Annotated in this window: 58 protein-coding genes (2 of these 58 cut by a window edge); 28 read left to right on the top strand and 30 right to left on the bottom strand. The window is 45.0% G+C overall.

Going from position 1 to position 57671, the window contains the following annotated elements:
- The 3 genes from KIV41_RS09695 to KIV41_RS09685 all read right to left on the bottom strand — a co-directional run.
- Positions 1-214 carry the 5' portion of a hypothetical protein gene (locus KIV41_RS09695; protein ID WP_010453008.1) on the bottom strand. 53 nt of this gene lie to the left of the window's left edge, so only the first 214 of its 267 coding nucleotides appear in the window; it begins with the start codon at positions 212-214; the stop codon falls past the left edge of the window.
- Positions 215-495: 281 nt separating this feature from the next.
- Positions 496-3654, bottom strand: coding sequence for an efflux RND transporter permease subunit (locus tag KIV41_RS09690; protein WP_285336187.1), 3159 nt, complete (start codon positions 3652-3654; stop codon positions 496-498).
- Between the two features lie 13 nt (positions 3655-3667).
- A complete protein-coding gene (locus tag KIV41_RS09685) occupies positions 3668-4825 on the bottom strand; it encodes an efflux RND transporter periplasmic adaptor subunit (protein ID WP_285336186.1) in 1158 nt (385 codons plus the stop codon).
- A gap of 584 nt (positions 4826-5409) precedes the next feature.
- On the opposite strand from KIV41_RS09685, the gene KIV41_RS09680 reads away from it, so the two are divergent.
- The 3 genes from KIV41_RS09680 (at position 5410) to KIV41_RS09670 (ending at position 8217) form a co-directional block, all read left to right on the top strand.
- Positions 5410-6927, top strand: a complete 1518-nt coding sequence (locus KIV41_RS09680) for a phospholipase D family protein (protein WP_010453013.1) — start codon at positions 5410-5412, stop codon at positions 6925-6927.
- 117 nt (positions 6928-7044) lie between these two features.
- A complete protein-coding gene (locus tag KIV41_RS09675) occupies positions 7045-7632 on the top strand; it encodes a class I SAM-dependent methyltransferase (RefSeq protein WP_285336185.1) in 588 nt (195 codons plus the stop codon).
- Between the two features lie 21 nt (positions 7633-7653).
- Positions 7654-8217, top strand: a complete 564-nt coding sequence (locus KIV41_RS09670) for a GNAT family N-acetyltransferase (protein WP_285336184.1) — start codon at positions 7654-7656, stop codon at positions 8215-8217.
- 182 nt (positions 8218-8399) lie between these two features.
- Here KIV41_RS09670 and KIV41_RS09665 read toward each other — a convergent pair whose 3' ends face one another.
- The 5 genes from KIV41_RS09665 to KIV41_RS09645 form a co-directional block, all read right to left on the bottom strand.
- Positions 8400-9074 (bottom strand): hypothetical protein, encoded by a 675-nt coding sequence (locus KIV41_RS09665; protein WP_071235158.1) that lies wholly within the window; start codon positions 9072-9074, stop codon positions 8400-8402.
- A 10-nt stretch (positions 9075-9084) separates the two neighbouring features.
- The gene (locus KIV41_RS09660) at positions 9085-10311 is read right to left on the bottom strand and encodes an MFS transporter (RefSeq protein ID WP_182026707.1); all 1227 of its coding nucleotides are present in this window, start codon (positions 10309-10311) and stop codon (positions 9085-9087) included.
- Positions 10312-10351: 40 nt separating this feature from the next.
- Positions 10352-12097, bottom strand: a complete 1746-nt coding sequence (locus KIV41_RS09655; RefSeq protein ID WP_182026706.1) for an amidohydrolase — start codon at positions 12095-12097, stop codon at positions 10352-10354.
- A gap of 98 nt (positions 12098-12195) precedes the next feature.
- The gene (locus tag KIV41_RS09650; RefSeq protein ID WP_182026705.1) at positions 12196-13806 is read right to left on the bottom strand and encodes an MFS transporter; all 1611 of its coding nucleotides are present in this window, start codon (positions 13804-13806) and stop codon (positions 12196-12198) included.
- Between the two features lie 20 nt (positions 13807-13826).
- Entirely contained in the window at positions 13827-14891 is a 1065-nt protein-coding gene (locus KIV41_RS09645; protein ID WP_285336183.1) for a porin, read from the bottom strand.
- A 305-nt stretch (positions 14892-15196) separates the two neighbouring features.
- Here KIV41_RS09645 and KIV41_RS09640 point away from each other — a divergent pair, with 305 nt between their 5' ends.
- Genes KIV41_RS09640 through KIV41_RS09630 form a run of 3 tightly spaced genes read left to right on the top strand, consistent with a single transcriptional unit; the run spans position 15197 to position 17715 of the window.
- Positions 15197-15826: a winged helix-turn-helix domain-containing protein gene (locus tag KIV41_RS09640; protein ID WP_285336182.1), complete on the top strand. Its 630-nt coding sequence runs from the start codon at positions 15197-15199 to the stop codon at positions 15824-15826.
- On the top strand, positions 15808-16287 hold the full coding sequence (locus KIV41_RS09635; RefSeq protein ID WP_042604670.1) for a hypothetical protein: 480 nt from the start codon (positions 15808-15810) through the stop codon (positions 16285-16287). The genes KIV41_RS09640 and KIV41_RS09635 overlap by 19 nt, the downstream gene beginning before the upstream one ends.
- 60 nt (positions 16288-16347) lie before the next feature.
- The gene (locus KIV41_RS09630) at positions 16348-17715 is read left to right on the top strand and encodes a winged helix-turn-helix domain-containing protein (protein WP_285336181.1); all 1368 of its coding nucleotides are present in this window, start codon (positions 16348-16350) and stop codon (positions 17713-17715) included.
- Between the two features lie 12 nt (positions 17716-17727).
- Here KIV41_RS09630 and KIV41_RS09625 read toward each other — a convergent pair whose 3' ends face one another.
- A complete protein-coding gene (locus KIV41_RS09625; protein ID WP_285336180.1) occupies positions 17728-18213 on the bottom strand; it encodes an ASCH domain-containing protein in 486 nt (161 codons plus the stop codon).
- Positions 18214-18392: 179 nt separating this feature from the next.
- On the opposite strand from KIV41_RS09625, the gene KIV41_RS09620 reads away from it, so the two are divergent.
- Positions 18393-19241 carry a lipopolysaccharide assembly protein LapB gene (locus KIV41_RS09620; RefSeq protein WP_088879842.1) on the top strand — a complete coding sequence of 283 codons (849 nt, stop codon included), beginning with the start codon at positions 18393-18395 and terminating at the stop codon, positions 19239-19241.
- A gap of 31 nt (positions 19242-19272) precedes the next feature.
- Here KIV41_RS09620 and soxR read toward each other — a convergent pair whose 3' ends face one another.
- Positions 19273-19710 (bottom strand): redox-sensitive transcriptional activator SoxR, encoded by a 438-nt coding sequence (gene soxR, locus KIV41_RS09615; protein ID WP_171305484.1) that lies wholly within the window; start codon positions 19708-19710, stop codon positions 19273-19275.
- A 93-nt stretch (positions 19711-19803) separates the two neighbouring features.
- On the opposite strand from soxR, the gene KIV41_RS09610 reads away from it, so the two are divergent.
- The 5 genes from KIV41_RS09610 (at position 19804) to fusA (ending at position 26406) form a co-directional block, all read left to right on the top strand.
- Positions 19804-21027: an MFS transporter gene (locus KIV41_RS09610; RefSeq protein WP_285336179.1), complete on the top strand. Its 1224-nt coding sequence runs from the start codon at positions 19804-19806 to the stop codon at positions 21025-21027.
- A gap of 37 nt (positions 21028-21064) precedes the next feature.
- Positions 21065-21949, top strand: a complete 885-nt coding sequence (locus KIV41_RS09605; RefSeq protein ID WP_285336178.1) for a LysR family transcriptional regulator — start codon at positions 21065-21067, stop codon at positions 21947-21949.
- Between the two features lie 120 nt (positions 21950-22069).
- Positions 22070-23074, top strand: a complete 1005-nt coding sequence (gene dgcN / locus KIV41_RS09600) for an N-acetyltransferase DgcN (RefSeq protein WP_285336177.1) — start codon at positions 22070-22072, stop codon at positions 23072-23074.
- 14 nt (positions 23075-23088) lie between these two features.
- On the top strand, positions 23089-24075 hold the full coding sequence (dgcA, locus tag KIV41_RS09595) for an N-acetyl-D-Glu racemase DgcA (RefSeq protein ID WP_285336176.1): 987 nt from the start codon (positions 23089-23091) through the stop codon (positions 24073-24075).
- Positions 24076-24381: 306 nt separating this feature from the next.
- A complete protein-coding gene (gene fusA / locus KIV41_RS09590; RefSeq protein WP_010453053.1) occupies positions 24382-26406 on the top strand; it encodes an elongation factor G in 2025 nt (674 codons plus the stop codon).
- A 71-nt stretch (positions 26407-26477) separates the two neighbouring features.
- On the opposite strand, the gene KIV41_RS09585 is transcribed toward fusA, so the two are convergent.
- Both KIV41_RS09585 and KIV41_RS09580 read right to left on the bottom strand, forming a co-directional pair.
- Positions 26478-26672: a hypothetical protein gene (locus KIV41_RS09585; protein WP_005429524.1), complete on the bottom strand. Its 195-nt coding sequence runs from the start codon at positions 26670-26672 to the stop codon at positions 26478-26480.
- A 94-nt stretch (positions 26673-26766) separates the two neighbouring features.
- On the bottom strand, positions 26767-27381 hold the full coding sequence (locus tag KIV41_RS09580; protein ID WP_010453057.1) for a sugar O-acetyltransferase: 615 nt from the start codon (positions 27379-27381) through the stop codon (positions 26767-26769).
- 175 nt (positions 27382-27556) lie between these two features.
- On the opposite strand from KIV41_RS09580, the gene KIV41_RS09575 reads away from it, so the two are divergent.
- On the top strand, positions 27557-28357 hold the full coding sequence (locus tag KIV41_RS09575) for a phosphotransferase (protein ID WP_285336254.1): 801 nt from the start codon (positions 27557-27559) through the stop codon (positions 28355-28357).
- 3 nt (positions 28358-28360) lie between these two features.
- Here KIV41_RS09575 and nqrM read toward each other — a convergent pair whose 3' ends face one another.
- The 3 genes from nqrM to KIV41_RS09560 are packed head-to-tail and all read right to left on the bottom strand — an operon-like array spanning position 28361 to position 29348.
- Positions 28361-28564 carry a (Na+)-NQR maturation NqrM gene (gene nqrM / locus KIV41_RS09570; protein ID WP_285336175.1) on the bottom strand — a complete coding sequence of 68 codons (204 nt, stop codon included), beginning with the start codon at positions 28562-28564 and terminating at the stop codon, positions 28361-28363.
- On the bottom strand, positions 28564-29061 hold the full coding sequence (locus tag KIV41_RS09565; RefSeq protein WP_010453064.1) for a NifB/NifX family molybdenum-iron cluster-binding protein: 498 nt from the start codon (positions 29059-29061) through the stop codon (positions 28564-28566). The genes nqrM and KIV41_RS09565 overlap by 1 nt, the downstream gene beginning before the upstream one ends.
- Positions 29058-29348, bottom strand: a complete 291-nt coding sequence (locus tag KIV41_RS09560; RefSeq protein WP_285336174.1) for a DUF134 domain-containing protein — start codon at positions 29346-29348, stop codon at positions 29058-29060. The genes KIV41_RS09565 and KIV41_RS09560 overlap by 4 nt, the downstream gene beginning before the upstream one ends.
- A gap of 341 nt (positions 29349-29689) precedes the next feature.
- On the opposite strand from KIV41_RS09560, the gene KIV41_RS09555 reads away from it, so the two are divergent.
- From KIV41_RS09555 to KIV41_RS09545, 3 genes are all read left to right on the top strand, one after another.
- Positions 29690-30682 (top strand): ABC transporter substrate-binding protein, encoded by a 993-nt coding sequence (locus tag KIV41_RS09555; protein WP_045385513.1) that lies wholly within the window; start codon positions 29690-29692, stop codon positions 30680-30682.
- A gap of 87 nt (positions 30683-30769) precedes the next feature.
- A complete protein-coding gene (locus KIV41_RS09550; protein WP_285336173.1) occupies positions 30770-31669 on the top strand; it encodes a proline/glycine betaine ABC transporter permease in 900 nt (299 codons plus the stop codon).
- Positions 31662-32903, top strand: coding sequence for a glycine betaine/L-proline ABC transporter ATP-binding protein (locus tag KIV41_RS09545; protein WP_285336172.1), 1242 nt, complete (start codon positions 31662-31664; stop codon positions 32901-32903). The genes KIV41_RS09550 and KIV41_RS09545 overlap by 8 nt, the downstream gene beginning before the upstream one ends.
- 57 nt (positions 32904-32960) lie before the next feature.
- On the opposite strand, the gene KIV41_RS09540 is transcribed toward KIV41_RS09545, so the two are convergent.
- Positions 32961-33194 carry a hypothetical protein gene (locus KIV41_RS09540; protein ID WP_285336171.1) on the bottom strand — a complete coding sequence of 78 codons (234 nt, stop codon included), beginning with the start codon at positions 33192-33194 and terminating at the stop codon, positions 32961-32963.
- A gap of 199 nt (positions 33195-33393) precedes the next feature.
- Between KIV41_RS09540 and KIV41_RS09535 the strand changes: the two genes are divergently transcribed.
- Together KIV41_RS09535 and KIV41_RS09530 are read left to right on the top strand one after the other, a co-directional pair.
- On the top strand, positions 33394-33906 hold the full coding sequence (locus KIV41_RS09535; RefSeq protein WP_010453076.1) for a copper resistance protein NlpE: 513 nt from the start codon (positions 33394-33396) through the stop codon (positions 33904-33906).
- A gap of 192 nt (positions 33907-34098) precedes the next feature.
- Positions 34099-34911: a 5'-methylthioadenosine/S-adenosylhomocysteine nucleosidase gene (locus KIV41_RS09530; protein ID WP_285336170.1), complete on the top strand. Its 813-nt coding sequence runs from the start codon at positions 34099-34101 to the stop codon at positions 34909-34911.
- Between the two features lie 68 nt (positions 34912-34979).
- On the opposite strand, the gene KIV41_RS09525 is transcribed toward KIV41_RS09530, so the two are convergent.
- Together KIV41_RS09525 and KIV41_RS09520 are read right to left on the bottom strand one after the other, a co-directional pair.
- Positions 34980-35366, bottom strand: coding sequence for a universal stress protein (locus KIV41_RS09525; protein WP_010453080.1), 387 nt, complete (start codon positions 35364-35366; stop codon positions 34980-34982).
- Positions 35367-35442: 76 nt separating this feature from the next.
- Positions 35443-36327 carry a LysR substrate-binding domain-containing protein gene (locus tag KIV41_RS09520; RefSeq protein WP_038885575.1) on the bottom strand — a complete coding sequence of 295 codons (885 nt, stop codon included), beginning with the start codon at positions 36325-36327 and terminating at the stop codon, positions 35443-35445.
- A gap of 94 nt (positions 36328-36421) precedes the next feature.
- On the opposite strand from KIV41_RS09520, the gene KIV41_RS09515 reads away from it, so the two are divergent.
- Positions 36422-37330 carry a DMT family transporter gene (locus KIV41_RS09515; protein WP_038885574.1) on the top strand — a complete coding sequence of 303 codons (909 nt, stop codon included), beginning with the start codon at positions 36422-36424 and terminating at the stop codon, positions 37328-37330.
- A 64-nt stretch (positions 37331-37394) separates the two neighbouring features.
- Here the strand turns inward: KIV41_RS09515 and KIV41_RS09510 are convergent, their stop codons facing one another.
- On the bottom strand, positions 37395-38174 hold the full coding sequence (locus KIV41_RS09510; RefSeq protein WP_285336169.1) for an SAM-dependent methyltransferase: 780 nt from the start codon (positions 38172-38174) through the stop codon (positions 37395-37397).
- Positions 38175-38304: 130 nt separating this feature from the next.
- Positions 38305-39990, bottom strand: a complete 1686-nt coding sequence (locus tag KIV41_RS09505) for a hypothetical protein (protein WP_285336168.1) — start codon at positions 39988-39990, stop codon at positions 38305-38307.
- 328 nt (positions 39991-40318) lie between these two features.
- Between KIV41_RS09505 and KIV41_RS09500 the strand changes: the two genes are divergently transcribed.
- Positions 40319-41410 (top strand): transporter substrate-binding domain-containing protein, encoded by a 1092-nt coding sequence (locus KIV41_RS09500; RefSeq protein ID WP_282065560.1) that lies wholly within the window; start codon positions 40319-40321, stop codon positions 41408-41410.
- An 85-nt stretch (positions 41411-41495) separates the two neighbouring features.
- Here KIV41_RS09500 and KIV41_RS09495 read toward each other — a convergent pair whose 3' ends face one another.
- From KIV41_RS09495 to pncB, 4 genes are all read right to left on the bottom strand, one after another.
- On the bottom strand, positions 41496-42014 hold the full coding sequence (locus tag KIV41_RS09495; RefSeq protein ID WP_285336167.1) for a glycine zipper 2TM domain-containing protein: 519 nt from the start codon (positions 42012-42014) through the stop codon (positions 41496-41498).
- A gap of 220 nt (positions 42015-42234) precedes the next feature.
- Positions 42235-42582 carry a GlpM family protein gene (locus KIV41_RS09490; RefSeq protein WP_005436374.1) on the bottom strand — a complete coding sequence of 116 codons (348 nt, stop codon included), beginning with the start codon at positions 42580-42582 and terminating at the stop codon, positions 42235-42237.
- Positions 42583-42600: 18 nt separating this feature from the next.
- Positions 42601-42960: a hypothetical protein gene (locus KIV41_RS09485; protein WP_010453094.1), complete on the bottom strand. Its 360-nt coding sequence runs from the start codon at positions 42958-42960 to the stop codon at positions 42601-42603.
- A 125-nt stretch (positions 42961-43085) separates the two neighbouring features.
- Positions 43086-44396, bottom strand: coding sequence for a nicotinate phosphoribosyltransferase (gene pncB, locus KIV41_RS09480; protein WP_285336166.1), 1311 nt, complete (start codon positions 44394-44396; stop codon positions 43086-43088).
- 390 nt (positions 44397-44786) lie between these two features.
- Here pncB and KIV41_RS09475 point away from each other — a divergent pair, with 390 nt between their 5' ends.
- From KIV41_RS09475 to KIV41_RS09455, 5 genes are all read left to right on the top strand, one after another.
- Positions 44787-45512, top strand: coding sequence for an NUDIX domain-containing protein (locus tag KIV41_RS09475; RefSeq protein ID WP_088879818.1), 726 nt, complete (start codon positions 44787-44789; stop codon positions 45510-45512).
- Positions 45513-45544: 32 nt separating this feature from the next.
- A complete protein-coding gene (locus KIV41_RS09470) occupies positions 45545-46198 on the top strand; it encodes an isochorismatase family protein (protein ID WP_285336165.1) in 654 nt (217 codons plus the stop codon).
- 212 nt (positions 46199-46410) lie between these two features.
- Entirely contained in the window at positions 46411-46767 is a 357-nt protein-coding gene (locus KIV41_RS09465; protein ID WP_285336252.1) for a VOC family protein, read from the top strand.
- A gap of 165 nt (positions 46768-46932) precedes the next feature.
- Positions 46933-47742 (top strand): alpha/beta hydrolase, encoded by an 810-nt coding sequence (locus KIV41_RS09460; RefSeq protein WP_010453104.1) that lies wholly within the window; start codon positions 46933-46935, stop codon positions 47740-47742.
- A 134-nt stretch (positions 47743-47876) separates the two neighbouring features.
- Positions 47877-48770 carry a DMT family transporter gene (locus KIV41_RS09455; RefSeq protein WP_285336164.1) on the top strand — a complete coding sequence of 298 codons (894 nt, stop codon included), beginning with the start codon at positions 47877-47879 and terminating at the stop codon, positions 48768-48770.
- Here the strand turns inward: KIV41_RS09455 and KIV41_RS09450 are convergent, their stop codons facing one another.
- Both KIV41_RS09450 and KIV41_RS09445 read right to left on the bottom strand, forming a co-directional pair.
- The gene (locus tag KIV41_RS09450; protein ID WP_005436345.1) at positions 48771-49511 is read right to left on the bottom strand and encodes a DNA-binding transcriptional regulator YciT; all 741 of its coding nucleotides are present in this window, start codon (positions 49509-49511) and stop codon (positions 48771-48773) included.
- Between the two features lie 91 nt (positions 49512-49602).
- Positions 49603-49992: a VOC family protein gene (locus KIV41_RS09445; protein ID WP_285336163.1), complete on the bottom strand. Its 390-nt coding sequence runs from the start codon at positions 49990-49992 to the stop codon at positions 49603-49605.
- 158 nt (positions 49993-50150) lie between these two features.
- On the opposite strand from KIV41_RS09445, the gene KIV41_RS09440 reads away from it, so the two are divergent.
- The 3 genes from KIV41_RS09440 (at position 50151) to KIV41_RS09430 (ending at position 52836) form a co-directional block, all read left to right on the top strand.
- Complete coding sequence (locus KIV41_RS09440) at positions 50151-50630, top strand: peptide-methionine (S)-S-oxide reductase (RefSeq protein WP_285336250.1); 480 nt, start codon at positions 50151-50153, stop codon at positions 50628-50630.
- A gap of 353 nt (positions 50631-50983) precedes the next feature.
- On the top strand, positions 50984-51424 hold the full coding sequence (locus KIV41_RS09435; RefSeq protein ID WP_285336162.1) for a PTS sugar transporter subunit IIA: 441 nt from the start codon (positions 50984-50986) through the stop codon (positions 51422-51424).
- A gap of 11 nt (positions 51425-51435) precedes the next feature.
- A complete protein-coding gene (locus KIV41_RS09430; protein WP_063345614.1) occupies positions 51436-52836 on the top strand; it encodes a fructose-specific PTS transporter subunit EIIC in 1401 nt (466 codons plus the stop codon).
- Between the two features lie 33 nt (positions 52837-52869).
- Here the strand turns inward: KIV41_RS09430 and KIV41_RS09425 are convergent, their stop codons facing one another.
- From KIV41_RS09425 to KIV41_RS09410, 4 genes are all read right to left on the bottom strand, one after another.
- A complete protein-coding gene (locus KIV41_RS09425; protein WP_285336161.1) occupies positions 52870-53931 on the bottom strand; it encodes a nitronate monooxygenase family protein in 1062 nt (353 codons plus the stop codon).
- 178 nt (positions 53932-54109) lie between these two features.
- Positions 54110-55513, bottom strand: coding sequence for an ethanolamine permease (gene eat, locus KIV41_RS09420; protein WP_285336160.1), 1404 nt, complete (start codon positions 55511-55513; stop codon positions 54110-54112).
- Between the two features lie 11 nt (positions 55514-55524).
- Positions 55525-56403: an ethanolamine ammonia-lyase subunit EutC gene (gene eutC, locus KIV41_RS09415; protein ID WP_285336159.1), complete on the bottom strand. Its 879-nt coding sequence runs from the start codon at positions 56401-56403 to the stop codon at positions 55525-55527.
- Between the two features lie 4 nt (positions 56404-56407).
- Positions 56408-57671 carry the 3' portion of an ethanolamine ammonia-lyase subunit EutB gene (locus KIV41_RS09410; protein ID WP_285336158.1) on the bottom strand. The gene runs 137 nt beyond the window's last position, so 1264 of the gene's 1401 nt are visible here — the last part of the coding sequence; its start codon lies off the right edge, out of view; the stop codon is at positions 56408-56410.

Raw genomic sequence — 57671 nt, 5'->3', positions numbered from 1 at the left:
GTTGTTCTTTGATGTGTTTAACAATACGGTCATCGCGTTCATCAATTGCGTCCATGTTCATTTGTTCGATGTCCGCTACTGCCTCATGCTTCATTGTTGTAAATTCTTGACGTAGATCCGCACTCCACTCTTCTTTGTCTAGAGTGTTAGCAGCAGCGATTGGTGATGACATTACAGCAATAAGACCTAGAGTAGATAGAAATACGCTTTGCATAATAAGCTCCTTAAGGATTAGCAGTTCATTGGGTTGCACTTTATACATTGCACATAGGATGCCAACTTTTTAAACCTTAAATATCAACAACTTACATTTTAGTTAATTTTCCTACCATCTGCTGAATGGTGAATTTCACACACACAGTGTTAAATTAACCAAGTAAATTTATGAATATTTAATCATCCACTCAGCTTATAGTATAGAGAGTCTATTCCAGTTCGCTTAAGGCATAAAAAAAGCAGCCCGAAGGCTGCTTTAGATTTTCGTTTTAGGTGAAACTAGCTTTGCGTACTTTCGTTACCGACAGTATTTGATGACCGTGATTTGAACTTACCTATCAAACGACCAAAGAATCGTTTAACAATGCGGAAGATGTTTTTAATGTCCTCTAGCATCAGGTACAAACAAGGTACAAGAATCAAGGTAAGGACAGTTGCAAACAGAACGGCAAAACCAAGTGCGACCGCCATCGGGATAACAAAACGAGCCTGCAAACTGGTTTCAAACATGATAGGTAGAACACCTGCGAAGGTGGTAATCGACGTCAACGTTATCGCTCGAAAACGTGCGCAACCAGCTTCAACGACCGCCTGCTTAATACTCATGCCTTTTTCTCGCACTTGGTTAACGTAATCCGTCATCACCAAGGAATCGTTGATAACCACCCCCGCTGCCGCAATTAAACCAAATGTCGACATCATGCTGATGTCCATATCCAGCCAGAAGTGTCCCCAAATCGCCCCCGTTAAGCTAAATGGAATCACCGACATGACGATAAGCGGTTGGGTGTAACTCTTAAGTGGCACAGCTAGCAAGATGTATACGATGATCATGCCTGCAATGAAGAACATGATTTGCTCGTTACGCTGCGCAGCTTGCTCTTCGATGTCACCACCCAATTCCGTTTTCACACTTGGGAAGGCTTGCTTCATGTCCGGTAAGATGTTGTCGTCGATAACTTTCACGACTTCTTGAGGTTCAACCAACTCTTCATCTATAGAGCCATAGACATAAACGGTTTGATAACCGCCTTCACGTCGAATGGTACTCACGCCCGGTTGCTCGTTGATTTTCACCACATCACCAAGCATGACCTTTTTGCCTGCTGGTGTGGTAATCACAGCGTAACGCAGTGATGAGAAGGCTTCACGCGTCAGTTGCGGGTAACGCACCATAACCTTAATTTCTTCGCCATCACGAATAATGCGCTGCGCTTCACCACCGTAGAAACTGCCACCTACTTGCTCTGCGATCATGGTGAGATCCAAGCCCAAATCATAAGCAACAGGAGCTAGTGATAGCAGTACCTCTTTACTACCAGAATCGATAGAGGAAGAGATATCGTACAGGCCTTCCTCTTGCTGGAGGCGGCCAATCAGGTAGCGACCTGCTTCGTTTAGCTCGTTAATGTCCGAACCAAACAGCAAGTAACCAAATTCATCACGGTCACCGCCACCTGCACTTTGTTCACGGATCTTAAAGCTCTTCATGCCCGGAATAACTGGCATTGCCTCACGCCAGCGACGTGCAAGTTCAAAGGTATTGAATGGGCGCAGTTCTTCATCCACAAGCGGTACAAGAATACGACCTTCAGTACGGCTGCGGTTGTAAGAAAGCACATCACGAATCATCCCCTGACCATGCTCATCAATGATCTGGTTTTCGATTTTCTGCATCACGCCTTCAATGGTTTTTAACGCATTGATGGTTTGCTCGCTCGATACAGTGTCATTCATCTCAATCGTAATCGCCGGATAATCCGTTGGAACTTTCGGGTTTGGAATCACACGCACGTAGTTCGAGCTAACTAAAGCAGCACTAATCAGTAACAGACCACAGAAGAAGGCAAAAACGGTCCAACGCCAATGGGTACAAGCCTTAACGAAGCTGCGGTAAGGACCATTAACAAAGCCGAAGAAACGCTTGTTGAAATTATCACGCCAACCGCCTGCTTTGATTGATGTAAAGTTGGTGTGTGCTAAGTGAGCTGGAAGGATCAGCTTAGATTCTATCAAGCTAAAGATAAGGCACAGGATCACGACACCCGCAATGCCGTAGAAGAAGGCACTATCGATCCCACTTGAGAGTAGAAATGGGGCAAACACCGCTATCGTAGTTAATACACCAAAGGTCGCCGGAGTCGCGACACGCTTAACACCCGTCACAACGTTCTCAACACCACCACCCTTCTCTTCGATCTCACTGTAGGCACTTTCCCCGGTTACGATGGCGTCATCCACCACGATACCGAGCACCATGATAAAGGCGAACAAAGACACAATATTCACGGTGATACCCAGCATTGGCATCATCATCACTGCGCCTAAGAAACACACTGGTAGCCCCAACATTACCCACATTGCTAAGCGGAAACGAAGGAATACCGAGAGCATGATAGCAACCAATGCGGCACCTTGAAGAAGGTTCTTCAGCATCATGTCGAGACGACCATTTAGGTAGTAAGTCATATCGACGAGAACTTTCAGTTGAATGTCATCAGGTAAGGTTTTGTTCTTTGCTTCGATGTAGTTACGAACGGATTCAGCCACCGGGATGATGTTTTGATCACGCGTGGCTTGAACCGCCATGTAGATCGCGTTTTGACCCGAGTATTCGAAGTAACGATCTTCTTCGGTGAAGCCGTCTTTAATCGTTGCGATGTCTTGTAGCAGAACTTTTGCCCCATTCGCTCCCAGCTTAACTGGAATATTGCGAAACTCATCACCGCGGTAGTATTGGTTTTCAATACGAACTGCGATCATGCCTGCGTTGGTTTTTACTTCACCAGCAGAAAAGTTCGCTGAGTAACGACGAATCGCGTTGCTCACATCACTTAGCGTTAAGTCATATTTACGAAGAATCAGCGGATCGACTTCTATAGCAATCTCTTCTTCTGGTGCATTGAGATCCACCAGCATGACATTTTTCAGTTGGAGTAATTCGTCTTCGACTTGTTTAGCGATAGGTTTGAGTTCTTCCAGTGGTCTATCGCCCACCAAGCCCATTTCTATCACCTCTTGTCGCCATTCCACCTGATAAACGTTGATGGGTTCCATGCCTGCCGGCAAATTGGATAAGGTGTCTACCCGTTGCTTTACATCGTCCAATACGCGTTTGATGTCGGCATTCACATCCACTTCTATCGATACATAAGCGCTGCCTCGAGAAGCTCGTGCCACGGTCTTTTTGATGCCAGTAACGTCTTTGATAGATTCTTCGACTTTAACCAAGATGCTCTCTTCAATCTCTTGAGGAGACGCGCCTGGGTAAGCTGCTCGAATATTGATGTAGTTGACTTCAACGTTTGGAAACATCTGGCGTTGAATGAACATGAAGCTCACGATACCCATCACAATGATGAACACCATCATTAGGTTTGCGGCAACAGAGTTATTCGCAAAATAGGCTATGATGCCTTTTTGTTGATTATCTTCCATGTTTGACTCCTAACTACTGTACGACGGTTTCGGAGTCGTCATTCTTTTTTGCGACTTGAACTGCCATGCCCTGTTGTGGGTACTCAGGCAAAGTCAGAACCAGCTTGTCCGATTGCTCTAAGCCCTCACCGACGAGGAGAAACTCACCTTCTGCACGAAGCACATTAACGGTTCTTGGTTGCAGTTCATTTTCACCGTTCACAACCCAAACTGTGCGATTTTTCACCAACTCTTGAGGAAGGCGGTAAATGTGTTTGAGCTCTTTACCAGTAAAGCTCACTTCAACATACGAACCAAACTTAATTGGTGGCTGATTGTTGTCTAGGCCATATGGGTCTCTAACTTGGATCACCATGTTAATCATGCGCGTCGCACTATCGATCATGCCGAGATCGCGAACGACTTTACCTTCACGAGTGGTAGAGAGAATCCCTTGTTGGGTCACCGTAGCATGTAGCTCTTTCAATGATTCAGGTAAGAACGCACTGTCAAAGCCTGCGATAGGCACGTGAATCTCTGCCACTTCGATATTGTTCAACATTGCAACGCGAGAACCTGAAGAGACAAACTGCCCTACCCCAATTTCACGCTCAACCACTAGCGCATCATAAGGCGCCACTACCTTGCAGTTTTCTAGATCGCGTTTCGCTCGTTTCAACGCAGCTTGAGCAGACTTAACTTGCGCTTGCGCACTAAGTACTTGCGGCTTACGTAGGTAAAGATCGGTCACTTGCTTGTCGCTTAGTTTCTTCGCCTGACGCTTCGCCACTTCCGCTTTTGCCTGCTCTTCAATCAGCGAAGCACGCGCACTCGCTAGTCCCGCTTCAGCTTGTAGAACAGCCGCCTCATAGTTATCACTCTCTATCGTGAAAAGAACCTCACCACGCTTAACAATACCACCCGTTACGAAGTTTGGATGCCAACTCACCACCTCACCGCTAACTTGAGCAGCTAGGTGTGTCTTTTCAAACGGAACCATTTCGCCATGGCTAGTAATAACAACTTTATGATCGGTAGGAAAGAGTGAAGATATTTGTACTGTCGGTTCACTGATGGTGTCTTTGATTGACTCTTTTTCCGGCGCCGTTGCAGCGATTGCGGCATAACCCGCATAAGAGCCACCAATGACAGCGAAAGGTAAAAGCCAACGTAATACTGGTTTTGCTAACATCGAAAATCCTTTTTATTTTTGTATTCTTCCATTTGTCCCCATTAGGCCTTGCCTTAAAGCCGAGTTAAAAAGCCAATTGCTCAATAACCTTGCTACCTACTCCCCGTGGACAAACAGTGAGGTTTTGCATCTGAAATAGACAACTTTATAAGAGAGCCGTGCTTGCGTGTTTTTGCAAATATCCATCACAAGTAAACTATCCATGGCAAGTTAATAAAATTAACAAAAAGTTAACCATCTTCGCAAGTTACAGCCTCTCTCGCTCACTCTTTATACGCAATGAGCATGCCAAAGCATTAACCATTAAATATCAACAACTTAATTTGAAAGTGTTATTTTTCACAGTTCAGTGTTGGCAATAACCACCAGATATTAGTGATATTGACCAATTACACCGAAAACATCACCCAAAAACATGATATTGTCCGCCCGAATAATATCGCTTCCCAAATGGCTATCATCCAAACCGGACTCCGTGGTCTATTGAAAAATCTGCGACTTTGCGACAAGCATGCACGTTACCAGTCTTCGAAGCTTGATATATAATCAAAGGGTTGCGTCGTGTATTAACAAGGAAGTGTGTATTGCTACGTTATCTCTCTAAAGCCTTACTTGTCTCTATGCTTGTCCTGATCTCAGCATGTTCGTCGATCCAGCCAAGAGATCCCAGCGAGAAGTCCACCAGCTTTCAGTTTGGCTACCAAGCAGACTCCGCACTGGCTGAATTTTTTGAAAGCTACGATAAAGCTCCTGATTCAGACACTGCTTTCTATCCTCTCAATCAAGGAAATGATGCGCTTTTGGCTCGAATCGCACTGATTGAATCTGCAGAGAAAAGCATAGATCTGCAGTACTATATTTATCGCAGTGACGAAACTAGCCAACTTATCACTTGGCGTTTATATGAAGCCGCTCAGCGTGGTGTCCGAGTTCGTTTATTATTAGATGACATGCAAAAACGTAATGATGCAGGTATGGCGGAGCTGAACGCTCATCCAAACATAGAGATTCGTCTATTCAATCCCCATCATTATCGCGATGCCCGGGTCTTTGCCTTTGCAAGCGATTTCGGTCGATTAAATCGACGCATGCATAACAAATCTCTAATTTCAGATAGCGTCTCTGCCATAGTGGGCGGCAGAAACATTGGTAATGAGTACTTCTCTTTTGAATCCAATGTAGAGTTTGGGGATTTTGATGTGATGCTATTTGGTGAAGTAGTCACACAAACAGCAGACCAATTTGATCTTTACTGGAATAGCCTTTACGCCGTTCCGATGGAATGGATTGTCCCAAACTCCAACAAAGTTGATGATGACGAAATTCAAGACCAAGTTAAAAAGTTGGGGTTAGAAGCGAAGTTCTCAACCGGTCGGTATAACTTCAAAAAGTTGGATCTGTACGAAAAACTACAACAGGGTCAACTGAAATTGTATTGGGGTCAAGGTGATGTTTGGTTTGACTTACCCGATAAAATCGAAACTCAAGACAGCCAACTTGTTGCCAATTTAGGTGAGCTATTAGAAAGCGTTGAAGATTCGTTCGTGCTGATTTCCCCTTACTTTGTACCAACAGAATCGGGAACCAAAGCACTTGTCAAAGCGGCGAAGCGCGGCATTGATATCACTATTGTGACAAACAGCTTAGCATCTAACGATGTCTTCGCCGTTCATGGTTGGTATGCAAAATATCGTGAAGATCTCGTCAAAGCAGGCATTAAACTGTGGGAGGTCAAAGCAAGTGCGAACATCAAAAGTAAGTGGAGCTTAACGGGTAGCAGCCGAGCAAGTCTGCACGCCAAAGCCATGATGATCGATGGTAAAACCTTATTTGTCGGTTCGATGAACTGGGATCCTCGCTCTGCAGAGCTCAACACCGAAATGGCAGTGGTTATAGAGCAACCAGAGTACGTACAGAAATCTCTAGCACTATTGCCTGAGCAACTCAAAGAAAGTGCTTATCAAATAGCCATTAAAGATGGTGATATCGCATGGCTAGATAAAGAGACTGGCGAAGAATTCAATTCAGAGCCAGAAGCGAGTGTGTGGCGAAAAATGGGCGCTTGGTTTTCGGGAATTCTTCCAATCGAAGACCAACTTTAAGTCACTCACACTATGGTAAATTAAAAGTTCTTTACTCGAAGAAATTGGTTAACCTTTGAAAAATCAAAGCGCTATTCATGGTTGAGTAGCGTTTTTTATAACTAGAAAGGAATCGCGATGTCAGTAACATGGAACGAATACTATCAGAAGGTTGCGAGCCAACCTCACCGACCAAACGTAGAACGAGCCGCCAATCTGCTTCCACTCAACAACAAAATCGCCATTGATGCAGGATGCGGTATCGGTCGAGATTCCAACTATCTTCTCAAACAAGGCTTTACCGTTTACGCGTTTGACACTCATCAAGATGCGGTGGAAACTTGCTTGACGCGTTTCGAAGGCAATCCTAACTTTTCCATATCGCAGTCTTGCTTTAGTGACTTTCATTACCCGCAATGCAGCTTGTTCATTGCCAGTGCCAGCTTGTTCTTTTGCCCTAGCGAACGATTCGAAAGCGTGTGGCAGAGAATCAACGAAGCATTACAGCCGGGTGGTGTATTTTGCGGGGATTTACTGGGGATTCACGATTCTTGGGTTGACGCAAACACACATCCAAATATCAGTGCGTTTACTAAGGAAGAAGTGGAAACATTATTTGAGGATTACGAGATCGTCCACTTTTATGAGAGGGATGAAGATGGCAGCACAGCCGTTGGTAGTACAAAGCATTGGCATATGTTCAGCATCACTGCAATTAAACGTTAGTGCATTATAACAAGGAGTGTTATGTACCATTTTCAAGGTGTCGCATTAAGAAAAGCGATTCCGGAAGAAGCGAAGGCACTTTATCAATTGATCACTGAAGATGAACGATGGGCTGAGTTCAATGGCCCTTACTTTCCATATCAGACACCAACACTAGAGGGCTTTCGCAACAACACCTTACAACGACTAATGAAAGGCGAAGACATGTTGTTGATTGAGTTCGAGGGCAAACCCGTCGGCTCTGTCAGTTGGTATTGGGAATGTGAGAGCACACGTTGGTTAGAAGCAGGCATCGTCATCTACGATTCCAACTACTGGAACAAAGGTCTGGGATTTTGCGCGCTAGTGCCTTGGATAAGCTACATCTTTGATACTCAAGAAATCGAACGAGTCGGGTTAACAACCTGGTCGGGTAATCCAAGAATGATGCGCTGTGCTGAAAAGCTTGGCATGCAACAAGAAGCTCGCATTCGTAAGGTACGCTATTACCAAGGCGAGTACTACGACTCGATAAAATACGGTGTATTAAGAGAAGAGTGGCAAGCGCTGATCCAGCAACTGTATAGTCAAGAACAGTTAGCTTAAGTCATTGTGCATAAAAGAAAAGGCTTAGTATTTAACCAAGCCTTATTTGTTTGTATTAATTCGATGCTAGGTGAATCACATCAAAGCGTTCTCAATGCCCCGCGCGTATGGATTTAACAGCGGTTTGTAACCTCTAGATTGCGTGTAAGGATATTAAAAGCCCGTTGCTTTGAACGCTCATATCAAACCGTTAATGCTTCAGTCTTGGGTCTCCCACCGGCCAGCGCCAGAATAACGCCAAGAGCGACGCCTAAACTTGCCGCAAACACCACTTGGAACGCAGGAGGTAGTAAAAACGTAATCGTGTGAGCCGGAATCCAAAACAACGGAATGGTTTTTTTAAATACGAAACCATACTGAGTATTCCAATCTATTTGACTAAATTTCTGAGCCATATTGATTGGTTTAATTAACGCAACCATCGAACCATGATGATCGGCAATGTGTAAATCAGTGATTTTGTGTAACGTCATAAATATTGGTGCAAATATTAAGTTGAGCCCCAAGCTAATTGAGAAAGCAGTTAACAAAGGTCCCGCTTCAGGCAAGAACTTGTTCAATACCACCGGGTCTCCCACCGCAAATACAACAAATGCCGCTTTAATCAGCACCCCAAGTACATACCACACAATCATTTTTGGGATAACACCAAAACCTTTAATAGACCATGATCCTGTTCGAATTCGCTGTCCCAACACTTCACCAAATGTGGCCAATATTGCGAATTTAACCCCAGACATAGCAAAGCCATGTTGGTCGGTAATGGTAATAAACGCTTGATAAACTGAATCAAACACAAAAAAAGGGCTAAGGAAAGCCAGCACTCCTATAAGGACTGCTTTATCCGTATTGTTCATAATATTTCCTTTAAGGGTAATGTTTAGGTTGATCTATGTGTTGGTCATGCCTTAGCTCGCGGTACTTGTTGCCAAACAGTAAAACAACACCTACCGAAGCCGTTATAGCTGCGACAAGAGGGATATAACTCATACCTAGCGACGCCGTTACCATGGAGTTAATTACGCCAGAGAGAAAGTTGCCGATACCAGCGATCGCCATGAAAATGGTTAACGCCATAGATTTTGAGCACTCACCGGAAAGTTGTGCTGCTTGAATTTGAGAACTGGCCATCATAAAAGGCCACGTACAGCGATTAACGAAAACCATACACAGCACAATCAACATCAGTTCTGGCTGGTAGTAAAAAGCACAGTATGCCAACACAACAAATACCATTGCTTTTACTGCGCTGGAGGTGATAAGCACGTTATCAGCCCCGAAACGTTCCGTTAACTTACCTACAATCGGGTAGAAACTGAGCGCAATAATTCCACTGATACTGACCACTGAGCTCGAATGTTCTGGCATTATTTGGAAGACTTCTCGCATCAATACAGGAAAAGGTAAAAACAGAATCTGTGCGGCAAAGCAAAGCAGCCCCCACCCTAAGGCCATAATTCCAAAAGGAGAATGTAGAAGCTTTTTCACTTGTTGGGATCGTTGCTCCGGACTACGGGTACGAATAAAAGATTTGTTGAAATCAGGAACCAGAACTAGCGCTAGTAAACTGCTCAGCACCATGACAATGCTAGCACCGACAAATCCAGCTGCGGGCATTTCAATTCGCCCTGCAACTCCAAAGCCTATCACCTCCCCTATGATAAATGCAGCGATCAACATGCCTGTTCTTCCGTGCCACTCTTTTTCTTCATAGCGACGAACTATGAGTAAATTGAGAATGGAGTAGCCTATCGCATAGATAAGTCCCTGAATAAACATGTTGAAGAACAAACTCAATACGCTTTGTGAGTACTGAACCGCAAACGCCAAACATGCATTGACGAGAAATAAGCCAGAAAGCCAAACTTTTGGTGTCCCCCACTTATCAATGTATTTTGAAAACCACGGCCCCACAAGCGGCCCTGCGGTCCAAGCCGCCATGATCAAACCTATCTTGGCTAAACCTGAGTCGAATGAGAGTACGACAAACTGTGGGACCAACATAATGCAGAACCCGACGTTAAACGCGCCAAGTATCACCATAAAAAGATACCAAGGTTCTATCTGTCGCCACGATGCTCGTAATGTATCCATAACGTAAAACGGGAAGGCATTTCACCTTCCCGCCCCCACATTAGTTCAAGAAAATGTCATCACCACCAATAACGGTTCCGACAATACGAATATCTTTAAGTGTCTCACGTTTCTCTTCCGTCGCTTCTTCGGCCAAGACAGTAAAATCAGCCCATTTACCCACTTCAATTGACCCGCGAACATCTTCTTGATGCGCAAGCCATGCATGGTTGTAAGTGATAACTCGCATAGCTTCCGCAACGGTTAAACATTGGTCTTCTCCATAAACAACACCACTCAGAGAACGACGGTTTACGGCACACCAAGCAGAGAACAATGGACTCACTTCCGTCACCATGTCATCAGAGTGGACACCATGCATGAGTCCGTGGTTTGTTGCTGAGCGACACGCATCCATTCGTCTTACGCCATGTTCACCCACTGTGTACTTCGCGTGCACATCTCCCCAGTAGTACAAGTGGTTCGTGAACAAGTTAGGCGTAATACCTACTTGTTTCATTCGGTAGAACTGGTTCTCAGTCGCCAATTGACAGTGTTCCAGTGAGTGGCGGAAACCAAGATTTGGATTAGTTTTACGAATTTCTTCAATTGCTTGAATTGCGACCTCGGTTGCGCCATTACCATTAGTATGAATTGAGCAAGACATACCATGAGCTTCACCAATAGAGATTTGTTCCATCAATTTCTCTTTGGACATCAACAGATGACCATTTGGTTTGCCCTCAGTTACATAGTTTTGATCCGGAAGTAAGTGTGCAGTGAAGCCTTGGATTGAACCATCCGTAAGCATCTTAAAGTTACCAACAGAGAGGTATGGGTTCTTCTCATCACGAATCGCATGGACCGCATCCCAACCATGCTTATCACCGTATACCCAACGATCAATTGAACTAAACCAAGGTTCCATATTGACTCGCGTATGTAAACGACCTTGCGCTTGCGCTTTCAACCACCCCTCGGCTGCGACATTGCCAGGAGTCAATGGAAAGTTTGTTCCTTTGTCAGTCACACTGGTACAGCCATTGATACGAGCAACTTTTGTCGCCAGTTCACCAGCTTCAATAATGCCCTCTTCTGAAAAGTCCATTCTTGCGGCACCTTTGGAGAAGGCAAACTGCATTAATTCAGGCTCTGCCACCGTGCCATTCACTTGACCACTTTCGTAACGGAACAAGTTTGGGTCTTCTTCCATGCTCTCGTAGCCACATAACTCGATTGCTACCGAGTTAATATTGATAACGTGACCAGAGGCGTGCCCCAAACAGATAGGGAACTCTTTACTCACTTCATCAAGTACATTTCGTGTGACATCTGCACCCGCCAATAGCAGCGGATCAAACCCCCAACAATTTAGCCACTGCTCAGAGTCTGACTCCAAACGCACACGGTCTTTTTCAATTAGTACTTTTAGGTGTTCTGTAAGTTGTTCAACCGATTGAATCCCTTTCATTACAGAACCATCGGCCGCTTTGCGGTCAACATAACCGACATAATGAGAATCTTTAAGGTATGCCCCTAAAATATGTGGATGCATGTGATGTTCTGCGAAGCCGGCATAGATGTAGCTTTCTTCAAATGTATTGTTGAACTGAGCTTCAATTCGGTGAACGTTCAGCAAGGAGCGAATAGTCTCTGTCTCACCAACTCCGACAATTACGCCATTTTGGACCGCAACCGATTCTGCTTCTGGTTGCTCTGGATTCATCGTAATCACTTTTTGAGCTGTAAATACTGTCACAGGTTTCTTAACATCTATTAGACGCATGCATAGAGCTTGATAGTTCATAAAATAGTCTCTTCTTATTAATTTGTAGGGTTTGCCTTGTTCTTCTTGTTGACGGTGAAATACTTGGAAAAACAAGGCAGTAGCTTTAATTCAAATAATTACTGTTTTTGAGTCCAACCTTGCGTTGGAATGCCCATGAAGCCTGGTAGGTGAAGCAGTACAAACAATGTCAGAGCCCAAAATGAATATTGTGCTGACTCGATACGAACATCTTTGTAGATAGTCAATGCGGCTTCCGCTTGAGGCATGTCAGCGCCTGCTTGGGTGAGTTTTTCTAGCAAAACTTGGTTCGACATAAAGCCATGAACTGGTGTTTCTGCTACGTAAGTTTTAACTATCGGTGCTACGTCACTTTGAGCAATTTCTGATTTATATATTGCGGTCGAACTGAACAGCAAAACTGCACCAATGATTGCAACGCCTGCAGCCTGCCACACGTTGCGAGTGGAGCACTGAATACCACCGGATTGTGCCGCGTCTCGAGGGTTTAGTGCAGAAGCTACAATCATTGCCGATTGAGATGCGTAACCACCTTGACCACAGCCTAGAAGTAGCAAGCCCGTATACATAAACACTGGGTTAAAGCCGTCAGCCTGTAGAGAATAAGCCATTGAAATCGCGCCCAGACAGACTGCTGCAGATGACGCTAACACCACCATTCGAGGTGACCAATGACTGTATTTTTTAGGAATACCCAGAGAGAAGATAATCATCGGAGCAGCCATAGTAGCCATCGCAACTCCTGTTGCTGCCCCGCCAAGCCCTGCAACGACCATGATCCATGAAAGGGTTACAAAGAATGCCGCACCAAACACCGCAAAGATTAGGCCAGTAACATAAAGACCATTACGCACTTGTCGCGTTTTAATAAATGACTGGGGAATAAGTGCCGCACCATGCTTCTGCTCGATCTGCTTTTCTACCATCATGGTCACGACCATGATTGCAATACCAAGAATCGCTAGAGGTAAAGCTGGGGACATCCCCATAACAGTAAAAGGTGCAGACATTGGCTCAATTAACCCCCACTCCGAGACTTTCGAGCAACCAATGATGAAGGCTAGCAGACCAAGTGACGCCATCACCGTACCCACATAGTCAACACGCATTTGAGCAGGTTTAATATTTGGAATGAGTTTCCAAGCCGCTAGAAATACCAACACAAACCAACCAGACATTGTAGAGAAAGCAGCTTGATAACCTGATGCATCCATAATGACACCCGCACCAATTGGCATCACTACCGCAGCGACACCTGTGGCGGCGCCGACACCGCCGAATGCTACGGCGCGTTCTTTGCCCTCATAGAGAGAAACGATGATCCCTAATACCGATGGAATCATCAGCGCAGCACCGAATCCTGTTAAGGAGCGAGCCCCCCAAATTAGTACTTCCATGTTCGGTGCGATCACAGCAAGCGCTTCACCAGCAGCACACAATGCAGCACCCGCCATAAATACTTGTTTAAAGCCTTTTGCGATACCTAACATGCCGCCAAACACCATCAGAGCACCGGCCAATAAGCTGTATACGATATTGGCCAGCTGGACTTGGTTCATAGTCGCATTCAATTGTGAGATGAACTCATTGGTTGACATCGATAAAACAGAGTTGTCACCGGAGGTTCCGACTTGAGCGAAACAAACAACAAGTAAAGGGAACCACATGGCCATCCCAGATTTGTTTTGGTTTTTAATTGCTACATCCATAGTTTTTTCCTTCTAGCAATCTAGAAATATTGAGGGTATTCAGAGAAGAAATAGATAATGCCAATCGACCAAGCATCACCGTGAAATAGGCTGTTTTTGGTTGAATCATGGTCAATACGATATTCAGAGTAGAGAGCGAGCTTCTGATCAAAGTTCTTTACTACACCAATGTTAGAAAATTCTGTTGTGTAGGTGTCCGTTTCTGTGGTCAAACGGTTGTAGCCAACAAATACTTTCCAGCTATCGGAAAAACGGTAGTGGCCAAAAAACTCGATACCGTCAGAGTCAACAAGGTTTGAGGCTACTGGAGCAGCACCAAATTCTTTTTGGTTGTTTTTGCCAAATGTATAGTTTCCACCAAGCATCCATTTTTCGCTGTTATAAAACGCTCCGACAATCGTTGCACTGATAGAATCATCACCATTTGTTAGTCCGTCTGTATTTGCTACTTGATGGGCAACTCCAAACTGAAAACCGCCCTGCGCGTAACGAAGCGAACCTCCATAGGTGGTGTTAACCGTTACAGTATCTGTAATGGATTGGTCACTTTGGTCTCCAACTATTAAGCCAACCAAAATCTTTCCATCCCCAAAGCCAAACTTGTTGTGGTACTTAACGGAATTATCCGCACGCCCAAAGCCGCCTACCTCAGACGCTGGGGCAAAAAAAGCCCCTGTCGCTGTGTCCTTGTTACTGAAAACGGTGTCTGAATACATTGCGATATCATAAAAAGGTGACCAGACCTTACCCGCTTCAATAGAGCCATATTGGGTGCGCATCCCGATGTAACCCAAACGGGTATTGAACTCGGTATCGTTCATGTCACTAAAGGCAACGGCATACTCCAACTTGCCAAATGCAGTAATGTCATCATTAATTTGATTCTCTCCTGCAAAGAACAAACGAGATGCGTTGGAGTTGAAGCCCAAATCATAGGGACTGTCATCAAAGTTGTGGCTGTACTCAGCTGCAATCCAGCCGCCAAACTCCAACGTCGCAGAGTCATGTTTAGCAATCTCAATAGCCATACAGGGCGAAGCAAGTAAGAAAGCGCCTGCAGTAATTAAGTAGTGATTCGTTTTCATTCTCTATCTCCGAAAACAGCAATTGCGTTGAGCAAATACACCAGCTCAACAATGTAGTTGGCATCAAGCCGATGGAGATAGAATGCGGGCTTTGCAGATCATAGACCTCAAGAAAACCTCAATTTGATATTTTTATTCTTTCAAATGAAGTCAAACTGGTGAATATATCTAGGTGAGGCAGGTACAAATCCTTATTTTTATCAAAAAAACCTCAAGACAAAGGTTATTGTGAAGCTTAGCAATATCACTAAATCAGTTAGATCTTAAAATGACTTGATAGGTAAGATAGATAGGTTGGGCAACAGATGAACTCAGCTCTACACAGTGACCATTATCAGTTTGATGAGTTTCGCTATTCACCCACTGAAGGGGTACTCATCACTAAAGATCGACGAGTTGTATTGAAAGCACGTGAAAACGAACTTCTGCACATTTTGGTAAAACAGCACCCTTTACCCGCAACTAGAGATGCCATTCAACATGCATTATGGAGTAACTCCTATGCTACGGACTCTACTATCAACCAAGCAGTAAGAACCTTGAGAGATGACTTAGTCGATACTGACCGAACTTTGGTCCGCACCATACCGAAAACAGGCTATATATTGGGGGCAAGCCCTAAGTTCGTTCGCTATCAAATTGAGGTCAGTCAGAAAAATAGTTCCTCCCGCTTACAATATCTGCCTTACTTTGTTTTTTGGTTAATATTCAGCTTATTTTTTCTCGTTGTTGGCTATCAATTTGGCTCTCCGTCGGTGGCAGGAATTACCTTATCCAATGGAGACACTCATTATCTTTTTGAGCCAGATAATATAGAGCAAGCGCGCTTCGCCTCCACGCGCCCAAACCAAGAAACATTTCTTAAGAGAACAGAGCGTGGGTACCGAATTTGTGTATTAAATGATGGAGTTATGTTATGCAAAAACGTTATGTAATCACTAGCATCACATTATTTGTCTCCGCATGTCTTTTTTTCTGGGCTGGATATGAGCTGCATAATAAACTGAATTCACCACTGCGAAGTATCGCGGGCGTTTGGACAGGGCATTCTAAGCTGGAAACGAATACTGGCCCTATCAATTATGACGTTAATGCGCTCATTCAAAATGAGTCAATGACACTATCACTAGTTGCACAAGCGCAAGATAACGCCAAGTTCGCGTTTAGACTCGACCTAAAATACGAAGAGCACACCGGAAGTGAGTACCTATTTACGGTCCGAGACAGAACCACGACTTGGTTGGAGCAAATTCGCTCACAAGAAAAATTAGACATTCCAGTTATCGGTCACTTTCTCGCTGCGACGCTAGTGAAAAAAAATGATAACCAGTTTTTCTTCGCATTTGATCTGGGAACAGAGTACGTATTTGGCACATTGTTTGAGAAAGGGATTTAGTTCACTCACGAAACAGGAGTAACGTTCAGGCAATACGCGATTGGTAGTAAGGAACAGCGCGTGTACATTATAAATGGCATCCATTTCAACAGTATCGAACAAACGATTTGCCATGAGGAGAAAAGTATTCTGCTCACGCCTAAAGCAAATCAGTTGTTGCTGTTCATGGTTCAACATCCAAATCAAACTCTTTCTCGAGAAGAGATCCTAACCTCTGTTTGGAGTCGCGATTTTGTCAGTGATCACTCACTAACACAAGCAGTGAGTGACTTAAGAAAAGCGTTATCAGAACTGGGCACTGAATACAAAAAGCTCATAGTAACAAGACCCAAAGCGGGGTATGTATTGGAGGCTGATGTCAGTCGAGTTGAAGGCACAACTCCACATTCCGGACAGCCTTCGTCTAACGCGATTAGCAACTCTACAACCTTTAAGTGGGCATTCGTTTCTTTTGTCACACTCTTGCTATTTGCTGTGCTAATGGCATTTAATTGGTTCCCTGAGAAAACAAACAACAAGGCAACTATTAACCCATATAATGTCGCTTTTGTTACCTTTTCATCTCCAGACAAATACCAACATCTTGCCTTTGGCTTAAGCGACTTAATCAACTACCGCGTCAATCAACAAGGAAGATACCGCTCCTCTTTGCTCTATGAGCAAGATAATGACCTTTCTGAAAGAGCGGCTCTTGTTATGTCCGGCAGCATTACAGAAGAAAATCATAGCCCTATCTTAGAATTTTATATATACGACAACATCTCGGACAAAAAATTATTTTCTCGTGAATACTCTCTCGATGACAGCGTCATAGTCCTCGTGGCTCAAAACATATTGACGGACCTTGAAGCCGTGATGGAAACGTCTTTCGATCACGCCATCATAGACAAGCTAGATCGCCAGTACCCACGAGACTCAAAAACGTTCAATTTAATGCATCAAGCCCATTATGCATCGAGCATAATAACGACGCGCTCACTATATTCCGCGATAAAATTATACGATGAAGTTCTAAAGCAGGACCCGAACTTAGAGATTGCTGCAGCTGAAAGACTGATTTCCGCTAAAATTCTGAACTCAATTCAGCCGTTCGCAGTTCCAGATAACGAGCTAAAGGAGATGTATGATAGTTTGTTGAGTATAAGAGATGAACTCCATGCTCCTATATATTACGAAGCTCTTGCGGTCTGCTCCTTCGATAGAGATGACTTGAGCAACACTAAAACTTTGTTAGCAAAAGCTGTCAATATACGAGAGTCTTGGTTCAGTAACATCATTGCTGGCAAAATCGCTGAAGTTGAGGGCAAAACCTATTTAGCAGCAACATCATACAAACGCGCTTACGCGATGAAACCAGACGAGTCAACATTACGAGTAATCAACACCCTGCTGTTTATATCTGACCTTAAACAGCTAGGACTACCTTAACATTTCTTGGCACTATCGCGAGGTTTCTCCAAGACGAGGATAAACCACTTCAAACCGCTCTAGCAGCAATAATCGCTGCTCGTGCCACTCAATGCCTAACTCATCACACTCGGCTTTGAAAAACCGAGTGTGTGCGTCTCGCCACCAAGCCATGGTGCGGTCACCTTCCCCTTCTGCGTGAGCAAAGTCCTCACTCACGTCTGCATATCGACAAGTACTAACATCCGTGATTCGAATGATGCACACAGGCTCTCCATCCCAGTTTGTCACAACTTGTAAGTGACCTACTTGCGGCGTTACTTCTCCTTGTTGGCTATACCAAAGTTCCATGCTGTAAGATGCGGTTTTCTGACCAATTCTTACCAACTCAGCACAATTGTTGGCGTTGTACTCATCTGCACAGTAGTAATCCGCACTCACTGACGGGATTGCGTCTTTTTCTTGCTGAGACAGTAATTGAAGGTATTGTTCGAGGTAGGCTTGTGATTTTGCGTCCATATTGCTTGCCATTGGTTTCCAGTGGAGAAAAGAGTATCTATTCACCACAAAAAGAGCAACGCAAAAGCACATCAGAACACTTTATAAAACAATCATTTTTCATGAGTTTTTTGCTAAACCTTACCTCTATTTGCTATGGTTTCAGAGATTCATCCATTCTCGACGCAAAAGGACGTTTTATGCGCTTAATCATCGGCATCTTCTTCGCTGCTCTGCTCTCTTTTCCAACCTTAGCATCAGAAGAAACGTACTCAGAGTCCGACCTTTTAGACCGACCTCTGATGGAGCGTTATATCCTCGATGAGCTGAAGTCACTGCGTCAGGAACAACAAGATCTAGAACGACGTATGATTGTCGAGATCACTGATCGTGAGTTAACAGTGGCCGACAAATCATTAAACTACGCGAATGTCACCGTCACGTACTTCTTCTACATCATTGCTGGTGTTGCCTCGCTCATCGCTTTTGTAGGTTGGCAATCACTACGAGAATTTAAACACAACACCAAAGAGATGGCAGACAAGCGATTAGAAAAAATAGCCCAAGAGTACGAGAAGAAGTTTTTAGCATTAGAACGCGACTTAAAGCGTAAGACTCGCATCATCAGCGAAAACAATAAAGAAATTGAAAAGATCAACGAAATCCACAACTTATGGTTGCGTGCACAGAGCTCACAAACACCTGAGCAGCGTATCGATATTTACGATGAAATTTTGCTCGTTCGTCCAGGTGATTTGGAAGCGCTAACTTACAAAGCGGATGCAGCCATGGAGATCAAAGAGTATCACTGGGCATTGAGTCTCTGTAACCGCGTACTTGAAGTGGATGACACCAACGGTCCAGCCTTGTATCAACGAGCTTGTGCATACTCTCGTTTAGGGATTGAAGAACAAGCAATTGAGGACTTGGAACGTGCGATTGATACCAGCCCTTCAATCCGTGACTTGTTGGCTGAAGAACAAGATCTCGAGCTGCTTCACGGTCATGAACGATTTGAACGCTTGTTGTATTCTGCCGCAGAGCAATAGTCTCCCTTCAAATAATTCGATGAAGGGGGGCTCAACCTTCTTCATCTAACGTTAAGTTCGACCCAGCATGATCTTTACCAAGAACGTCTTCTGGGTTTCTTAACGCGCAGGTCTCTAGTGATAAACAGCCACAACCGATACAACCACCCAAATCGTTTTGTAGCGCTTTAAGCTTTTGAATCTTTTGTTCTAACTGTTTATGCCAATGACTGGCCATGGTTTCCCACTGCTGCTTATTTGGTGCTTGGTGCTTAGGCAACTCTTCTAGTGCCAATTTGATCTCTTCTAATGATAAACCGACTTGCTGCGCAGCTTTGATCACCGCAACACGGCGAAGCACACTGCGATGATAACGACGTTGATTACCTTGATTCCGCCAACTTGAAATCAGTCCCTTCTGTTCATAAAAGTGCAATGCCGATACCTTCACTCCAGAACGCTTTGCTACCTCACCTACGCTGATTTCCATTTCTAGCCTCTTTTATCCAATAAAGTGCTTTACCTCAAGTTCACTTGAGGTTTTAAAGTTACACCACGTTAACAAATTAAGCAGATAAAAACGATGACAAATAAAACAATTCCCTACTTGGCTGGACGCTTCTTTGATGGCATTTCTTCCGGATTATTTATGATGGCGCTGCCATGGGTTATGCTGGCTGAACCAGACATGGGGACCTTCGTCGCATTGGTCGCTCTCTCTTGTACCGCTATTTCCTTCTTGGCGACCCCTTTCTTTTCCACTTTTATCGACCGCCATTCAAGAAAGCAGCTCCTGGTACTCAATCAATGGCTACAAGCGGGCATGGCATTTATCATTTTTATCGCTTACTGGCTTGAACTTGGCTCACATTGGCTTTTAGCTTTTGCGCAAATGGTTTATTGGGTATCCAGTAATTTCGCATGGACAACCAACAACGCATTCACCCAAGAAAACTACCAACCTCATGAATACGCTAAGATTTCAGGTCAGCAAGAAATCATCATGCAATCAACCACTTTAGGCGCTGGGGCGTTGGGTATCATATTGCTAGAGGTGTGGGGAATGTTGGAGTTCGCCTTATTTGCTGCCTCAGCCTCTTCCATCGCAGCACTTTTCTACATGGTAACGCCTTACGTACAGCAAATCAGAGAATCCCACTCAATTGCATTCATGACTCAATTGAAAGAGAGCAAACAGATCTTTGCAAGAGAACCGACGTTTTACGCCTTTATTCTGCTATCTTGCTTGTCGTATCCGATCTTAACTTATCTTGGAAAACTGGTGCCGATTTGGTTCTCACAACAAGGTATCTCCGGCGATTGGTACGCAGGGTTTAACATCAGCTTTGGATTAGGCTCCCTACTTACTGGGCTTGTTGTCACCAAGATACTGCGTCAGTTTTCTCATACCAACATCATTGTCGTATCGATGAGTGTTTTAGCATTTGCCCTGATTGGTATGAGCTTATCCGCAAGTCCAGTCACCATCCTGATGTTTACGGCACTATTTGGCACCTTTAATGCGCTCAATCGAATAGCAAGAATCAATTGGATGCACCATTCCGTATCTGTACACCAAAGAGGACGAGTGGATGGTGGCATCAGTATGTTTGCAACGACAGTACAGTCTCTTAGCTATGTCCTCATTGCAATGCTAAGTCACTATGGCTTAACCCAGTACGGTTTCACGCTCGCGGCTGCCACCGTATTGTTAGCAGTCTTCTTTATGTGGCATTTGCAAGGAAAACTAAACCAACAAGACAACATATATGGGTATAGAGTTAGAGACTGCAATGAAGTAAATTAGGAGCTCTCCTCAATCTCAAACAGCGAAGGAAACCGCAGTGAATTTAAGGCAGTTGGAAGTCTTTTACGCAATCATGCAAACCGGAACTGTTTCTGGTGCCGCACGTCTACTGCATGTCTCGCAACCCAATGTCACTCGGGTACTTGCTCATACGGAACAGCAACTGAGCTTCGCCCTATTTGAGCGCATCAAAGGCCGCTTAGTACCGACCCAAGAAGCCAAAGCCCTGCTTCCAGAAGCAGAGAAAGTCTATCAACAGCTTGGGCAATTTCGCTCTCTCACCAATAAGGTGAAACAAGGCACTCAGCACTTGAGAGTCGGAGCTCCACCAGTATTGGCTTCCCAGTTGCTTGTTCCGACGGTTGCAAAACTGTCTAAGCAGCAAGGCATCTCATTTGAACTGTTAACTGCAAACCGCGATGAGCTGTGTTCAGGCTTACTTAAGCACGAATTAGATGTGGCGATTGCTTTTGGTGAAGAAGCCCCACCCGCGATTTTGAGTGAAGTTTTACTCAAGCAGCAACTTGTCCTGATTGCGCCAAAAGAGGCGCTCAACTCGAATGACGACACGATTTCGTTTGATGATTTGATTCAGCACGAATTGCCGATCATCGGCTTGGACAGTCGTGACCCGCTTGGTTTATTGCTTCATCAAACACTCTCTGCACGTAATGAACATTATCACCATGAGATCACAGTACGCAGTTACGCCGCTGCCGCTGAACTCGTCAAGCACCACTCCGGCTTTGCGATTGTCGATCCATGGACAGCAAAACAATATCAAAATGATACATCGGTAAGCGTGCGCTCACTTTCTCCAGCGCTGTCATTTTCTATCTCTATTTTGTTTGCGGAGCACACACCGCAATCCATTTCTACCAAGCTTTTTATAGCGTCGCTAAAGCAGCATGTGAATCAGTAAGTTAGCACTCATGCTCACCTATAACTTCAAGTTATAGGCGTACAACAAATAGGCATTCGGCTTCCCTCTTCAAACTGACTACATTGTCTGAAAACGTAATGAATGAAAAAGGGAACCATCATGCAAATTGCTCAACCTTACTTACTTTTTCTTGGCGACGTCACCGATCCATTAGCCGCAAAAACTGCGCGCGGAATCCATCAATGGCGCCCAGAGATTTGTTTAGGGCAGCTTCGCCTCACGTCAGAAACCGTTTCATTGGGTTTAACTGACATGACGCTGCAACAGGCTCAGCAGCTAGGCGCGAAAACGCTCATCATCGGTACCGCAAACCCAGGTGGTGTTATTCCTGAATCATGGCTGGCGACGTTACTGGAAGCGGCGGAAATGGGGTTTGAAATTGCCTCGGGTATGCACCAACGTCTTTCGGAACTTGCATCTTTGAATGACTTGCAGCAACGTGGCTTAACCAAGTTACACGATGTACGCCATTACGATGCCTCGCTCAAAGTGGGTAATGGTAAAGCGCGCTCGGGGAAACGCTTACTAACGGTTGGCACCGACTGCTCGGTTGGCAAGATGTTCTCTGCCCTCGCGATTGAGAAAGCTTTACAGCAATCTGGTTGTAACGCTGAGTTCAAAGCCACAGGTCAAACTGGCATCTTAGTCGCTGGCGGCGGTATTTCCATTGATGCGGTCGTCGCGGACTTTATCTCTGGCGCGGTTGAAACTATCAGCCCTGAGTTTACTAACCACGAATGGGACATCATTGAAGGACAAGGTTCGCTGTTTAACCCCTCTTTTGCGGGCGTGAGTTTAGGTTTGCTTCACGGTGCACAAGCTGACGCTTTGGTATTGTGTCACGAGATCGGGCGCCCGCACATTCGCAACCTTCCTCATGCTAAATTGCCAACGATTGAGCAAACCATCGAGGCAAATTTGCAAGCAGCACGTTTAACAAACCCTAACGCACAACTTGTTGGGATCTGCTTGAATACCTCGGCAATCGATGAAGATGGTGCCACACAGCTTTGCCGCGACTGGGCTGAGAAATACCAAGTGCCAGTGACCGATCCTGTCCGTTTTGGCGTCGAGCAAATTGCTCAACAGATTATTGCGATTTAAGGGTTGTAGACGCAATGAAAATTCATGTAGAGCCCGTTTCCATTACGATGGCGACACCTTTCCGTATCTCCCGTGGCAGTCGAACCGAATGTCACGTGGTGAGAGTAACCATGGAGCAGAACGGCATCAGTGCCCAAGGTGAATGTACGCCTTATCCTCGTTACGGCGAGTCGGTGGAGTCGGTGATCAAAGCCACTTCTCAAGCCGCTCATGAACTGCAAGGTTTGTTTGCCAAAGGCGATGCGAACATAGTCTCTCTCAGAGAAAAGCTGCAAACCCTTCTCCCTGGCGGCGCGGCACGTAATGCACTCGACTGCGCGATGTGGAACTTACAGGCCAAGCTAGCTGGCAAACAACATGCTCAAGAATTGTTTGAGTTACCGACGTCGATTGTCACGGCGATGACCGTATCGATTAACACTCCAAAAGCAATGGCAAGCCAAACCTGCAGTTACATCGAACAGGGCGCTGAATTGCTTAAAGTAAAGCTTGATGGCGAACAAGTGATTGAGCGTGTGCGAGCTGTTCGCGAAGCAGCTGGCGAGGCGATGATAGTGCTGGATGCAAACGAAGCGTGGCAAGATCTTGACTTAGACGCCACTTTTGCTGCGCTAGCGCCACTGAATATTGCAATGATTGAGCAACCTTTGCCCTCGAGTGACGATGATAAGCTGAAAGACATTTTGCATCCTATTCCACTTTGTGCTGACGAAAGTTGTCATACACGTCAGCAATTGCATGAGTTAGTGGGTAAATACGAAATGGTCAACATCAAGCTCGACAAAACCGGAGGCTTGACTGAAGCCCTGCTGCTTGCAGAAGAGGCGAAACGCCTTGGCTTTACCTTGATGTCTGGCTGCATGCTAGGCACTTCATTAGCAATGCGTGCAGCGCTACCCATAGCGGCACAATCGAAAGTGGTCGACTTAGATGGCCCAGTCTTACTTGGTCAAGACGTCGACTCAGCTCTGGTTTATGAACAGGGTAAAATTATTCTCTGATGAGTAGGCGATCATCGCATTCCCCATTTCATGATCCAGATTAAAAAACAATCACTTCCAGCATGAAATAAGTCACATAAATTATACTGCTATTACGGCATGCTAGTGTTGTAGTAACCCCTTATCTTATTTCAGCAAGGTGGTGGTTGTATGTATAGAGTCATCCGAAAAATGACATGGAAGACGAAAAGGCGGTAAACCCGCCCTACTCCAATGCAGTTCATGGCCTGATATCAGGTTTGCTTTGGAATCGTTGATGTCTACAAAGACATGTTCGGTTTCGCAAGTCATTTGCAAGGAGGCTCTATGCCTATCAATAAGATCCGCAACGTCGCTTTTGTCGGTCAAACGGGTACCGGCAAAACCACTCTGATAGAAAAACTGCTCTACACCTGCCAAGCCACCAGCCATTTAGGTTGTGTGGAAAAAGGCGATACCGTCACCGATTTCGACCAACAATCCATCCAATATCAACACAGCATCGAAGCCACTCCAGTCACCCTCAGCTGGAACAAACACCGCCTCAATATCATCGACACTCCCGGACAGAGTGAACTGCTCGGACGCACGCTCAGCGTGTTCCCTGCCGTTGAAACCTCAGCGCTGATCATCGACCCACAAATGCCCATCAACCAAACTTCTGACCGTTTATTCGCCTTTGCCAAAGAGCAGCAAAAGTGCCAGATGATCATCATTAACAAGCTCGACAATCACGGTAACCAACTCGAGGCTGTGATGGAAAACATCATCGAGCATTTCGGGGATAACTGCTTACCGATCAACTTACCTGCTGCCGATGGTCAATCGGTTGTAGATTGCTACTTTGAGCCAGAAATCGAGCGCGAAACCTTACTTTCTCAAGTCGATGAAGCTCATGAAACCTTGATTGACCAAGTCATCGAAGTCGATGAAGAGTTGATGGAACTGTATCTCGAACAGGGTTCCGAACTGACACCGGAGCAGCTGCATGATCCATTTGAAGAAGCATTAAGAACCGGGCACGTGATCCCAATCTGCTTTGTGTCTTCCGAGACAGGCGCCGGGGTGGAACTACTGTTGAGAACCCTAGCGGAAATCATGCCGATGCCAAATGAAGGTAACCCGCCACTGCTTGAGAAAAACGGTAAGAAGGTCAAAGTAAACTGTGAAACTCTAGAGCACAGTGTGGCGCATGTGTACAAAATAAGCGTCGACCCCTACATGGGCAAGCTCGCCTATTTACGCGTTTACCAAGGCGAAATCAACGCAGGCAGCCAGCTCTACATTGGTGAGAGCAACAAAGGATTTAAAGTCGGTCATCTCTACCAATTGCAAGGCAAAGATAGAACCGAAATCCCAAGAGCACTTGCTGGCGATTTCTGCGTACTGGCTAAAGTCGATGAGCTAGAGTTTGATTCCATTGTTCATGACTCTCATGAAGAAGATGGCGTACAACTCAAAACCCTCAACTTCCCGGACTCGATGTACTCGCTATGCCTCAAACCAGTCAAGCGTGGGGACGAACAAAAACTCGGTGACGTACTGAACAAAATCGCCAGCGAAGATCCTTCTCTCCGAATCGAACATCGCGCACGCACTAATGAAACCATCATCAGTGGTCAGGGTGAATTCCATCTAAAAGTCGCGCTTGAGAAAATGTCTTCGGTCTACAAATTGGAAGTGGAAACCAGCCAACCAAGCGTTGAATATTTTGAGACCATTACCAAGCCAGCAGAAGGTCACTACCGCCATAAAAAACAAAGCGGTGGCGCGGGACAGTTTGGCGAAGTACAACTAAAGGTGCGTCCACTTGAGCGTGGTTCAGGCTTTAAATTCATAAATAAAGTCGTGGGCGGCTCCATTCCGACTGCACTGATACCAGCCGTAGAAAAAGGTATTGTTCAAGCACTAGAAGAAGGGGCAATTTCTGGTAATCCAATCAAAGATGTGGAAGTCACGGTTTACGATGGGAAGTATCATTCGGTCGACTCAAAAGAAATCGCGTTTGTCATCGCCGGTAAGAAAGCCTTCTTAGATGCGATCAACAATGCAGATCCTATTGTGCTCGAACCGATTGTTCAAATGGAGCTTCACATTCCAACTGCGAATGTGGGTGATGTCTCCGGCGACCTATCTGGCAATCGTGGACTGATTGAAGGGACTGAGCCAATCGATGCTAACTTCACCATGCTAAGAGCGAAATCTCCAGTGAACGAGTTACAAGATTATGCTCGTCGTCTACGATCAATTACTGGCGGTGAAGGCAGCTTTAACATGACACTCAGCCACTACGAACCAGCGCCACCAGCGGTGCAAAAACAAGTGTGCAATGAAGCGACGCAGCAAAACTAACCTCTCTCATTTATCCCCTAAAAAAACAAACGCCCTCAAAGCTTGGGGGCGTTGTTGTATTCTCTTGGTCTTTATTTGTCTAAAGACATACCAATCTGATCGAGCTTCGTTTGAAACTGTTCTACACTGTCGGCTTTATAGGTAGGAGAACCGTTAAAGTAGCGTGGCTTCTCTGGCAACATCGCATTCTTTAGTTCTTGTTCCTGATCGACATTGTCATGGTACACCGTTACACGGTTTGGGATATCCTGCTTCATAAATGCCATTTTAGTTCTCCTTTATTAAGACGAACCTTAAGTGTAGAAGCGAACAAAAAATGCGCAAAAGCTAACCATTGAAAATTTGATCTTCTTGACAATATCAATCCAACTTCATTTCCATCAAAGGTCGCCACATTTCGATGATCTCTTCTTCGGATGGCATTTCACTTTGCTTAATGGTCTTCACTACACGACAAGGATTACCGACTGCAACGCTGTCTGCAGGAATGTCTTTGGTCACTACACTTCCAGCACCAATAATTGCTCGGTCACCGATTGTCACACCGTCAAGAATGATAGCACCCGCGCCAATCCAGACGCTGTCACCAATACTAATCGGGTTGCCCGTTGCGATTGGACGAACACGCTCAGCAAGCTCAAATGGGTGCCCCGCCGTGCTGATCACGACATTTGGACCAATTTGCACGTACTCACCAATGTGAACAGGCGCAAGATCGAGAATAGTGACACCTGCATTCAGAAAGCCACCTTGAGTAAAGTGGATGTTGTTACCCATGTCACAATAGAAAGGCGGCACAATATTCACACCGTTCGCACTGCCAAGCAGTGACTCGATGATCTCAGCCTTCTTTAAATGCTCGGAAGGTCGTGCATGATTAAAGTCATACAGCTTCTCCTTTACTTCAGTTTGAAACTCAAACAGCTCAGGAGTAATGGGAATATGCACCGAAAAATCAACCAATTTACTACTCATCGACAACCTCTTAAGAACATAGAGTACGTCAATAAATAATCCTAAATTCAGCCAGTTAAGTGCTAACTATTCGCATCAGTTCAAGATGTATTTGCGAGCAACAGCGCATTTTGAAGTTGGCAATTGGCTTCCCTATGTTTATCTTGGAGTTTCACTCAGCAAGGAAAGCAGATTGATGTCACGAAAGGAGCTCAGCCAAATGGGCAGTGCCCAAGTTTATCTGGTCGAAATGGAAGGTCGCAAAGTCATTGAGAAGCGCAACCCGACACAAGTTGAAGTGGCCTTTTATCAACAACATTCTGCAACGTTCAACCAGCTAGGCATTCTTGTTCCCGAGTTTGTTGGGTTTGATACTGAGCAAGATACATTGTGGATTGAGTATATTCCTCACCGAATCGAGCAAGACTTCCTCCTGCAAGAGCCAAGAATCCTAAGCCGCCTTGTGCAAATTCATCAGACATCACCACCAAGCGAAAACGCAATATTTAAAACCCATAACTGGACAGAACAAGCAACTACCTCTGCACTTGAAACTCTCCAACTAGATGCGCGCACCGAGGCTTGCTTGCGCCATTTTCAAACCAAAGCACAATACCTATTCAAGTCCCAAACGCTACTCTCCGGAGACAGTAATGCTGGCAACTGGGGGCTAAGGGACAATGGTGACTTGGTACTCTTCGATTGGGAACGTTTTTCTATCGGGCATCCGGCGATTGATCTTTCGCCGTTAGTTGCGGGAATGGGTACTCTCAAAGACTATGAGCAAGTAGCAAAACGATATATAGAGCTTGGCGGTAAAGGCATAGAGTCAGAGCTCGCTACTGCTATCTTGTTAGCAAAAGCCTGGATCGTAATTGAGGTAACAAATCTGCTGGTTTCCAGAAACAATCCGCAAGCCAGCAAATACATAGAATGGTTTCGACAAACATTACCAAACTGGTGTGAGCCAGTGGCGTTAGAGGATAGTTTGAGCTAAGCGTTATCTTTTTGGGCTTGGCTCTTGGATCTGATAAAGGCGGCGTTCGCTCTCTGCACAAGTGGTCTCGCAATTACACACTTTATCGACGCCTACGTTATTCAAGCCACCGCAACTGCCTTGAATGCGTTTATTGTGAAAGATCACGCCCAGTGACATCAACAAAATGATGGCTAAGAACCCAACAAAAGTGAACAGCCAAACCATTACTTCACCTCTTTTACGTAAGAAGAAACTAATGCTTTAAGCTTAGTCGGGCGAAGCGTCATAAGCGCGTTTTTTGATTGAGATTTGGGATTTAGCAATACCGAAGGCGCTTTTTTACTACCACAACCGCCGCAACCACCTTTTTTGGCATGGTTGATAGAAGGACGCCCTTGTGTCGCTACAGTTAACGCTGAACGAGGAACACCCATCACATCATCCAGTGAACTGCGTGTTGAGAGCTTAAACACCTGCTTACCGCTACTTAGAAGCTTGCCAAGCGCACGCTCGCCTATATTACGAACCAACACCGCATCGACTTTATACTCTTGTAGAGATTGAATGAGTTGTGACTTGGCTTTGCAGCCAGCTTGCGGCATAGCAGCAATATTAGCGAGGTTCTTCAACAACCCTTCCGTATCGGAGTAAATAGCAATATATGGGGCTTTAACAAAGTGATTGGCGACGCGTTCGCCGTCATTTGGAATGGCATAAATCATGAGTTTGACTCCTGGTCAGGAAAAACAAGTGCATGACCCTCAACTAGGCTTTTCGCAACTTTAAAACGCGCGCTCTTAACCGTATTACCAAAGGTCTGGCGAGAGACTCCCATTTGGTCGGCAGCTTGCTGTTGGCTTAAACCTTCTAGATCGGCCAAACGCAATGCTTCCAGTTCTTCTGGCAATATGTCGACTTTCTCTAAGACATAAAACGGCACGCCATTGGGCTTAAAACAATGGTGTGCTGCACGTCCACATATGCGTCTTTCTATTTTTGGTCTCGCCATCACATCCTCTCTACAAAACGCCTTCACCTTACGCCCATTTATGGCATATGCCAATTATAGTTTTTGGCATATGACAATATCTTAGTTTGCAAAAATAACGTTTACAGCGAAATATTCGTTAGACATCTAATAATAATGCAACAGCACATACAAACCACCATACGATTCATTGACATACATCGATAAAAAACCTCTCATTTATGAGGGTGTTTTAATCAAATATTCACCATCATTTTCACACCCGTTAACAAATAAAGCTATAATTCATCTAATACATTAGTTTGAACACTAATGATTAATTCGTTACCCTAAGTGAGCTATTTAGAGAAAGGAAACTCAATATGACGTACAAAACTCCCTTACTACTAGCGATTGGTGCGCTAGCAGCGACCAACGTAAACGCAAGTGAGTGTGGAACGGTTACCATTGCAGATATGAACTGGAATTCTGCAACACTGATTGCCAATGTGGACCGTTTTATTCTTGAGCACGGCTACGGCTGTGATGCCGAACTCATCCCTGGCGACACCATGCCAACTGGCACCTCAATGATCGAAAAAGGGCAGCCAGATGTGGCACCAGAACTTTGGAGTAACAGCCTTAAAGATGCGCTAGACAAAGGTGTTGAAGAAAAACGCCTTCGTTTTGCAGGCAAAGCGTTAGTCGATGGTGGCGAAGAGGGTTTCTGGATCCCAGCCTACCTTGTTAAGCAATATCCTGAAATGAAAACCATCGAAGGTGTGAAAAAACACGCGAAGCTTTTCTCTCACCCAGAGGACAAAGCAAAATCGGCATTTTACAGCTGCCCTGCCGGTTGGAACTGTCAAATCAGTGCTGGCAACCTGTTCAAAGCAATGGATCTTGCTGACTCAGGTTTTGACATCATTGATCCAGGCTCAAGTGCCGGTCTGTCAGGCTCGATTGCAAAAGCTTACGAGCGTGAAGAAGCGTGGTTCGGTTACTACTGGGCACCAACTGCGGTTCTAGGTAAGTACGACATGGTAAAAGTGGATTTCGGTAGCGGTGTAAACTTGGATGAGTTTGTAAACTGTACCACTCAAGCAGAGTGTGATGCGCCAAAACCAACTATGTACCCACCTTCACCAGTTCATACGATTACGACTGAAGAGTTTGCTTCACGCTCTCCAGCCGCTTACGACTACTTCACTAAACGTGGTTTCACCAACGCGGACATGAACCAACTATTGGCATGGATGGAAGACAACCAAGCTGACGGTGAAGAAACCATGTTCCATTTCCTAGAAAACTACCCACAGATCTGGACAGCATGGGTTCCTCAAGACGTAGCTAAAAAAGTGCAAAGTGCACTGTAAGACTTAGACGTTTCGTAAACGGTATAGGAATACCGCATTGTTGTATGCCGAGGCTCACTTGAGTCTCGGCAAGAAAAGGAAGTAAACATGTCTGACTCGAATTGGCTTAGCGAATTCCCAGAAATGGATCGCTCAGATCTTAGAGCCATCCGCAAAACCTTAGATGGCGCCTACCGCGATTTCTCTCGTGAGTACGGCGACCTCATTGAATCATTCTTCGACCCTCTTCTCTCATTTCTCGTTTGGTTCGAAAAACTACTCATTTCAACACCATGGATGATCATCCTTGGCGTCTGCGTCGCCTTGGTATATGCAGCAAGTCGCTCCTGGAAGCTAGCAGTTGCCTGCTTTGGATCTTTGATACTGATCGGCTATTTCGGTATGTGGGAAGACACGATGCGGACACTCAGCATCATCACTGTGTGTACCATGCTCGCCATTGCACTCGGCATTCCGATTGGTATTGCCATGGCCCGCTCGAATCGCGTGCAATCGGTCGTGACACCACTGCTTGACGTGATGCAAACCATGCCCGCGTTTGTCTATTTAATACCTGTCGTTATGCTTCTTGGTATCGGTAAGATCCCAGGCTTAATTGCGGTTGTTATCTACGCAATCCCACCTGTGATTCGTTTGACCAACTTAGGCATTAGACTGGTAGATAAAGAAGTACTTGAAGCTGCTACCGCCTTTGGTGCCAGTAAAAAGCAGCGCTTAATTGGCGTGCAATTACCTTTGGCTATGCCAACCATCATGGCTGGTATTAACCAAACCATCATGATGGCGCTTTCTATGGTTGTTATTGCGTCAATGATTGGCGTGAAAGGCTTAGGTCAGCCTGTATTAAAGTCAATCACCAACCAGTACTTCACGCTTGGTCTGCTTAACGGCTTAGCGATCGTTGCACTGGCTATTCTGTTTGATCGTGCTTCGCAAGCTTACGCGAAACGAACGCAAGCGCACTTAGGAGATCTGAAACATGACTAAGCCACTTATTGAAATCAGCGGGCTGTATAAGATCTTCGGACCAAAGCCAAAAACCGTCATGGAGCGAGTAAAGCAAGGGCAGAGCAAAGACCAAATTCTTGCTGATACAGGCCATACTGTTGGTTTGAAAGACATCAATCTGCAAATTAACAAAGGGGAAATCTTTGTCATTATGGGGCTGTCAGGCTCTGGTAAGTCAACCATGATTCGCCACTTCAACCGTCTGATTGACCCGACCATGGGGCAAATATTGGTTGAGGGCGTGGATGTAATGCAGCTTTCAGCGACCGAACTGGAGGAGTTTCGTCGTCATAAGATGTCGATGGTATTCCAACGTTTTGGTCTATTGCCTCACCGCACTGTGGTTGACAACGTCGCGTACGGCTTGGAGATCCAAGGTATCAAAAAAGAAGCGCGTCTTGCGAAAGCTAATGAGTGGTTGGAAACGGTTGGTCTTAAAGGCTACGAGAATCAATACCCTGCACAGCTTTCTGGCGGTCAGCAACAGCGTGTCGGCTTGGCTCGCGCTCTAGCTACTGATGCCGAAATCCTACTAATGGATGAAGCTTTCTCCGCACTCGACCCATTGATCCGTAGTGAGATGCAAGATCAGCTTATCGAACTGCAAGAGAAGCTACACAAAACCATAATCTTTATTACTCACGACTTGGACGAAGCACTTCGTTTGGGTGACCGTATCGCTATCTTGAAAGATGGCGAACTAGTTCAGCAAGGTTCTCCAGACGAGATTCTGCTCCACCCTGCCGATGACTATGTAGAAGCCTTCGTTAAGGACGTAAACCGAGCAAGGGCTCTGACGGTAGAAACCGTAATGCAACCACCAGCGTATCGCATTACCGCTACGACCATTGAAGAAGCTCTTATCGAAATGAAACGCGTGAAGCAAGGCTATGCATACCACGTAACCGATGAAGGCTACCAAGGTGTCGTCACCAAAGAAAGCTTACTAGATGCCGCGAAGATGGATGCTGCGCAAGAGCTGGCAGAAGAGATCTATGAAGAAGTGCCGGTTGTTTCGCCCGACTCTGTCATTGAAGAAGTGCTACCAGACACCATGTCTTGTGACTACTCACTGCCTGTTGTGGATGATGAAGGTAACCTGCAAGGCGAGTTAGAACGCAGTGCCGTCGCTGAAATCTTCACTGATAACTCTGAAGAGGCGTCGCCGCCAAAGGAGGTAAAAACGCCTCCAGCAATGGATAAGGCATCCTAATACGCATAAGGCTCATCATCAGATGAGCCTTTTTTCTGGTGACGCTTTAAAATCGCACTACGAAAGCCAAATCATAAATGCAAAGATCAAAACCAACAACAAAATACCAAAATAGCTGATACGTAAACGCATCGCGTCCGATACCGGTTTGTGTGGACGTTTGCCCAAAGTGAGAATAGACACACCAAGATACCCAAGGTAATAGCTCACTATTTCGAGGACAAAGTCGATAATAATCCAACGGACAAGCACCCCGAATACCCGAAGGGCTCCTATGTAGAATTCTTCCATTTTATTTTCCTATTCCCTCTTCTTTGCAAATCACTGACGTTAAAGAATTTTTCTTACAAAAGCTGTTCAATGGTTTGCTTTGTTCTGACGCAGGTCTAGGAAACAAGTCTATTATTATCACGGTATACCCAAGTGACCTTAGCATACATGCGACGAGATCATTTGGGTATATCAACTCGTTGATTTAAAGAGGAATCAAATGAACAAGACATTACTAGCAATAACAATGGCTGCTGTATTTACTTTGGTGGGCTGTCAGGATGAGAAACCAAAGGAGAGCACCGCGACTGATGTACCTCAAGCAACAGAAGTTGAAACAACCATTGATGCGACACCGATTGAAGAAGAGCAAGTGATCACAACAGAAACATTTGTTGACTCAGCACACAACGCGCAAAATGCACTAGATTGGAATGGCACGTACACAGGTAAATTGCCATGTGCCGACTGTGCGAGTATTGATACAACTCTAACCTTAAACCCAGATGGCAGCTATACATTGGTTCAAGTATATAAAGGCAAAGAGGATGGTGAATTTAAATCTGAAGGTCAGTTCACTTGGAACGAGTCAGGTAACACTATCACACTGGTTGACGAAGCCGCACCAAACCAATACTTCGTTGGTGAAAACATGTTAATGAAGCTGGATATGAACGGTGAAAAAGCGACAGGCGAGCTAGCGTCATTCTACAACCTAAGCAAGATGCCTTAATGCTGAGTAGCGATTTCATCTAATCCTGATAAAGACCCAATCCGAGCCTCCCCCGCTCGGATTTTTTATTCTCGCTCATTAGAACGACAATCAAGAATTTTCATTTATTGAGAAAAATAACAATGGCACCAATTGACGCAAACGATTGCCATTGGTAGATTGCGCCATCTTTTTCATTTGTAAGTATGTCGTATGCAAATATTTAAACGTTTCGCTGCACTTATTCCTGCAGTACTTTCCTTCTCTGTTTTCGCTCAAACTAAACCAATCCTTGTTCAAGGTGCGATGGATATTGAAACCAGCACACTAGTTGAAGCTTTAAATAATGCGAAAGAAACCACCGTTGGCTCTTGGACGTTTTGGCAGGGTGACATCGACGGTTACCCAGTGGTGGTATCTCGCACTGAAGTAGGATTGGCGAACGCTGCTGCTTCTACAACGATAGCGATTGAGCATTTCAACCCGAAATACGTCATCAACCAGGGCACATCTGGCGGCCACGACCCTAAGCTATACCGTGGTGACATTGTTATTGGTGAAGCAAGTTTTAATATGGGCTCTTACAAGTCTGAATTTGCTGAAAAAGGCAAAGGCATCGATCCAACCAAGTGGCAGAACTTCGACGTAACCATGCGTCTACGTGAAAACGGTGAGTTTGTTGAACATAAACAGTTCAAAGCGGATCCAGCATTGGTTGAAACTGCTCTTTCTTTGTCTGAAGGATACAAAAAAGGCCAAGTTGTGAAAGGCTTGATTGGTTCAGCGGACGAATGGAACCGCGAAGTAGACCGTATCAACTGGTTCCATGAAACCTATGGTACGTCTGTTGAAGAGATGGAAACGTCATCAGCAGCATTGGTTTCTCAAGCTTACCAAGTACCGTTTGTCGGCATTCGTATTTTGTCGAACACAGACCAACACAAACAAGACTTCGATCCGCAAACTGCGGTGGATTGTCAGTTGTACACAATTGACGTGATCAAGGCGTTGATCAAAAAGCAGTAACGCCGTAATAGAACAGCAAAGGGAGGCTTAGCATAGCCTCCCTTTTACTTTGAATGTTGAATTAGGACTCATTCCAAATACACAACCAACAAATCGGCCTCAATGGCATTGGCGAGCTTCGGGATTGAGGAGAATAAGCGGCTCATAAACTTATGATGATGGCCACAGACCACTAAATCGATGTTGTGCTCCTTCGCTACACCAGCAAGCTTGATATGCAGATCACCAACCACCACCATGGTCTCGGTAATCGGATAATCACTTTGTTCAGCTAAGGCTTTAAGCTCTTGCATGAGTTTTTGTTCGTCCTTCGATTCCAGCGCCACTCTATCGTGATCAACGAAAACAAAGGACACCTTGCTATTTGCATCTTTTGCCATCGAAATGGCTTTGTCGATGACTGCTCGACTCGAATCTGATAAATCTACTGCAACCAAAATGTGCGCGTAGCTCATGATACTCTCCCAACTGACCTGCCTAAATTAAGTCTAGCACTGCAGCGAGACTCTTACTGAAATCACCCCAATTACCCTACAAACATTGTTGTTTAAGCCAGTTGGTCAACTTTATGATTTCTGGTTGGCGTGCTCGATTCTTCTTATGCACAAAGTAAAAACTGTCCCCAGTTTCCAATCCGTGGGAGGGGATATAAACCAGATCCTGAGCCTTGTCGCGTTCATTCAACATAAAGTCATTGGCGAATGTGATGCCTTGGTCGTAGCGCGCTGCTTCGATCGCCAGAAGCATATGGCTGAAGTGTTGCATATCGATGTCTTTCGGCAACTCAAACCCGCCGGCTTTACACCATTCCGCCCAATCTTTACCCCGCTCACGATAAATAGAATCAGTGGAAAGAATTGGATAATGCCAAAGTGCATCGGGCATAGGCTGGTCCTGAATTTCCTTCCAGATGTTGAGGCTGCACACCGGATACAACGTCTCATCATACAGGCGAACCGCCATGTAGTTGCGCTTTGGCTTTTGTACCGTGATAAAGCAATCACCCACACTGTCAGTTTGCTCTGGATCTCCAGCAACCATGTTAAGCGTTAGATCAATTTCGGGGTGTTGACGCTTAAAATCTGCCAATCTAGGTATCAACCATTTCACGGCTAGCGAACTGTAAATCGCCAAACGTAAACTGCCCTTTTCTCCTTCACGTACCTTCTGACTGGCCATAGCAATGGCACTAATAGCAGGGCTGATATCTTCGAGGTAACGAAAGCCAGTATCTGAGAGTGACAACTTACGCCCCTGGCGAATAAACAAGGCTTCACCCAGATAGTCTTCTAATACTCGAATCTGGTGGCTCACTGCACTTTGGGTTACATTGAGCTCTTCCGCGGCAAGGGAAAAGCTCAAATTACGCGCAACGGATTCAAAACAGTGGACCGCTCTAAGAGGTGGTAACTTCATTATCTAAAAAACTCATACTTAAACTAATAAATATCATTTCACTTCATCCTATGACATCACCTACTCTTTGGCAAAGAATGAGGAGAGGAATAACGTGAAAGTCACATCTGTCGGTGCAGCGATGCTGCTATTAATTGTTGGTAACCTAGTTGCGGTGCTCTCAGACGCTTTGATCAAAAGTGTCGGTAATGAGGTGCCGGTTTTTCAGTTTGTGTTTTACCGACAACTTTCAGCTGTGATGATGTTGTTACCCGTATACCTGTTCACAAAACAAGCGCCATTAATGGAAGGTTTTAAGTGGCATGCAGTTCGTGCGCACGTCTGGCTAACAGGCGCAATTTTCATGGTGTTTGCCATCTCGTCGATGCCACTCGCAACCGCGAACGCAATCTTCTATGCCGCGCCTTTGATCATGCTGCCACTGGCGGCGATCTTCTTCGGAGAAAAACTCTCCACTCAATCAATTGCAGCAGCGGTAATGGGCTTTGCTGGTGTGCTGGTGATTATACGCCCAGACCAAATTGATTGGGCCGCGTTGTCTGCATTGGTCGTGGCACTAACACTCGCCATCAACAACCTGTTGATCCGCAAGCTGCCAAAGAATCAATCCGTACCACACACGCTTTTGATGACCAACCTAGCAGGTATGCCGGTATCACTGTTGTTAGTATTTATTGAAGGTGAAGCATGGGATTGGAGCTCATTCCCTGTAGCAGCAGGTTCAAGCTTGTTCATCATGATTTACGCAGCTACCTGTGTATTAGCTTATCGTTCTATCGACAGCAATAAGATTGCCAGCGCAGAATACAGCGGCTTGATTGGTGCAGTAATCGTTGGTTTGATTTGGTTTGGTGAAGTACCGGATATCTTTATGGCAATTGGCACGGTAATGATTGTCGTGCCTCTGATTTGGCTATCTAAACGCGAGCGCAGAAAGCAAAAACAAGCGCAAGCCGCAAAACTTGCAGAAGAGCAACAGCACCATCAAGCGCCAGCTGCGTAAGTCATCTAAAGAAGCCGAGCACTCATCGCTCGGCTTTTGTATTTTAAAGTCTAAAATTCAAGCTCTAAGCTTTTCTAATGTACGCTACCGCATGAGATAGAAACAGACGAGAAAAGCGATCATTGAAGCGAACCCGATACTCGTGATTAGCTTCTGAAACTCGCTGCCAATTCTGGTCAAAGTAATCATTGATATCATCTACAGCTTCGTCCATGTTCTGGATGTGTTTTTTGTTCCACTGGTAGGTACAAGAAGCAACCAGTATACCGCCAACATTCGTTGCACTTTTTAGCGCATTCACCATTTCTAGTGGAGAGTCGCACTGATCGAGCACGTTTAAACAAACCACTAAATCATGTTTAGTATTGATCGTCCCGCTACTAAATGGCTGATCCACAAACTCAACATCTAAACGCTGACAAGCTCCTACCAAATGTTGATTCTCGAACTCGAACGACTTCATCTCATCTAAGCTATAGATGTAATTGAACGCCGCCAGTGGAGGGGTAAATAATATTTGCTTTAACCCTGACAGCAACAAATTGGAAGGCTCAACCAACGTCGCTTTTTGGATAGAGTTCAGTCTAGAGGTGGTCTCATAAAAGTTTCGGCCTAATGCAGCGCCAACCTCAAGCAGGCTTTTCGGCATTATTCCCGCTTTTCTCACAGCATGTTCAATAAAGCTAGCAACTTCAATACAGTGCGAAGACTGAATAAATGAAAAAGGCACTTTCTTTGATTGACTAGTCAGCTCTCCAATCAGTCCTTTTTCTAAAAGATGATCAAGCCACTGAACCTCATAGTAACTCGCTAGCCCTCGTTGATTGAGATAGAAATCTTCCATACATTCTCCTTCCAAAGGCGGGCAATTTTATCTAGCCAAACTAACTCTGTCCGATTAGAGTGCACAGTTTTTGGAGGCAAAATAATGCAACGAGAGACGAACATCGTCCCTCGCTAACAACCTCTCGCTACTACCTGATCGCATTGATAGTAGCCGCACTCTGTTCCATGGTTTTAAACTCATCACTCTGCTTAATCTGATTCAAGGTGTCTGTTACATCGAACATCCCAACCACCTGCTTCGCTGCCTCAAAGGGAGTCACGCCTTTTTCTAATTGAAGAATGTCGTAGCCTGCCGCTTTTAACGCATAAATTGCTGCTCCACCACTTGGGTAAAAATAGCCCCACCCAAATTGAGATTCCACACTCTCTCGATTCTGGTAATTTGTGGTAAATGCATAGGGCTCTACAAATTTTAAGTCGGAAAAGTTTGGCAACGCATTTCTCAAAGCCATCACTTCAACATACCAAGCGCTACCTTCAAACAGCTCTTGCCCTAACCCCATATTCTTCGCATATTGCTTGCTGCTGTTATCAATATTGATCTGCTCTTGAGTTAGGGCAATGTATTGTTTGAGCATGGATTTGGCTTCATCTTGCGTCATAACTTTAGGCAAAGACTTGAACAAGTTGAGTACCGCAAGCTTATATGTAATCTGCTCTACATTCACTGGAGAGCCAGTAAGCTCATTGAAGTGGTTGGCAGGATATTTAAAGTGTTCATCCTGATAATCATGGAACATTTCATGCACGGCTAATGCAATAGTATTACGTTGATGCTCGCCTTTTATAAAGGTCTCTGATGGCTTATACACTTGTAGATAGTACTTCGCTCCATTAAACGTATATTGCCTTTCGTATGCTCCGTTACCTCTATTTATCGCATCATGGAAGATATGCATGTTCGTTTCGTATTTGTAGATGTCCAGAGCCCCACTTTCATTGACTCCTAACTTTTGTGCATCTTTCGGCACTTTGGGAGGATTGACCAAATAGGCGGTGACAGGCGTGTCATTGTTTTCATCCAAGTGCAATAAGTAGGCTGGGGTCTCTGACAAGTAGTCTCCGTAACCACCCCAAACGGATTGGAATTTTAGAGCATTGACAGAGGCATTAACTTGCTCAAGAAGCTTACTATCAACCTCGCTCGTCAAAGCCGTTTCTCCCCCAACTGATACAAGCTTACCTAAGCCATACTTCGTAATTTCTTGCGCTGTCATATTGTGTATGTCTTGTGCTGACGCAGCGTTAATCGTGAAGTAGTAGAAACCTTCTGGATCAGGTAAACCCATCTTCTTGTAGTAATCGATGTAGGGTTGATGGTATTTGTGGCCAACAGGGAAATCCGTTGCAACTTGGTCTTCGGTTGCCCATGAATGAACACCTATCGTTGCGCCCCTTTCAATAGTTCGGTTGGCTCCCGCCAAGAATAAATCCGTACCTCCCGAGGCAATTGACCCATTCGCGGCAATGTAAGAATCTAGCTGTTTAGCGCGCACTTGATACGCCAGTTCAAGGTTTGACTCATCATCAACAGAGCCATCAATGCTCACAAACTTGAGCAGCTTGATATTGCGATGCTTTGCCATCATTTGTTCAAATGCCTTTGGTGACCCCTGACAAATAACCCCTTTCAGTTCCGCGATATCCCCCTTTACTACGAATGACAAACCGGACTCTTGTGGCGAAAGCTGATCTCCACATTGAGAAGTGAACACGTTCGAGTTATTCGTTACCGTCGAGTCGTTGCTCTTTCCTTCCGAGCCACAGCCTGTTAACGCGATTAGAATACTCATGGTTAATATTTGTTTTTTCATTCCTTACCTCAATAAAACACCGTTCAAAACCACTAGGAATGATAAACAAAAAAATCCCATTTTATGTTGGTTCTTACGTGCGCTTACAGATGCTTAAGAAACCATCATTTTCTTTACTTTTGTAAGCAAGCGACACAGAACGAAGCTCATAAGTACCAAGGTTAAGAAGTGCACTGGACATCAACTGCTATAGTTAAAACAGTAAATAATAAAATTAGGGCAGTATTGAATTCGTCATCACCTCTCGAAAGTTATCAACACTCTGCAATTTCTAGCGAGTCTTCGCTATCGATTCAATTCACCGCTGCCTCTTTTTGAGGATCTGCGCATGCTAAGTAGTTTTAAATCGAATCTTCAATCTTTTGTAATTTCAATATTTTTTCTCCTTTCCTTACTCAGCACTCCCTCAAACGCTTCTACACTTAAAGTGGGCACTTACTCCTGCCCTCCCTTCGTTATAGGCTCTGTCGATAATAACCTAAACGGCCTCAGTATTGAGTTGTGGGAGCAGATCGCCAAAGAAATGAATGTCGAATTTAGTTTTGAAAATCATCCTTTGGGTGACCTACTCAACGCGATAGAAACAGAAACAATCGATATTGGTGTTTCTTGCATCTCAATCACCCCTGAACGTGAGCTGTTTGCCGACTTTTCTCATTCTTTCTTTGAAACCCACCTCGCGATAGCTGTAAAAAATCAAGGTTATCTGCATACTTTGCAATCTATCTTTTTGAACCCCGCATTGTGGTTTATCGTTGCTGCTATAGTGCTGGTAGCTGGGTTAGTCGGGGCGTTTTTCTATGCGATAGAAGAAGGCAAAAATGAAAAACTCTATTCAATGAAAAGCAAAACTGGTCGCTGGATTGAAAGTTTTATTCTTGGCCTGCTCTTCATCACTCGGGGGCCTTTCAACTACTTCGAATTTAAGAGCTTAACTGGACGAATCGCTACAGTATTTATTGGCGTTTTCAGCATGCTTTTCATCGCCAGTATTACTGCAGTACTAGCCAGTAAACTCACCCTTAGCCAAGGTTCCTCACAAATTAAGGGCATCAATGATCTTGCCAATGTTGAAGTCGGTACCAAAACCGCAACCACCTCTTCTTTACTGCTTACCAGCTTTGGTATTCGTCACAAAGACTATCCAGATATGACGACACTTTTAACCGCGTTAGATAATGGCGAAGTCGAAGCTATCGTTGCTGACGACGTGGTACTCAAATATATGATTGGTAGTGGCAAATTATCAGGAAAATTTGAAGATTTGGAGGTGTTGCCATACCAACTAGAAAAGCAGAACTACGGCTTTATCATTACGGAAAACAATCCCTACGAAGAAGAGATCAATCGTGCTCTACTGCAAATTCGTGAATCACGAAAATGGCGTAAAACGCTGGTTGACTATTTCGCGGATAAATAGCCCTTAACACCAAACCCTAAAATTAAAAAAGCCCTTAAGTTCAGTGAACAAAAGGGCTTTGTTTTGTATTCAAATTCGTTGGCAATTATTGAGGAAGAACCACTTTTCCATCTTGGATTGGGAATGTCTTACCTGCAGGCTTGCTCTTCATGCGCACAGTAGCTGGGGCGCCTGCCACTTCATAAGTGACATCGTAACCGACTACTTTCTCAGAAGTCGTGTATTCAGTGTGGCATTGCTTCTCGGTCGATGTCACAACGTCCCCCTTCTGAACATTGTCTTGAATCTCTCGGCCAGCCATAGCACCCGCAATCGTGCCAACTGCAGTAGCAATCACTTTACCTGAACCACCACCAATTTGGTTACCTAGCGCAGCACCTGCTGCTGCACCACCTACAGTACCAAGGATCTTGTTGTTATCCTTTGGTGCTACTTGGTGAGTAACAACCACGTCCTTACAAACTTGGTGTGGGTTCTTCACTGTTTCAGTTACCGCTTCAACAAGCGTGATGTTCGCTTCTGTTGGTGCTGGTGGCGTCTTATCTTTACAGCCTGCTAATACAGCAACAACAGCTGTAGCGATTGCGATAGATTTCATATTCATGGATTACTTCCCAGTACAGTTATCTTTGCTTGGCGGTATAGTAAATCGCGGACTGAAATTCACATCAGGCGAAATTGAGCCTTCTGTCATTAGCAGGTTAAAAAACGTTGTTTTATTATAGTTACGTCAGCAAAAGAGCAAGCTAAGGTAAATCAGAGCTAGATCACATCAAGATGAGCTATGAGTATTCGACTAACTACATTGCTAGGATGAGTAATAATTACGCAGGAACCATCCATCGCGTCCAAAAAGCAAGCAACATTGAAGCGAACATAACCCAAACAAGTGTCGCCGCTGTTAATGTGCCAACCAAGCTCAAGCGATAGCTAAAATAGAAGACTGAAATCAGATACGCGGCATAAGGAATAAGAGAATAGATACCAAACAGTGCCGTTTGCCGCAAGGCCTCCATATCTCGCTCACTCCCTACAATAAAGTGAGCGATCAACGCAAAAGTTGGAAACAATGGCACCAAACCCGCGATGTAGAAACTTTTCGACTTCGATAGCATAGCTATGATCAACACCGCAACTGCACCGAGTAAAGATTTAAGAAAGAGGCTTGTCATCAGTTTTCGCCAAAGCGGTTAGGCCAAACTTAGAAACAGCTCATCATCCGTTAGGTACTTATGACGATGGCTAAGGCTACGCAAGTGCATAAACATAAAGTCAGGAAAACCCGGAGCAATGATGTTGTTTGGCTCCCAGAAAATACCACCAACAAACACGTAACGGCCTTGTTTTTCATCGTCATGCAGAGGGTTGTTAATTGGTGTCGTCAGCTCAGCACGGCAACCTTCAACAACACACACGATCTGACCTTTGAAAATGCCAATCACTCGTTTAACAAGGTTTGCTTTTATTCCGCACTTCCATGCTTGGCGCGTAGCCCACTCATAGCCGTGTTTATTGATCGCTTTTTTTTGCAGATGCACAACCAGATTCATCATTTATCCCTAGGAAAGTCACTGGTTGTACTATAACCAAATCGCCCTCTAGGTATGCCGATAATAATTTATCGAAACCATAGAGGGCGATGATTGTTTGCTATTGGTGAAGCCCGTGATTCTTGCTAAGCGTCGATCAGGTAGTTATCACCTTCGTTTTCTAGACGGTCTATCAGTACGCGACACTCATCGAGATCAAGCGGCTGCTCAAAACGACGCTTCAAATTCATCAAAAAGAAGATGTCTTCGCACATCGCTTTCTCTGGCTCATCACTGATTTTCGCTACAGGTGAGCCATTGCATGACACCATCTTAATAACGATAGACAGTGGCTTGTAAGCAGTACCTTGTGCGTTGGTGTAATCACCCATATCGTTTGCTAGCGACGTCCCAATACCAAAACTCACTTGAATGCGACCTTGGAAGCGCTCACAAATATCCAGTGCTTGATCGAAGTTTAAACCATCGGTAAACACTAAGGTTTTCGTCATTGGATCGATGCCAAGTGATTGGTAATGCTTGATCATCTTCTCGCCCCATGCGTAAGGGCAACCACTATCATGACGAACACCCACGTACGCATTACTGAGTTCTTCATCGAAGTCTTTTAAGAAAGCATCAATACCAATGGTATCGGTTAACGCAATACCTAACGCACCATTAAACATCTCTTGCCAACTCTGCAAAGCCACCTTTTGCGAATCACGAACATTCACCAGAGCTTGATGCCCCATAAACCACTCGTGTGCCACCGTCCCAATCGGTGTCAAGCCAAGCTCTTTCGCCAAGTGGTAGTTGCTGGTTCCTGTTAAGCAGTCAGGCAACTCTTTGCTCAGGTACTGCAACATTGAACGTTGTGCTTGGAACGAGAAACGACGACGGGTCGACATATCGGCAAACTTAAAGTTGGTGATATTGCGACGTTTCAGTTCTGCTTTGAGATGACGAACTTTCTCTTCTAAAACAGATTGGAACTGCTCAACTGGAATATCTGCCCAACGAGCACGGCTGCGCACTTCAGACACAATGCTCATGATGATGGTTTCGTAGAGAATGGTTTCTGTCCAAAGACCATTGATGGTGATGCGTAATTGGCTTGTACCATCCGCCATGGTTTTAATATTGAAAGAAACATCGCGTTGAGGGTTAAAACGAAACGCGTGCAGAGCATCAACAAATTCTGGTTTTAGATAAGGCGCAACGCCCTTCATGTATTCAATTTCTTCAGCAGAGAAGGTGATGTCTTGCAGTTTAAGAACTTCCGCTTTCACCTCTGGCAGTAATTCAGACAGGTCTTCTTCACTACGCACGATGAATTTGTAGGACACCATCGCATCAGGATAGAGCGCAGCAGCAGCACTCATCATATTCACTTTGTATACGTCAAAATCTAACGCACTTTGGATGATGCGAGACGAAAATAAATTGGTGGTCATTCGGAGCCCTTCTACATGCCCTTTTTCGTTTATACCCAAATTCCCTCAGTACGGTGTAAACCGCATCTTATTGTTTTTCCAACGAAGTTGGCGGGAAGTTTTCCACAAGGTAAACTTGGGTATATAACTTGTTGTTACTAACTAAATTGCGTAAACAATAAACACCCGCTTATAGTTTGTCAACTTTTGTTACTAACCACTCATTTTTATAAGGTTTTTACGCGCAAAATTCCGACAGTTATTGTGGATAACCCAAATAAATAAGCGCATCCATACCTAAGGCCAATTATTCTGTGGTGGCCGCCATGTTTCTAACAATCGGTTACTTACCCATTGATTGACTACTTGTTATGCGCTAGATTACTTACAAATTATTCTCAGGACCAAATCATGATCGTAACCGTCGACATCATTCCATTCAGACTATCTGGCTGCGCCGATAAAGGGTTGGAAGTGTTGCTGATCAAACGTTCAAATCCAGAGCGCCCTTACCATGGCGTATGGGCTCTACCCGGCGGATTTGTATTTGATAAAGACATGACCCACGAAGGTGGACGCCCAGCAGACGAAAACTTCGAAGCAGCACGACGCCGTATTTGCCGTGAAAAAATCCACACCTACCCTCGTCACTTTAGTGAAGCCTTTGTCGATGGGGACCCAAAGCGCGATCCTGAAGATTGGAGCCTGAACATCACTCACTATGCCTTGGTTGACCGCAACAACAAAGAGCAAATCGATAACGCTGGCGTACCAGAATGTCATCTAAAGTGGTTCCCACTACAAGCAATCCTTGATGGTGATGAAACTCTCGCTTTTGATCACCAAAAAATGATTGAAAAAGCATGGCAGAAACTGCGCGCCTCTATCGAATACACCTCTGTCCTGCTGTTCGCACTTGATAAAGAGTTTCTGGTTGCAGACATCATCGCGGCCTATCAAGAATTTGGCATCGACATCAGCCGCATGACGATCAAACGACGTTTGATTGATTCGGGTGTGCTCAAGCCAACCAACAAAGTCGCTTCCACCAATAAAGGCAAAGGCGGTAAGCCAGCCATGGTGTACACCTTAGCAAGCGACGAAGTGACCTTTTTCCAAAACTGTTTGCGTGGTTAACGCAAGCACAAAAGACAGACAAGGAGTCTGCCATGACAGTTCGAGTTAATTACCAAACCACTGCTGTGATCGACGTGGATCCTGAAAAAGGCTTCACTGAGCTTTGCCCTGACGAATTACCCGTCACTGGCGCATTAGACATTGTTCCAGAGCTATTAAAGAACCACACTAAAGGTCGCTTAAAGCTCGTTAGCCGTGATTTGCACCCACCAAAAGCAGCTTGGGATGCAGAAACGCCAGCAAATATGCTTGAACCTGTCGGCCTGCCTAACGTGGACATTAAGTGGAACCGCCATTGTGTGCTTGGTACTACGGGCGTTGAACTGTTGGACAGTCTACCTCCTGTTCTGGAATACGATTTCCAAGTCAACAAAGGCATGGACCCAGACGCACACCCTTATGGCATCTTTTTCCACGACGTAGCTGATACAAAAACCACAGGTGCGCATGAGTTCCTCAAGTTCAACAACATCGATACGGTTGTTGTTGGTGGCTTAGCGCTTGATTTTTGTGTGAAAAAGTCCGTCACTCAAGCTCTCGATTTAGGTTTCAAAGTGATTGTGAACTTAGCCTCTAGCCGCGCAGTATTGCCAGATACTATCGATGCAGTGATTGCGGAGATGGAAGAGAAAGGTGCAGTATTTGTTAGCAATGCAGATGACATCATCGTCGAGAACTTCGCGTAATTTGCGTCTACAAACCAAGATATTCTCGCTGAACCAAGCGTCTCGAGGTTACTTGGGTATAATCAATAAAAGAAAACGGTCCAGCTTATCTGGGCCGTTTTTCGTTTGTGATATTTGCATTCAGAAACAGTAAAAACGAGTGCTGGATTGGAGAACACCACCTCAGGAATTATTACACTAATAGTAATGATCTGAGAAGAAAGGACGCCATGATGCACCAACATGAAAAGTTAAACTACGTTGAGTTTGGGACAACCAAAATCAGCGCAACTAAACAGTTTTTCGAGCAGACTTTTGGGTGGAGCTTCGTTGATTACGGCCCTGAGTACAGCGCATTTACAGGCCAAGGTTTAGACGGTGGTTTTTATGTAGCGGAGCAAGTCAGCCAAACAACAAATGGGGCTGCGTTGCTAGTGTTTTATAGCTCAGATATTCGTGCCACGTTAGCAAAAGTTGAGCAGTTCGGAGGGCAAGTCATCCGCCCGATCTTTGAATTCCCCGGAGGTTGTCGTTTCCATTTCACCGAACCAAGTGGCAACGAGTTCGCGGTCTGGTCTGAAAGCCAATAATTAATGACAAGTAAAACAACAACGAACCACCTCATTCGATAATTGACTCGAAGAGTTACAAACCCGTGCGCCCCGCCTTTTCATTTATTGATGATGCGGGGCTTTTTGATTGCTCAAATCTTATACAGTTACTTTTATTTTTTAAATCAAAAGCAAAGGTAAAAAATGGAAGTTTTGAAGCGTTGGCTCATCGCCTTTTCCTTAGGATTAGCGTTATCGGCATGCGGAGGTGGTGATGGTTCCGGTGTGGACTCCTCAACATCGGATAACAACTTCAATCAAATACAGGGAAGCATCTTTTCCAACATCACGGGCGTCACCTACCCGTATGATGTTTATTTGCCTGAGAACTACGACGACAGACTCAGTTCTTTGCCCGTCATTTTTGTCTCGGATGGCGGAGGAACGGGATTGAGCTTCGCAGAACTTATTGATGACTACGGTGCTGAAGTCATTCTCGTTGCCGTTCACGAAGGCCCTCCTGGTCGCAGAGACATCGATTACTTGCCTCCGGGCGTAGATGACTACTATCTCTTTCTTACGCAGGAACTAATTCCAATTGTTGAAGCAGAGTACGATATCGATCCGACTCAGCGTACACTAGCTGGTCATTCGTTTGGCGGTGCGAAATCCGCTTATGTGATGCTAACGGAAGATGTTGGTGCCGAGTTTTTCTCAAACTTTATCATCTCTGATGGTTCTTTTTGGCGAATTGAAGACACCATCTACACGATAGAGGAAGATCGCTACCTTATTTCTCCTTGGCTTGACGTCACCGCGGTTTTTAGCGCGACATCTGGGATGACAGGGAATTTTTATTGGGTAGATATCTTCTACAGCCATATTAAATCGAAAGAGTATCAAGGGTTCACTTTACCCCCTTTGATTCACTACAACGGATTACACCATGGCGTAATGTGGTATCACACCTATAGAGACAGCCTGCCAATCTTGTTTCCAAAAGAAGAAATTTAAGATCATCATAATAAGTAAGCGGTAGCCAAATCCGGAACTGGCGTTACATTTCTGGTTGATCTCATCCTTGGTTTAATCCACTGTTAGCGCAACAATTAATCAATGAGGCGCTAGACCTCGACCAAGGATGTAACATGACCGCAGGCAGTTTTCTTCGCTTACTTTGTCTCGCTGCTATTTGGGGTGGCTCGTTTCTATTTATGCGAGTCGCCGCCAATACGTTCGGACCAGCTTACTTAATTGAATTTCGAGTGGGGTTTGCAGCGATAGCCTTGTTGCTCATCTCCATTAATCTCAAAAAGAGACTCTCCTTCACCACGCATACCAAACATTTCTTTATTATTGGATTGTTTAACACTGCAGCACCGTTTCTATTTTTCGCCTACGCGGCACAAACACTCAATGCGTCGACTTTATCGATACTTAACTCAACGGCTCCTATTTGGGGCGCATTGATTGGCTTTATCTGGTATCGCAGCCCGCTGGCCAAAAAAGCGATTCTTGGTATGGCGATTGGCATCACTGGCGTCGCAGTCTTGGTCGGTTGGAGTGCGGTGAAGATTGGTGAGGAGGCAATTCTCCCGATCATTGCCAGCTTGTTGGCCGCGTGTAGCTATGGAATCGCGACCAACTACACTAAGAATGCACCTCAGATACCGGCTTTCAATAATGCACACGGTAGTATGTGGGCAGCGGTAATTTGGGTACTTCCGCTACTGCCGTTTTTACCAATGCGTGCAGAGCCAACTAGTATAGAGTGGAGCTCTGTGGTTGCTCTCGGCGTGGTTTGTACCGGTTTGGCGTATTTGCTTTACTTCCGTTTGGTATCAGAAGTAGGCCCAGCATCGGCACTATCTGTTACCTTTCTCATTCCAGTCTTCGGAATCTTATGGGGCTATCTGATTCTAGATGAGCCAATTGGCTTCAACACCATCATAGGGACCATTCTGGTGCTTAGTGGGACAATGTTGGTAACAGGCTTCTCTCCTGCCGCAATTCTTGCAAAGCGAAAAGAAAAAATGGCTTAGTTAACCCAACACCACTTCCACACCTTGCTTTCTCAACTGTTCGAGGTCGCTTTTCGGAGCGGCTTCGTCAGTTAACAGCACCGAGATTTCGCTCGTTTTACCAATCGAAGATGGGTAGATTTGCCCAAACTTACTTGAGTCCGTCAGCACGATGTTACGACGCTTTTTCGCAATGATGGTTTCAGCGATTTCTGCACGCATCATGTCTCGGCTAGTAAAGCCTGTGTCTTGATGAAAGCCGTCAATACCCAAGAAAGCCGTGCTGAAATGAATGTTCTCGATACATAGCTTGGTTAACGGTCCAACTAAGCTCTCGCCTTGATGCTGATACACACCACCGAGCAAGATGATGTTAGCTGAGGTGTTACGGATGAGGTGGGCGATGTACGCCGATGGGGTAATGATGGTGACGTCACCGCGTTCAGCTAACGTGCGAGCCAAGAGCGCATTAGCACTACCGCCTTCGATTAATACGGTTTCGTTTGGTGATACCAAGTCTGCCGCTTTGTTGGCTAATGCTTGTTTGATGTCGAAGCGCACTTCAAGTCGCGTATCAATATCGTCACTTTGTAGCGCCGTTGCAGCGCCGTGTACACGCTTTAAATAACCTTGTTGCTCAAGGAAGTTCAAATCCTGCCTGATGGTCACGCCCGACACGCCAATGATGTCAGAAAGCTCCGTCACTTGAACGCGTTTGCGGTCATTAACCAATTGCAGGATTTCATTTTGTCTTGAGTTCACAGGCTCGCTCCTTATTGATGAGCTTGCAGTATACGCCCGAACACTTTCATATGAAAGCAGCCTGTGAACGATAGAGATAAGCTAAGTCGCGTTACACCGTAAGCTCAAGACGATTGCCGTCCGGATCTAGCACGCAGCTTTCATAATAACCGTCACCTGTTTGTCTCGGACCATCGATCCATTGGTAGCCATCATCTACTAAGGTTTTGGTCAATTGATCCACTGCCCGCTCTGATCCTAGAGAAAAGGCAAAGTGTGCCAACCCTGTTACCTGCATCGCATGAGACTTTTCACAAGCGGTCACACCTTCCATCGACATCAACTCCAATCGTGCGCCACTTTCAAACGAAAGAAAGTAAGATGAAAACTGTTTAGTTGGGTTGTGATATTTATCATTAGACATCGCGTTAAAGTATTTCTCATAGAAGGCTTTTAGCTTTTCCAAACGTTCTGTCCAAATCGCGATATGTTCAATTTTCATTAGGATTCCCCCTAGCTCTTAACTGCGTTCAATCTAACGAGGAAAAGCAGCACAAAAAAGAGAGCAAATCACCACCGAGTTGTTCCTGTTTTATGGTTGGAGTTGTGTTTGAGCGAAAGTGATGTCCATAATGACGCAAAGTTTTTCAGGATAGAATGATGGAAGAAATTTACTTCGCAGGCGGCTGCCTTTGGGGCGTTCAAGAATTTATGCGCCACCTTCCGGGCGTAATCAGCACCGAAGCAGGACGAGCAAATGGCTCAACAGATAACACTCAATCCGAATACGATGGCTACGCAGAATGCGTGAAAACCCAGTTCGACCCTGAGCAGGTTTCGGTTGAAACTTTAATGGGGTATCTGTTTGAGATCATCGACCCGCACAGCGTTAACAAGCAAGGTGAAGACGTAGGTGAGAAGTACCGTACTGGTGTCTATAGCCAAAACGAACAACATCTCACCATCGCAAAAGCGTTTATCGCAGCAAGACCAGATGCCGATAAAATCGCCGTAGAAGTGCTGCCACTCACAAACTATGTGCCAAGTGATGATGAGCACCAAGACAGACTCACGCGCTTTCCAAACGACTACTGCCATATCCCGTTAGATTTGCTGCATAAGTACAAGGATCCGTCTTAATGGATTAGCCAAATCCAGCGTACCAACCCCTGCTAACCTCCCCTTGGCTTCAGATTCGGAGCTTACGTTCGCCAATGTGTATCAAGGGGAGTAGCACAAAGCCTCTTTTTTATAGCAAAATTGAACCATATTTGATTCCCTTCTCGTTTATTTTCAAGCTCTATCATTAATTTCAAATCAAATGAGATTTATATCACAATACTCATTCTCAACTAGGTTACTGGTATTAATGACTTCTATCACACTTAATTACGAGTGATACAAAAATATAGTTATTGGTTTTTTTTTACTATTTAAGAGCCGTTAAACATTATCTAAATTTAGCTCATTACTTCAGTACCAATGAGTTAAAAATGATTACAGAACTAACAAGCGTCAATTTAATTAAAGGCAACCTTCAAGCAAATAATAAAAAAGAAGTCTTTGAAGAGCTAGCGCAAATGCTATTCGAAAATAATCGAATCAGCAGCAAAGAGGCTTTTTTAACCGACATCGAAGCACGTGAAGCATTAAGCGTGACTTCAATGGACGGCATCGCTTACCCACACGCAAAAAGCAAAGCGGTTACAGAGCCTGCAATCGCTGTTGGCGTAAAGCGCGAAGGCATCGAGTATGGCGACGAAGAGGGAGTCAAACCGACCGTATTCTTCATGATTGCCTCACCAGATAACGGTGCCGACCACCATATTTATGTTCTTCAAGAATTATTCGGTAAATTTAGCGAAGAATTTATTGAAGATATTCATAACGCAAAAGACGAAAACCAAATACTAAATATTTTAATTAATTCATAAGGCGTGAAATTATGAGTACAATCACAGCTCAAGCTAGTAATAATAGCGATTTCAAAAAAATCTTAAGTACCATGAAAGGTCACCTTTTATTCGGTACTTCTCACATGCTTCCATTTATCGTTGCGGGTGGTGTACTACTGGCGCTAGCGGTAATGGCATCAGGTAAAGGTGCGGTTCCTGCGGACGGTTTATTGGCTGATATTTCTAATATCGGTATTAAAGGTCTGGTGCTGTTCCCAATTATTCTTGGTGGCTTCATCGGTTACTCAATTGCAGACAAACCAGCACTAGCTCCAGCGATGATCTCTTCTGGCATCATGGCTGACATGGGCGGCGGTTTCCTTGGTTGTATCGTAGCGGGTTTCATCGCAGGTGGTGTGGTATTCCAACTTAAGAAGATCCCTCTTTCTGCTAACATGACTGCGTTGGGCGCTTACTTCATCTACCCTCTACTAGGTACGCTTATCTCTGCAGGTATCGTTCTATGGGGTATCGGTGAGCCAATCAAGATCTTCATGGCTTCTATGAACGAATTCCTAGCTTCCATGGCTGGCGCTTCTAAAGTGGTTCTAGGTACGATTCTTGGTGGTATGACTGCATTCGATATGGGCGGTCCAATCAACAAAGTAGCAACGCTATTCGCACAAACTCAAGTTGATACACAGCCATGGTTAATGGGTGGTGTTGGTATCGCAATCTGTACGCCTCCTCTAGGTATGGCACTAGCAACATTCCTATTCAAGAAGAAGTTCACTAAGCAAGAGCAAGAAGCAGGTAAAGCAGCAGCAATCATGGGTTCTATCGGTATCTCTGAAGGTGCTATCCCATTCGCAGCAAACGACCCTGTACGCGTTCTTCCTTCAATCGTTGCTGGTGGTATCGTTGGCTGTGTGTTCGGCTTCCTAACAGACGTACTACTACACGCACCATGGGGCGGTCTAATCACAGCACCTGTATCAAGCAACATCCCAATGTACGTTGTGGGTATCGCACTAGGCTCACTAACAACAGCAGTTATCGTTGGCTTCTGGAAACCAGTTGCTGAAGAAGAAGCAGAAGACGAAATCGTTGAAGCAGCACCTGCACAAGCTCAAGCGACTCCAGCAGCAGGCGAAGGCGAGTACGACATCGTAGCAGTAACATGTTGCCCATCTGGCGTAGCACACACATTCATGGCAGCGAAAGCACTAGAGAAAGCAGGTGCGGCAGCGGGTCTGAAAATCAAAGTAGAAACTCAAGGTCAAAACGGTATCCAGAACCGTATCACTGACCTAGATGTAGCAAACGCGAAGCTGGTTATTCTAGCTCACGATATCCAAGTAAAAGACGCTCACCGCTTTGCAAAAGCAAACGTTGTTGAGTGTTCAACGAAAGAAGCGATGCGTAACGCAGCGACTCTTGTGAAAGCTTAAACCTTAAGCTCCTCCCCCTAAGAGCCCTTCCCCCTAAGGGCTCTTATTATTTCTCAAGCCAGCAAGTGATAATGTCACATCGAATGCAGATTGCTCCGAGCAGCCTGATGTATTTTCACCACACCATAACGGCGTAAAATCATCCTTACCCAACAGCTCGGCTTTAGAGCGTAATGGAGTCATCTCTATGGAAGCATAAGGAAAGGTAGGGGCCGTAGAGTTCATCTCTCCTAGCACTTTCATTGCTCGATTAAAGATACCTCTCGCAGGCCTTCCTGAAAAAACATTAGTTATTTTCGTATTATCCTTTGCTTTCTGCTTTATCGCATTTTTATGCAAGTGAGTTGCTTTGCTCTCCGGACACAATAAGTATGTTGTCCCTACTTGGGCCGCACATGCCCCCATAGCCCTCACTTTAAGAAAATCGCCATGACATGCTATTCCACCAGCGGCAATAACAGGAACGCTTACTTGTTCAACGATCTTAGGCAACAAAACACTTAGACTTTGTTGACTCGCCAAGTCATCAGTTAAGAACATTCCTCTATGTCCACCTGCTTCTCTTCCTTGAACGATAATGCCATCCACTTTGTTCTTCTCAAGCCAAACTGCTTCTTCAACTGTTGTAGCCGAAGATACAATTTTGCCACCCCATTGCCAAATACGTTGCATTAAATCTAACGAAGGTAGGCCAAAGTGAAAACTAATAAACTCAGGGGAAAATGGCTCTATCGCATCTGCCATTTCATGGTTGAATGGTTTCCTAGATGTCCCTACACTCACCCCTTCAATATCGAGACCTAACTCCTTGTAATATGGCTGAAGCTGTTGTTTCCACATGTCTTGCTGATGAGGATTAAACGCTGGCATTTCGTGACAAAAGAAATTCAAATTGTATGGTCGACTTGTCGCTTTCCTGATTGCTCTAATTTGCTCAGTCATTACATCAATACTCAACATACCACATGGCAATGACCCTAAACCGCCCGCCTCGCAAACTGCAATGGTCAATTCACTGTCCTGCACCCCGGCCATTGGCGCTTGAATTATGGGTAACTCGACATCGATAAGATCTTTAATTGTAAATGCCTTCATTTGCTCTCCTTGCATGTGCAGACACTGGCAGTCATATTTGTCTAAAGAGAGTATTAGAGTTTCATATTGAGCAAATATTAGACAAACGGAAACCCCATAGTTGTGCGCTATGCACTTTTGATAGAAATAACAAAGGGAGCAACTAGGGCTCCCTCACAATACCATTGCTTCTGTTTGTCTAACGAATGGCCTCTGCCTCTAACTCTTGCTCTGCCAACGATAACATCGCAAATTCTTCTTCCGCGCTGTTTGCGACTAACTTATTGCGGCTGTATAACCCGTAATAAACGGCGCCAATCAAAAACAATCCCATGGTCATAAAGAAAGCGGATGGATCAAAGGCATAGACTCCGGTCATCGCCACTAATGAGAGGACGAGGGCGATACTAGAAGTCAGAATACCTCCTGGCGTTTTATACGGTCTTTGTAACTCTGGTTGTTTGATCCTCAACATGATGTGGCTTAGTGACATTAACGCGTAAGACACTGTCGCTCCGACAACCGCCATTGCTAAAATCAAATCGCCTTCACCAGTTAGTGAAACCACAAACCCGAAAAAGCCTGGGACAATCAGCGCTCGCGTCGGTACTTTGTTGTCGCTCGTTAAAGATAAACTTTGTGGTAAATATCCGGCACGAGAAAGGGCAAAAACCAAGCGGCTGTAACCATAAATGATCGAGAAAAATGAAGCCACAAGGCCAGCTAAGCCTAGTATATTTACCAATGTTGCTACAGTTGGATTTCCTGTCAGTTTCAAAGCATCAACCAATGGCACTGCGCTATTACCAATTACTTCAGAGCCGACAGCACCAGCAAGTAAGACAACAACCAAAGTAGCCGTCAGCAACAAAAACAACATTGCGCCTATGATCCCTTTCGGAACATCTTTCGCAGGATCTTTCGCTTCTTCCGCAGCCAAAGGCACACCTTCAACGGCTAAAAATAACCACATTGCAAATGGCAGTGCTGCCCAAACACCATACCAGCCAAATGGGAGTAGCTCAGAGGCCTGTGCAGTTGCCGGGGCAATATCAAACAAGTTATTCACATCGAAATGGCCAACTAATACAGCCGCAGTTACAAGTATCGCAACCACCGCTAAGCCACTGATGAACATCATAACTTTCAGTGCTTCTCCGACACCAACCAAATGGATACCAATAAAGGCAGCATAAAAAAGAGCGTAAACAATAGGGCCATCAATACCGATGAGTTCATTTACCGCAGAGCCGATAAAAATGACGATCGCGGCAGGAGCAAGGGCATACTCAATAAGAACAGAAAGCCCTGTAATAAAGCCCCCCGTAGGTCCCATTGCTTGACGAGCAAAACTGTATCCTCCACCCGCCGTTGGAATCGCCGCTGACATTTCTGCCAATGACAGCACCAACGCAAAATACATCACAGCCATGGCAATTGCTGCAATTAAGAACCCGCCCCAACCTGCTTGAGCGATACCAAAGTTCCAACCTGCAAAATCTCCGGATATCACATAAGACACGCCCAAACCAGCAAGCAGTATCCAACCTGCGCTCCCTCTTTTTAACTGCCTCTTAGAGAGGTATTCCTGATGCTTTGACATAGTAAATCCTTCTACTTTGATGATATTAAAAAATTCTCACTAGCGTTATCTTCAACAGATTCAGGTGAACCTTCGTCCATCGAAGAGCGATCTTTGAGCCCAACCCCTGATAGCTGTAGTTTCCTGGCTTCCTTAAGTAAGTACATAGCCCGATGACATGCCTCTTCGTAAGGTTGTCCTTCTGGCCTAACATTTGAAATACAGTTACGCTCGGAGTCTCTTGAACCTCTCCTTGCTCCCCACGTGAGATACATACCCATACTGTCTGGTGACGTTAATCCCGGTCTTTCTCCAATCAGGAGTAGTACCATTTTTGCATTTAAGCACTCGGCAACATCATCACCAGCCGCAACCCTTCCTTGTTTGATAATGACTATCGGGGCGAGATTCCATCTATGCTCATCATCCTCGCTCAACATAGAAAGCAGTTGATTTACGACCGGGATAGCATGTGTCTGAATCGCAACAGACGATAGTCCATCGGCGATCGCAATGACCAGATCCGTATCCTGATTCAGTTCCTTCTTAACACTCTTTAACTCTCGCCACGATTTAGAGCTCAATCGACGTCCTAAGTCGGGCCGTTGCAAATACATCAGCCTGTCAGAAACTTCACTTTCCAAAACCATCGGAGGCTCTGGCGTATGCTGAAGGGTCAAGTAACTACTGCATAAACTTGCCAATAAGCAGTCTGTATCAAGGTCACAGTGCACGGCGTCCATTGCTTTGGCATGGTCAAGTTGAAATTTAAGCAACTCACTTGTTGGTACACTGGTTCCACTCCTTCCCAAGGCAATTCTTGCAGAAGTAAATTCACGTAGTCGATGCCAAGGGTTTTGAATCACTAAACTTTGTTTTTTCACTTTCTTGATTGAAATCACTTGCCCCATAAACTCACCAATGATTAATGTGGGCAAGTGCACCCATAAACGAATCAGACATTCGATCATTCAAACGAACGTTAGTAACATCGTTAAAGATCTGCATTTCGGTCAACCAACGTTCGAACTCAGGAGCAGGCTTTAAACCGAGCACTTTGCGTGCGTAGAGAGCATCATGAAATGAAGTTGTTTGGTAGTTGAGCATGATGTCATCAGAACCGGGAATACCCATGATGAAAGAGCATTCTGCGACGCCTAATAGTGTCAATAGGTTATCCATATCGTTCTGGTCAGCATAAGCGTGGTTGGTGTAGCAAATATCACAACCCATTGGTAAACCTAACAATTTTCCGCAAAAATGATCTTCGAGGCCCGCCCTTATGATCTGCTTTCCATCGAACAAATATTCTGGCCCTATAAAGCCCACCACAGTGTTAACCAGCAGAGGGTCAAAGTGTCTCGCTACGGCATAAGCGCGAGCTTCACAAGTCTGTTGGTCAACACCGTGGTACGCATTTGCCGACAAAGCAGTGCCTTGGCCTGTTTCAAAATACATTACGTTATTTCCTACAGTGCCTCGATTGAGAGATAGCGCCGCCTCTTGCGCTTCTTTCAATAATGCTAAGTCGATGCCGAATGTGTCATTAGTACCCTGAGTCCCACCTATAGATTGAAAAACCAAATCAACTGGTGCGCCCATTTCTATCGCTTCAATCGTATTAGTAACGTGAGTCAAAACGCAGGATTGAGTGGGAATCTGATAGTGTTGAATGACTTCATCCATCAAGTTCATCAATTTGACAGCTTGGGGGACATTATCCGTTGCAGGGTTGATACCAATAACAGCATCACCATTGCCGTACATAAGGCCATCAAAGATAGTAGCTGCGATACCATTCAACGAGTCGGTCGGATGGTTGGGCTGTAAGCGAGTAGATAAACGACTCGGTAAGCCTATAGTATTTCGAAAAGCCGTAACCACATGACACTTTTTTGCTACTAGAATGAGATCTTGATTGCGCATGATTTTGCTGACTGCTGCGACCATCTCCGGCGTTAGTCCTCTTTGTATGGCCTGCAAAGTCTCAGGAGCAGCCTGCTCACTCACTAGCCAATCCCTGAAGTCCCCCACAGTGAGGTGCTCTATCAAAGTAAAAGCCGTTTGGTCATGCTGATCGATGATAAGCCTAGTAACTTCATCCTTTTCATATGGGATAACGACGTCATTGAGAAACGTCTTTAATGGCAACTCAGCCAACGTCATTTGGGCGACAACT

Origin of the sequence: Vibrio sp. D401a, from assembly GCF_030248515.1 — a bacterium.
Classification (GTDB): domain Bacteria; phylum Pseudomonadota; class Gammaproteobacteria; order Enterobacterales; family Vibrionaceae; genus Vibrio; species Vibrio rotiferianus.
This window is presented reverse-complemented; position numbering and strand designations above follow the sequence as displayed.

Bases quoted from the DNA above. Each gene is read 5' to 3' on its own strand.
- KIV41_RS09650 (WP_182026705.1), bottom strand. From the start codon at position 13,806: ATGGATGTAGCAATTAAAAACCAAAACAAATCTGGGATGGCCATGTGG.
- KIV41_RS09555 (WP_045385513.1), top strand. From the start codon at position 29,690: ATGACGTACAAAACTCCCTTACTACTAGCGATTGGTGCGCTAGCAGCG.
- eutC (WP_285336159.1), bottom strand. From the start codon at position 56,403: ATGGGGCAAGTGATTTCAATCAAGAAAGTGAAAAAACAAAGTTTAGTG.
- KIV41_RS09580 (WP_010453057.1), bottom strand. From the start codon at position 27,381: ATGAGTAGTAAATTGGTTGATTTTTCGGTGCATATTCCCATTACTCCT.
- KIV41_RS09550 (WP_285336173.1), top strand. From the start codon at position 30,770: ATGTCTGACTCGAATTGGCTTAGCGAATTCCCAGAAATGGATCGCTCA.
- KIV41_RS09625 (WP_285336180.1), bottom strand. From the start codon at position 18,213: ATGGACGCAAAATCACAAGCCTACCTCGAACAATACCTTCAATTACTG.
- KIV41_RS09475 (WP_088879818.1), top strand. From the start codon at position 44,787: ATGATCGTAACCGTCGACATCATTCCATTCAGACTATCTGGCTGCGCC.
- KIV41_RS09620 (WP_088879842.1), top strand. From the start codon at position 18,393: ATGCGCTTAATCATCGGCATCTTCTTCGCTGCTCTGCTCTCTTTTCCA.
- KIV41_RS09430 (WP_063345614.1), top strand. From the start codon at position 51,436: ATGAGTACAATCACAGCTCAAGCTAGTAATAATAGCGATTTCAAAAAA.
- eat (WP_285336160.1), bottom strand. From the start codon at position 55,513: ATGTCAAAGCATCAGGAATACCTCTCTAAGAGGCAGTTAAAAAGAGGG.
- KIV41_RS09425 (WP_285336161.1), bottom strand. From the start codon at position 53,931: ATGAAGGCATTTACAATTAAAGATCTTATCGATGTCGAGTTACCCATA.
- KIV41_RS09665 (WP_071235158.1), bottom strand. From the start codon at position 9,074: ATGAACAATACGGATAAAGCAGTCCTTATAGGAGTGCTGGCTTTCCTT.
- KIV41_RS09670 (WP_285336184.1), top strand. From the start codon at position 7,654: ATGTACCATTTTCAAGGTGTCGCATTAAGAAAAGCGATTCCGGAAGAA.
- KIV41_RS09435 (WP_285336162.1), top strand. From the start codon at position 50,984: ATGATTACAGAACTAACAAGCGTCAATTTAATTAAAGGCAACCTTCAA.
- KIV41_RS09685 (WP_285336186.1), bottom strand. From the start codon at position 4,825: ATGTTAGCAAAACCAGTATTACGTTGGCTTTTACCTTTCGCTGTCATT.
- dgcN (WP_285336177.1), top strand. From the start codon at position 22,070: ATGCAAATTGCTCAACCTTACTTACTTTTTCTTGGCGACGTCACCGAT.
- KIV41_RS09500 (WP_282065560.1), top strand. From the start codon at position 40,319: ATGCTAAGTAGTTTTAAATCGAATCTTCAATCTTTTGTAATTTCAATA.
- dgcA (WP_285336176.1), top strand. From the start codon at position 23,089: ATGAAAATTCATGTAGAGCCCGTTTCCATTACGATGGCGACACCTTTC.
- KIV41_RS09640 (WP_285336182.1), top strand. From the start codon at position 15,197: ATGAACTCAGCTCTACACAGTGACCATTATCAGTTTGATGAGTTTCGC.
- KIV41_RS09585 (WP_005429524.1), bottom strand. From the start codon at position 26,672: ATGGCATTTATGAAGCAGGATATCCCAAACCGTGTAACGGTGTACCAT.
- KIV41_RS09645 (WP_285336183.1), bottom strand. From the start codon at position 14,891: ATGAAAACGAATCACTACTTAATTACTGCAGGCGCTTTCTTACTTGCT.
- KIV41_RS09460 (WP_010453104.1), top strand. From the start codon at position 46,933: ATGGAAGTTTTGAAGCGTTGGCTCATCGCCTTTTCCTTAGGATTAGCG.
- KIV41_RS09565 (WP_010453064.1), bottom strand. From the start codon at position 29,061: ATGATTTATGCCATTCCAAATGACGGCGAACGCGTCGCCAATCACTTT.
- KIV41_RS09635 (WP_042604670.1), top strand. From the start codon at position 15,808: ATGCAAAAACGTTATGTAATCACTAGCATCACATTATTTGTCTCCGCA.
- nqrM (WP_285336175.1), bottom strand. From the start codon at position 28,564: ATGGTTTGGCTGTTCACTTTTGTTGGGTTCTTAGCCATCATTTTGTTG.
- fusA (WP_010453053.1), top strand. From the start codon at position 24,382: ATGCCTATCAATAAGATCCGCAACGTCGCTTTTGTCGGTCAAACGGGT.
- KIV41_RS09575 (WP_285336254.1), top strand. From the start codon at position 27,557: ATGTCACGAAAGGAGCTCAGCCAAATGGGCAGTGCCCAAGTTTATCTG.
- soxR (WP_171305484.1), bottom strand. From the start codon at position 19,710: ATGGAAATCAGCGTAGGTGAGGTAGCAAAGCGTTCTGGAGTGAAGGTA.
- KIV41_RS09470 (WP_285336165.1), top strand. From the start codon at position 45,545: ATGACAGTTCGAGTTAATTACCAAACCACTGCTGTGATCGACGTGGAT.
- pncB (WP_285336166.1), bottom strand. From the start codon at position 44,396: ATGACCACCAATTTATTTTCGTCTCGCATCATCCAAAGTGCGTTAGAT.
- KIV41_RS09490 (WP_005436374.1), bottom strand. From the start codon at position 42,582: ATGACAAGCCTCTTTCTTAAATCTTTACTCGGTGCAGTTGCGGTGTTG.
- KIV41_RS09510 (WP_285336169.1), bottom strand. From the start codon at position 38,174: ATGGAAGATTTCTATCTCAATCAACGAGGGCTAGCGAGTTACTATGAG.
- KIV41_RS09505 (WP_285336168.1), bottom strand. From the start codon at position 39,990: ATGAAAAAACAAATATTAACCATGAGTATTCTAATCGCGTTAACAGGC.
- KIV41_RS09520 (WP_038885575.1), bottom strand. From the start codon at position 36,327: ATGAAGTTACCACCTCTTAGAGCGGTCCACTGTTTTGAATCCGTTGCG.
- KIV41_RS09530 (WP_285336170.1), top strand. From the start codon at position 34,099: ATGCAAATATTTAAACGTTTCGCTGCACTTATTCCTGCAGTACTTTCC.
- KIV41_RS09465 (WP_285336252.1), top strand. From the start codon at position 46,411: ATGCACCAACATGAAAAGTTAAACTACGTTGAGTTTGGGACAACCAAA.
- KIV41_RS09440 (WP_285336250.1), top strand. From the start codon at position 50,151: ATGGAAGAAATTTACTTCGCAGGCGGCTGCCTTTGGGGCGTTCAAGAA.
- KIV41_RS09660 (WP_182026707.1), bottom strand. From the start codon at position 10,311: ATGGATACATTACGAGCATCGTGGCGACAGATAGAACCTTGGTATCTT.
- KIV41_RS09445 (WP_285336163.1), bottom strand. From the start codon at position 49,992: ATGAAAATTGAACATATCGCGATTTGGACAGAACGTTTGGAAAAGCTA.
- KIV41_RS09675 (WP_285336185.1), top strand. From the start codon at position 7,045: ATGTCAGTAACATGGAACGAATACTATCAGAAGGTTGCGAGCCAACCT.
- KIV41_RS09540 (WP_285336171.1), bottom strand. From the start codon at position 33,194: ATGGAAGAATTCTACATAGGAGCCCTTCGGGTATTCGGGGTGCTTGTC.
- KIV41_RS09610 (WP_285336179.1), top strand. From the start codon at position 19,804: ATGACAAATAAAACAATTCCCTACTTGGCTGGACGCTTCTTTGATGGC.
- KIV41_RS09495 (WP_285336167.1), bottom strand. From the start codon at position 42,014: ATGAATATGAAATCTATCGCAATCGCTACAGCTGTTGTTGCTGTATTA.
- KIV41_RS09525 (WP_010453080.1), bottom strand. From the start codon at position 35,366: ATGAGCTACGCGCACATTTTGGTTGCAGTAGATTTATCAGATTCGAGT.
- KIV41_RS09535 (WP_010453076.1), top strand. From the start codon at position 33,394: ATGAACAAGACATTACTAGCAATAACAATGGCTGCTGTATTTACTTTG.
- KIV41_RS09485 (WP_010453094.1), bottom strand. From the start codon at position 42,960: ATGAATCTGGTTGTGCATCTGCAAAAAAAAGCGATCAATAAACACGGC.
- KIV41_RS09545 (WP_285336172.1), top strand. From the start codon at position 31,662: ATGACTAAGCCACTTATTGAAATCAGCGGGCTGTATAAGATCTTCGGA.
- KIV41_RS09560 (WP_285336174.1), bottom strand. From the start codon at position 29,348: ATGGCGAGACCAAAAATAGAAAGACGCATATGTGGACGTGCAGCACAC.
- KIV41_RS09455 (WP_285336164.1), top strand. From the start codon at position 47,877: ATGACCGCAGGCAGTTTTCTTCGCTTACTTTGTCTCGCTGCTATTTGG.
- KIV41_RS09655 (WP_182026706.1), bottom strand. From the start codon at position 12,097: ATGAACTATCAAGCTCTATGCATGCGTCTAATAGATGTTAAGAAACCT.
- KIV41_RS09690 (WP_285336187.1), bottom strand. From the start codon at position 3,654: ATGGAAGATAATCAACAAAAAGGCATCATAGCCTATTTTGCGAATAAC.